Raw genomic sequence first — 44,317 nt, forward strand, 5'->3', positions numbered from 1 at the left:
GGGGCCCCGGGCCCGCCGGGTGCCGGGCCCCGCCTGCCCGCCCGGTGGGCCCCCCCCCACCCCCCCCGGGGGGGGGCACGACGGACCCGCCGGTACGCCGGCCGGGTGTGGTGTGGGGAAGCTCCGCACCCGGCCGGCCACCCACCCGGTGCGTCGTCCTCCGCACCGACCGCCGCGGGCTGCCGCGTCGACGGATCCGACCCGTCGTGCACCTGCCCGCCCCGGCTCATCTGGAGGAGACCATGCCGACCAGTCCGGCTCAGGCACCGACGGTGCCCGCGAACGTGCTGCCGCACCGTACTCCCGTCCAGTTGCTCGCGGTGGCCCGGCAGGGGCTCGCCGAGGCCGCCCGGACCGGCCCCGACGGCCTCCGGTACGCCGCCGCCCATCTCGCGGCCCTGCGCGCCGCCGCGGCGGTGCTCGCCGCCCGTGCTCGTCCCGCACCCACCCGACGCCACCGGATCACCAGCGTCTGGGTCCTGCTCGCCAACGTCGCCCCCGAGCTCGACGAGTGGGCCGGCTACTTCGCCCTCGGTGCCGGCAAACGGGCCGCCGCCGAGGCCGGCATACCCCGGGTGGTGACCGCCCGGGAGGCCGACGACCTGCTCCGCGCCGCCGAGGAGTTCGTGACGGTGGTGGAGGCGGCACTCGGCCTGGCACACCAGCCGGCGATCGACGGTCTCGTCGCCTGAGCCGCGGCGTCCGGCCGCCTCGGCGGGACCCAGGGTGGCCGGACGTCGCCCCACCACACGCGCGTTCTTCTGATCCACGACAGCACCATCCACGGGCCGGATGTCCGTGGCGACGACGGGGGAGGTCCGATGGCGGGCCGCATGGTGGTCGGTTCCGCCGCGCTGGCCGGGCTGGTCCGCCCGGCCAGCGCACCCGACCCGGCCGGTGGGCACCGGGTGCTGCCCGTGCGGCCCGAGCTGACCGGGCTGCTGCCCAACCGGGGGCTGCGGCGCGGCAGCACCGTCGCGGTCGGCGGTGGACAGGCCCGATCCGGTGGCACCACCTCGCTGCTGCTCGCGCTGCTCGCCGAGGCGTCCCGCGCCGGATCCTGGTGTGCCGTGGTCGGGATGCCGACCTTCGGGGCCGGGGCGGCGGCCGAGGCCGGCATCGTCCTGGACCGGCTGGCCCTGGTGCCGCAGCCCGGTCCGGAGTGGCCCACCGTCGTCGCCGCGCTCATCGACGGGGTCGACGTGGTGGTCACCGCGGTCCCGTCCACCGTCCCCGCCTCCGTCGCCGACCGGTTGGCCGCGCGGGCCCGGCAACGCGGCAGCGTGCTGGTGCCGTACGGCCGGTGGGACGGCGCGGACGTGACGCTCCAGGTGGTCCGTGGGATCTGGCAGGGACTCGGGCCGGGGCGGGGACGGTTGCGCCGCCGGGAGGTGACCATCTCGGCTCGCGGGCGGGGTGCCGCCGCCCGGCCCCGGGAGGTCAAGGTCTGGCTGCCCGGTGACGAGCTGACCCGGGTCATCCCCGGCCCGGCCACCGTCGCCCGGCCGGGTGCCACGCGCCTGCGGGTGGTGGCGGGCCGTGGGTGAACCGGTCCGGACGCTGCTGCTGTGGTGCCCGGACTGGCCGGTACTCGCCGCCGAGATCGTCGACGGGGTGCCCGCCACCGGGCCGGTCGCGGTGCTGCACGCCAATCGGGTGATCGCCTGTTCCGAACGGGCCCGCGCCGAGGGGGTACGCCGAGGGCTGCGTCGGCGGGAGGCGCAGGGACGCTGCTCCGGGCTCACCGTCGTCGACCACGATCCGGGGCGGGACGCGCGGGCGTTCGAGCCGGTGGTGGCCGCGGTCGAGGAGGTGGCGGTCGGGGTCGAGGTGATCCGTCCGGGGGCCTGCGCGCTGGCCGCTCGGGGGCCGAGCCGCTATCTGGGTGGTGAGGAGGCGGCCGCTGAGCGGATCGTCGAGCACGTCGCCCTCAGTTGTGCGGTGGAGAGCCAGATCGGTGTCGCCGCCGGGGTCTTCGCCGCCGGACTGGCCGCCCGCGAGGGGCGGATCGTCCCGCCCGGCGGGACACCGGAGTTCCTGGCCGGTCAGCCCGTCGAGGCGCTCGGCCGCCCCGCCCTGGCCGACCTGCTGCGCCGGCTGGGGGTACGCACGCTGGGCGACTTCGCCGCGCTGCCGGCCGGCGACGTACTGGCCCGGTTCGGGTTCGACGGGGCGCTGGCTCACCGGCTGGCCGCCGGACGGGACGACCGGCCGCTCGCGGTCCGGCGCCCGCCGGCCGATCTGACGGTCACCGCCGACCTAGACGAACCGATCGACCGGATCGACGTGGCGGCGTTCGCGGCCCGGACGCTGGCCGAGCAACTGCACGAACGGCTCGCCGGGCACGGACTGGCCTGCACCCGCCTGGGCATCGAGGCGGTCACCGCACACGGCCAGGAACTGCACCGGGTCTGGCGGCACGACGGGCTGCTCACCGCGGCGGCGATCGCCGACCGGGTCCGTTGGCAACTGGACGGCTGGCTCTCCGGTGCCCGGCGCGGCGGTGACCGGCCGGCCCGTCCCACCGCCGGAATCATCCGGCTGCGGCTGCTGCCGGACGGGGTGCTGGCCCAGGCCGGTCTGCAACCCGGGCTGTGGGGGGAGACCGGCGCGGAACGCGAGCGGGCGCACCGCGCGCTGAGTCGGGTGCAGGGTCTGCTCGGTCCCGAGGCGGTGGTCACCGCGGTGCTCGGCGGCGGACGATCCCCGGGCGACCAGACCCGGCTGGTGCCCTGGGGCGACGAGCGCCGGCCCGCCCGCCCCGGTCCGCCGGCGCTGCCCGCACCCGTCGAGCGCTCCTGGCCCGGTCCGGACGTCGAACCCGCCGGCTCCGGTGGGTCGGCCGGCTCCGGTGGGTCGGTCGCCTCCGGGTTGGCCGGCTCTGGTGGGTCGGCCGGCTCCGGGTTGGCCGGCTCCGGTGGGTCGGCCGGCTCCGGTGGCAGGCCGGTGGCCTCCGGCGGTGGACCGGCCCGTGCCGGTGGGCGGCGGGTGAACACCGGGCCGGCCGTACCGTCCTGGCCGGGGCGACTGCCGCCGCCCTCGCCGGCCGTGGTGCTGCCCGTCCCGCTCGCCGCGAGCGTGCTCGACGCCACCGGCGCGCCGGTGGTGGTGAGCGCGCGGCTGGCGGTCAGCGCGCCACCGGCCCGGCTGAGCATCGGCACGGTGCCGTCGCAGCCCACCGGCCCCACTCCCGCCCCGGGTTCCGCCACTGCCACCACCGCGTCGGCCACCACCGCGTCGGCCACCGCCCTTCGTGGTGGGACGCTCGCGTCGGCCGAGATCGTCGGTTGGGCCGGTCCGTGGCCGGTCGACGAGCGGTGGTGGGCACCGGCCGAGGCCCGCCGCCGAGCCCGGTTCCAGGTCCGCCTCGCCGACGGCAGCGCCCTGCTGCTGGCCGTCGAGTCCGGCCAGTGGCTGCTGGAGGCGATCTATGACTGACGTGGATCTTGGTACGAAACAGCCCTCCAGAGGGTCGTTTCGTACCAAGATCCTGAGGGGACGGGGTGCGACGGCGAGGTGGGGGTGGTGAGTTTCCACAACCCCCGGTTGCCGTGGTCGGAGTTGGAGCGGGTGCTCTCCGGGCGGTCGGGCGGCGGGCAGGGCGGCGGCGGGCCGGGCGACGGGCGGCGGCACCTGTACGTGGTGGATCCGCTCGCGGTCGACGCCGACGGGGGTGACTCACCGGCCTGGAGCCGGCGGCGGGAGCACTACCGGCCGCCGGAGCTGGCCAGGCCCGACGGCGTGCCGGCGTACGCCGAGCTGCACGCGCACACCAACTTCAGCTTCCTCGATGGTGCCAGCCATCCCGAGGAACTGGCCGAGGAGGCCGTCCGGTTGGGGCTCACCGCCCTCGCCGTCACCGACCACGACGGGTTCTACGGCGTGGTGCGGTTCGCCGAGGCGGCCCGCGCGCTGGGCCTGCCGACGATCTTCGGAGCGGAACTGTCCCTCGGCCTGCCCGGTCCGCAGAACGGCGTACCCGACCCGCACGGCAACCACCTGCTGCTGCTGGCCCACGGCCACGAGGGGTACGCCCGGCTGGCCGCGACCATCGCCCGAGCCCAGCTGCGGGGCGGTGAGAAGGGCCGCCCGGTCTACGGTGAGCTGGAGGAGATCGCCGCCGACCTGCGCGACCACGTGCTGGTGCTCACCGGCTGCCGCAAGGGGCACGTGCCGGCCGCCCTGCTCACCGAGGGGGTCGACGCGGCGGCCCGCGAGCTGGACCGGCTCACCGCGCTGTTCGGCGCGGAGACGGTGGCGGTGGAGTTGACCGACCACGGGCATCCGGTCGACGGCGACCGCAACGACGCCCTGGCCGAGTTGGCGACCGCCGCCGGCCTGCCCACGGTGGCCACGAACAACGTGCACTACGCGACACCGGGGCGGCGTCGACTGGCCACCACCCTGGCGGCCGTGCGGGCCCGACGCAGCCTGGACGAGATCGACGGCTGGCTGCCCGCGGCGGGCACCGCCCACCTGCGTGACGGCGCCGAGATGACGGCCCGGTTCGCCGCCTACCCGGGCGCGGTGGCCCGGGCCGCCGAGTTCGGTGCCGAGCTGGCCTTCGACCTCCAGCTCGTGGCACCGCAGCTGCCGGCGTACCCGGTGCCGCCGGGGCACACCGAGATGAGCTGGCTGCGCCACCTCACCGAGCAGGGCGCCCGGGAACGCTACGGCCCGCGCGCGGCGCACCCGCAGGCGTACGCGCAACTCGACCACGAGCTGAACATGATCGAGGAACTGGGCTTTCCCGGGTACTTCCTGGTGGTGTACGACATCGTCGACTTCTGCCGGCGGGCGGACATCTACTGCCAGGGCCGGGGTTCGGCGGCGAACTCGGCGGTCTGCTACGCGCTGCGGATCACCAACGTGGACGCGGTTCGGCACCGGCTGCTGTTCGAACGCTTCCTGGCTCCCGAGCGCGACGGGCCGCCCGACATCGACGTGGACATCGAGTCCGACCGCCGGGAGGAGGTCATCCAGCACGTCTACGCCCGCTACGGCCGGGAACACACCGCCCAGGTGGCCAACGTGATCTCCTACCGGCCCCGCTCGGCGGTGCGGGACGTGGCCAAGGCGTTCGGCTTCCCACCCGGCCAGCAGGACGCGTGGAGCAAGCAGATCGACCGCTGGGGCGACGTGGCCACGGTGGACGTGCCGGAGATCCCCGAGCAGGTGGTCGCGTACGCCAACGAACTCCAGACGTTCCCCCGGCACCTGGGCATCCACTCCGGCGGCATGGTGATCTGCGACCGGCCGGTGATCGAGGTCTGCCCGGTGGAGTGGGGTCGGATGCCCGGCCGCAGCGTGCTCCAGTGGGACAAGGACGACTGCGCCGCCGTCGGCCTGGTCAAGTTCGACCTGCTCGGCCTCGGCATGCTGTCGGCGTTGCACTACGGCTACGACATGATCGGGATGAGCCTGGATCTCGGCGACATGACGCTCGACGACCCCGAGGTCTACGACATGCTCTGCCGGGCCGACTCGGTCGGGGTGTTCCAGGTGGAGAGCCGGGCCCAGATGGCCACCCTGCCCCGGCTCAAGCCCCGGACGTTCTACGACCTGGTGGTCGAGGTGGCGCTGATCCGGCCCGGCCCGATCCAGGGCGGCTCGGTGCACCCGTACATCCGGCGCAAGAACGGCCAGGAGCCGGTGACCTACGCGCATCCGCTGATGCGTAACGCGCTGGAGAAGACCCTCGGCGTGCCGCTGTTCCAGGAGCAGCTGATGCAGCTCGCCATCGACCTGGCCGGCTTCGACGCGGCCGAGGCCGACCAGCTGCGCCGGGCGATGGGTGCCAAACGGTCGGTGCAGCGGATGGAGCAGATCGCCGACCGGCTCTACCGGGGCATGGCCGAGCGCGGCATCACCGGTGAACTGGCCGACGACGTCTACCGCAAGCTCACCGCGTTCGCCAGTTACGGCTTCCCGGAGAGCCACGCGATGAGCTTCGCCTACCTGGTCTACGCCAGTTCCTGGCTGAAGCGCTACCACCCCGGTCCGTTCCTGGCCGCGCTGCTCAGCGCCCAGCCGATGGGCTTCTACTCGCCGCAGACCCTGGTCGACGACGCCCGCCGGCACGGCGTGCAGGTACGCCGACCGGACGTCAACGCCAGCGACGCGAAGCCGGTGCTGGAGTCCACCCCGGACACCCGCTGGGGCAGCCGGGCGGGTGAACCGCCGCACGCCTGGGGGCTGGGCGGTCCGGCGGTCCGGCTCGGGCTGTCCAGCGTGCGTACCCTCGGCGACGGGGTGGCCGAGCGGATCGAGGCCGAGCGGGCGGCGAACGGCCCGTACCGCGACATGCCGGATCTGGCCCGGCGGGTGGGGCTGACCGCCGCCCAGTTGGAGGCGCTGGCCACCGCGGACGCCTTCGCCTGTCTCGGGCTGACCCGGCGGCAGGCGCTCTGGGCGGCCGGCGCGGCGGCCCAGGAGCGGCCCGGCCGGCTGCCCGGCACGGTCACCGGTACGGAGGCGCCCGTGCTGCCCGGAATGGAGGAGGTGGACCGGCTGGTCGCCGACGTCTGGGCCACCGGTTTGTCGCCGGAGAACCACCCGGCCCGGTTCATCCGGCCGCAGCTGGACGCCGTGGGTGCGATCCCGATCGACCGGTTGGGCCGGGTGGAGCCGGGCCGGCGGATCCGGGTCGGTGGGATCGTCACCCACCGGCAGCGGCCCGCGACCGCCGGTGGGGTCACCTTCCTCAACCTGGAGGACGAGACCGGCATGCTCAACGTCACCTGCTCGCCGGGGCTGTGGCAGCGGCATCGACGGGTGGCCCGCACCAGCACGGCGTTGGTGGTGCGGGGCCGGCTGCAACGGCACGAGGGGGTGGTCAACCTGGTCGCCGACCGGCTGGACCCGATCGAGGCGCCGGTCCGCCCCTCTTCCCGCGACTTCCGCTGACCAGCTTCGATCCCGGTCAGCTGGTTTGAAGCCCGCCGGGCAGGAGAAGTGCACCTCCGGGGGTCGTTCTGGCTCAGTCGTCTCGGGAGGATGCCATGTCACGCACTGTGCGGATGACCGCGATCGCCGCGACACTCGCACTGGCGGCCAGCGGTTGCGGGGGAGTCGGCAGTGGCGGTGACGGCGGCGGGACCGCCACCGAGGGCGCGCTGAGCACGATGGGGTTCGGCCTCTCCGACGAGATCGCCACCACCCGGGTGGACGCCTTCCGGCAGGACCACCCGAAGGTCGACCTGCGCATCGCCGAGGGCGCCTTCGACGAACAGCAGTTCCTGTCGGCGGTCGCCTCGGGCAACCCGCCCGATCTGGTCTACCTGGACCGCAAGCTCGTCGGCACGTACGCCACCCGCGGATCCATTCAACCGCTCACCGACTGCGTCGAAGACCAGGACATCGACCTGGGGCAGTACCGTCCGGCCGCCCGGGAGCAGGTCACCCTCGACAACGTCGTCTACGGAATCCCCGAGTTCTCCACCGTCCGGGTGCTCTATCTCAATGAGGCGGTGCTCCGCCAGGCCGGGGTCACCCCCGACCAGGTCGACCTCGCCGACTGGGCCGCCCTCGCCACGGTCAGCGAGAAGCTGGCGCGGGTCTCCGGTGGCCGGCTGTCCCGCATCGGCGTCGACCCGAAGATCCCCGAGTTCCTGCCGATGTGGGCCAAGGCCAACGGCGTCGACATGATCTCGACGGACGGCCGGACCGCCCGCCTGGACGACCCCAAGGTGGTCGAGGCGTTGACCACCACCGTGTCGTTGATCGAGGAACAGGGCGGCTGGGGCAGGTTCAAGTCCTTCCGCGACACCTTCGACTTCTTCGGCGCGCAGAATCCGCTCACCGAGGAACAGATCGCAGCCTGGCCGATGGAGGAGTGGTTCCTCAACCAGGCGGCCAAGAACAGCCCGGACGCCGAACTGCTCGTCAGGCCCTTCGTTGACCGGCAGGGCAACCCGCTGACCATGTCCTCCGGGCAGGCCTGGGCGGTCACCAAGGGCGCGAAGAACCCGGACGCGGCCTGTGCCTTCGTCAAGCAGATGACCGCCACCGACACCTGGCTGGCGGCGGCGAAGGCCAGAGCCGAGGCGCGTCGGGCCGAGGGCCAGCCGTTCACCGGGGTCTGGACCGGTAACGCCGAGGCCGACAGGCGGATCTTCGAGGAGCTCTACCAGCCGACCGGCAACCGTCGCTTCGACGAGGCGGTCGAGGTCATCCGCTCGGTGCAGGACACCGCCTTCGCCCTGCCGGCCTCTCCGGCCGGCGCCGAGTTCGACAAGGCGTGGACCGACGCGGTCAACCGGGTGCTCTCCGGCCAGACCGAACCGGGCGAGGCCATGGCGCGGGCTCAGCGGGAGGCCACCGCCGCCCTCGAACAGGCGTCGAGGTAGGTCCGCCGATGGCGGCGACCGTCACCACCGCCACCACGGGCCGCCGGCGCCGTACGCCACTGGCCCGGCGGGAGGCGCGGTGGGCGTACCTCTTCCTCGCGCCCTGGATCGTCGGCTTCCTGGTGTTCCAGGCGGGGCCGATGATCGCCAGCGCCTGGCTCAGTTTCACCGAGTACGACGTGATCAACACGCCCCGGTACACCGGGCTCGACAACTACCGGCAGCTGATGTCGGATCCCACGGTGGCCCGCAGCCTGGGCAACACCGTGTACTACACGGCGTTGCACGTGCCACTGTCGATGGCGCTCTCGCTCGGGCTCGCCCTGTTGCTGCACCGGGTGGGGCGGTGGCAGGGCTTCTTCCGTACCGTCTTCTACCTTCCGGTGATGACCCCGGCGGTGGCCGTCGGCATCCTGTTCCTGCTCCTGCTCAACACCCAGGACGGCCTGATCAACCGGGCGTTGGCCGTGGTGGGGGTGCAGGGGCCGAGCTGGACGACCGACCCGTCCTGGGTGATGCCGGGAATCGTCCTGATGAGCCTGTGGAGCCTCGGCTCGACGGTGATCATCTATCTGGCCGCGTTGCAGAACGTGCCCCGCGATCTGTACGAGGCGGCGGCGATCGACGGGGCCGGCGGCTGGTCCCGGTTCCGGCACGTGACGCTGCCGATGATCTCGGGAGCACTCTTCTTCACCCTCATCGTCAACACCATCGCGTCGCTACAGATGTTCACCGAGGTCTACACCATGTACTTCGGGAACCGGCAGACCCAGGGCAGTTTCAACAGCGACGCGGCCACCTTCTACGTCATCCACCTGTTCCAGGAGGCGTTCCAGTTCCTGCACATGGGGTTCGCCTCGGCGATGGCCTGGCTGCTCTTCGTGATCATCTTGGTGATCACGCTGGTGCAGGTCAAGCTCAGCAACCGTTTCGTCTACTACGAGGGGGATGACTCGTGACGTACCGCAGCGGCAACAGTTCGGCCGGTGCCGGGCGCCCCCGTTCGCGGCGCCGACCGGGGACGTGGCGATGACCGCCGCGATCGAACGGACCGCCAGGGTGCCCGCCGAGCCGGACACCGCCGCGCGGCCGTCCGAGCCCGACGCCGGGAAGGCGCCGTGGTGGCGGAGGGCGATCTTCGTGACCCTGCTGCTGGCCGCCGCCGTGGTGTTCACGCTGCCCTTCGTCTGGTTGATCAGCGCCTCACTGCGTCCCCGGGAGTACGTCTTCGCCCCGGGCCTGCTGCCGACACCCTTCGCGCCGGGCAACTACGCCGAGGCGTGGTCGGCCGTACCCCTGCTGACCTGGCTGGGCAACAGCCTCGTGGTGGGTGTCGCCGCGGCCGCGGCGGTCACCATCTCCAGCGCCTGGGTGGCCTTCGGCTTCGCCTACTTCCGGTTCCCCGGCCGGGACCTCCTCTTCGGGCTGGTGCTGGCCACCATGATGCTGCCGTTCGCGGTGACCATGATCCCGACCTACCTGATCTGGTCGGAGCTGCGGCTCACCGGCACCCAGGTACCGCTGTGGGCGGGGAACCTGTTCGGCTCGGCGTTCTACATCTTCCTGCTGCGTCAGTTCCTGCTCTCACTGCCTCGGGAGTACTTCGAGGCCGCGCGGGTCGACGGCGCCAGTTATCCGCAGCTGTTCTGGCGGTTGGCCTTTCCGCTGATCCGTCCGGCGTTGCTGGTGGCGTTCGTCTTCGAGTTCAAGGCCAGCTGGACAGATCTGATGAAACCGCTGATCTACCTGCGCGACGAGCAACTGTTCACCCTTCCGCGCGGGCTCAAGGTGGTGCTCGACCGGTTCGGCTACGGCGGTGAGCAGCAGTGGGAGGTCGTCCTGGCGGGCAGCGTGCTGGCCACGGTACCGATGCTGGTCCTGTTCTTCCTCGCCCAGCGGCATTTCGTCGAAGGCATCGCCACCAGCGGGCGTAAGGGATGACCCGGTCGGCCCCGCCGGGCGGAGGGGTCTCGGCGGCCGGTGTCGGCGTGACTAGGCTCGACCGGGTGGAACAGACCCCAGGCCCGGCCGGGCCGCCGCTCACCCCCCGTACCGCCGTGGTCTGGTCGGTGCTGCGCGCCGAGCTGGACCGCCGGCCGGCCGCCGAGCTGACCGTGCTGGACGTGGGGGGTGGCACCGGCGGCTTCGCGGTGCCGCTGGCCCGGGCCGGGCACCGGGTGACGGTGGTCGACGCCAGTCCCGACGCGCTCGCCGCGCTCAGTCGCCGGGCCGCCGAGGCGGGGGTGGCCGGGCGGGTACGCGCGGTGCAGGGTGACGCCGACGCGCTGGCCGGGCTGATCGAGCCGGCCAGCGTCGACCTGGTGCTCTGCCACGCCGTGTTGGAGGTCGTCGACGAACCGGCACCTGTGGTGTCCGCGCTGGCCGGCGTGCTGCGACCGGGCGGTGCGGCGAGCGTGCTGGTCGCCGGGCGGGCCGCCGCCGTGCTCGGCCGGGCGATGAACGGGCACCTCGACGTGGCCGCGACCCTGGCCGCCGACCCGGTCGGCACCGCCGGCGAGCGGGACACCCTGCGCCGCCGCTTCGACGTCGAGGGCGCCGCCGCGCTGCTGGCCGCCGCGGGGCTCACCGTCGAGGAGATCCACGGCGTACGCGTCCTGGCCGACCTGCTGCCCGCGGCCGTGGCGGACGGTCAGGCCGCGGCCCTGGTCGAGTTGGAGCGGACGCTCGCCGCCCAACCACCCTGGCGGGACGTCGCGGCCCAGCTGCACCTGTTCGCCCGCCGCCCGGCATGACCGGCGTGCTCGGCCGGGCTCGGCCGCTGGAGGTCGTCGCGCCGGCCTACGGCGGCGGCAGTCTCGCCGACGTACTGCCCAGTGCGCTGGCGGTGCTCGGTGTCCCCGGGGTCGCGGACCCGCTCGGCCTCGCCGCCGAGCTGTCCGGGGTGCGCCGGATCGCGGTGCTGCTGGTCGACGGCCTCGGCTGGTACCAGATCCCGACCGCCGCGCCGTACGCGCCGACGCTGGCCGGCCTGACCGCCGCGTCCGGTCGACCGCTCACCTCCGGTTTCCCCTCCACCACCCCGACCAGCCTGGTCACCCTGGGCACCGGCGTGACGCCCGGCGCGCACGGGGTGCTCGGCTTCACCGTGTGCCGTCCGGGCACCGAGCGGGTGCTCAACCACATCGAGTGGCGCGACGGCGATCCCGACCCGCTGCGCTGGCAGCCGGTCCCCACCCAGCTGGAACGGGCCCGGGCGGCCGGGGTGGCGGTGACCGTGGTGAGTCGACCGGAGTTCGGTGGCACCGGTCTGACCCTGGCCGCCAACCGGGGCGGTGACTACCGGGGCGCGGCCGGGGTCGACGCCGTGGCCGCCACCACGCTGGCGGCGCTGACCGCCGGACCCGGTCCGACTCTCGTCTCCGCCTACCACCCGGACGTCGACCGGCACGGTCATCTCAGCGGCGTCGACTCGTTGCCGTGGCGGGTGGCGGTGACCGAGTTGGACGGACTGCTGGCCCGGTTGGTGGACGGGTTGCCGCCGGACGCCGCGCTGCTGGTCACCGCCGATCACGGGCAGCTCGACATCCCGGACGGAGACCGGTTCGACCTGGACACCGACCCCCGGTTGACCGCCGGGGTGCGGGTGGTGGCCGGCGAGCCCCGGGTGCGCTACCTGCATGTCGCGCCCGGGGCCACCGCCGACGTGGTGGCCGCCTGGTCGACCGTGCTCGGCACCGCCGCCCGGGTACTCACCCGTGCGGACGCGGTGGCCAGCGGCCGGTTCGGACCGGTGGCCACCGGCCACCTGGACCGGATCGGCGACGTCGTGGTGATCTGCAACGACACGTACGCCGTGCTGGCCAGCCGGTCGGAGCCGCCGATGGTGTCCCGGTTGGTGGCCTTCCACGGTGCGGACACCGCGGCCGAGATGACCATCCCGTTGCTGGTGGTGCGGGGCTGACCGGCCGGAATGTCAGCCCGGCGGGCTAACCTGCGCGGGTGGGCCGCAGCCAGTCGCTACCCCGGGGCGGCGATCCCCGGTTCGGGCCCGGTGCCGACGACGCCGGGTGCCCGATCCTGCACGTCGACATGGACGCCTTCTACGCCTCGGTGGAGGTCCGGCACCGACCCGAGCTGCGCGGCCGGGCCGTCGTGGTCGGCGGCGTCGGTCCGCGCGGCGTGGTCAGTTCGGCCAGCTACGAGGCCCGGCGGTACGGCGTCCGCAGCGCGATGCCCACGATGCGGGCCCGTGCCCTCTGCCCGCACGCGGTCTTCCTGCCCCCCGACTTCGCCCGCTACTCGGCGGCCTCGCGGGCGGTCATGCAGATCTTCCGGGACGTCACGCCGCTGGTCGAGCCGCTCTCGCTGGACGAGGCGTTCCTCGACGTCGCCGGTGCCCGGCGACTGTTCGGCCGGCCGGCGGAGATCGCCCGCCGCATCCGGGAGCGGGTCGCGACCGAGCAGGGGCTGACCTGCTCGGTCGGGGTCGCGCCGAGCAAGTTCGTGGCCAAGCTCGGCTCGACCCGGGCGAAGCCCGACGGTCTGCTCGTGGTGCCGGCCGACCGGGTGCTCGACTTTCTCCACCCGCTACCGGTCGGCGCGTTGTGGGGGGTGGGGGAGCGTTCCGAGCAGGCACTGCTGCGGCTCGGGCTGCGTACCATCGGCGATCTCGCGCAGGCGTCGCCGGGCATGCTGCGGACCGCGCTCGGCGGGGCGGCCGCCGCGCACCTGCACGAGCTTTCCTGGGGTCGCGACCCACGTCGGGTCAGCCCGGAGCAGGCGGAGAAGTCGATCGGCGCGGAGGTCACCTTCGACGTGGACGTCGACGACCCGGCCGAGATCCGCCGGACTCTGCTGGCCCTGGCGGAGAAGGTCGGTGCCCGGTTGCGGGCCGGCGGGCAGGTGGGACGGACGGTGTCGCTCAAGGTCCGCACCGCCGACTTCCGCACCGTGAGCCGGGCCCGCACCCTGGATGTGCCGACCGACGTGGCCCGGGAGATGTTCGACACGTCGTGGGCGCTCTACACCGCGTTGAACCCGGGTGAGCGGATCCGCCTGCTCGGGGTCCGGGCGGAGGGACTGACGGCGGCGGACCAGACGCCGCAGCAGCTCGCCCTCGGGCAGCCGGAGCGGGGCTGGCGGGAGGCGGAGGTCGCCGCCGACGCGGCGGCTGCCCGTTTCGGGCGGTCCGTCATAGGACCGGCCAGTCTTCTCAGCGGGCGCGAACCCCGACGAAATGAAAATCCGACCCGACCGTAGGTCGTCCCGCTTTCCGACGCGCGAGGGCCCTCGTAGACTTGCGGGTAAGCAGCCGGTTGGCTGCCACGGTCTGTCGGTCCGACCGGACCGACCAACGTGACCGGGGAGGAGTGCCGTGCCGCTCTCGGAGCACGAGCAGCGGCTGTTCGAGCAGATCGAGCGGTCGCTTGCCGAGGACCCCAAGTTCGCCTCGGCCGTGCGCGCCAGCGATCCGCGCTTCCACGCGCGGCGTCGCCTGCTCGTCGCTGCCGGCGTGATCATCGCTGGCCTGGCGTTGCTGGTCTATGGCGCGGTGATCAAGACTCCGCCGCTGGCAGTGGCGGGATTCGTAGTCATGCTGGCCTCGGCCGCGTTCGCGGTGCAGTCGCATCGTCGGGCGCAGTCACCCGACCTGCACGTCGTCGGGGGCACGGCGAGTCGTCGCCGGTCCCGCGGCCGTGCCGGCCGGAAGTCGGGTTTCCTCGACCGGATGGAGGACCGGTGGCGGCAGCGCCCGGAGGGGCACCGCTGATCCCGTTCCGCCGCTGACGAGGAGACAGGTCACCCCGGGCCGACGTGCCCGGGGTGAGTGGCGCGCGAACGGCCCAGGTGCCGTGGCGACGCGTCGGGTTGCCTGCTGCCGTCGTGGTTGTCGTCGTCGCCCGCCCTGTCGGATCGCCGTCTGTCGGATGACTGTCGAGACCTGGCCGAGGCCCGGGACGGTCACCGAACGACACGCCTAGGGGCGGACAGAGCATTCAACGAACATGTCAGGGTGACATTCCGGTCACCCTGACACGTGTCGCGAAAACCGACCGGGTTACCCGTCACACTCCGTCACAACACTGCTCGGCCCGCACGTCTCGCCGGCAACGCAGATCATCGACTCGCGCGGCTGGCGATCAGCCGGCGTGGACTGAATCGCAGCAGCCTGCGGCGTACCTGCCCGGCCGAGTTGACCAGTCGGGACGAGTTGTCCGCGATGGCCGTGCGCCACCGGGACAACACCGACGGCGGCAGCACGGTCGCCACCAGGCGGGTCCGCCGATCCGCCTGCCCGGCAAGTGCGCCACGCACCGTCCGCAGGGCCGCCGGCAGCGGTTCGCCGGTCAACGGGTCCCGGGCGTAACGGGCCCGCTCCTCCGCCCGACCGAGCAGGCGTACCGCCGACCCGGCGTCGTCCTGCGTGGCCAGCCGCTCCCGGGCCAGCCGCTCCGCCGTGGCGCGTGGGGTCTCCGTCCGGTCCACCCCGATCCGGTAGTCGACGAGCGTGTCGATCAGTTCGTCCCAGGCGGCGTGCGCGTCGGCCCGCGCCCGGTCCGGATCGGTGGCGACCACCACGACCGGTTGACCGGTCGCGGACGGGGTAGCGTCCGACGCGTCGACCGTCCGCACCACCGGTGCCGGCCGGCCCCGACGGCGACGCAGGGCGAGCCGGCGCAGTGCGGGTACGGCGAGCAACACCAGCAGCGTCAGGACGCTGGCGGCGACCAGCCACGGCCAGCGGGGCCGCTGCTCGGCGGGAGTGTCGGAGCCGGCCGCCGCGCCCGGGTCCTCGCCCTCCTCGAACTGGTTCGGTCCCTGCTCCGCGTCGGCCGACGGGTCCGTCTCGTCGGGGGTGTCCGACGTGCCGCCCTGCGGCGTGCTCTCCTCCGGGGCGTCCACGTCCGGTGCCCAGGCCGAGCGGGTCGAGCCCGGCACACCGTAGGCCGGGGTGGCGTCGAAGGGCACCCAGCCGATCTGGTCGAAGTAGACCTCGGTCCAGGCGTGCAGGTTGCGGTTGGTCAGGGTGAGCGTGTCGTCGCTGCGCCGGCTGCCGTTGGTGAACCCGAAGGCGACCCGGGCCGGGATCCCCGCGTCGCGGACCATCCAGGCCAGCGCCGCGGCGTACTGCTGGCAGTAGCCGACCTTGTTCTCCAGGAAGTCGAGAATCGCCTGGCCGCTGGTGCCCTGCTCGGTGCTGAGCCGGTAGCTGAAGCCGTTGTCCTCGGAGAAGTAGTCGTAGATGGCCCGCACCTTGTCGTACTCGGTGCGTGCCCCCCGAGTCAGGTCCTCCACCAGGGTGCGGACCTCCGGCACGTCCGGCGTCACGGTCTGTTGCCGGCGCAGCGGCAGGTCCGCCGGCAGCGGTCGGGCCCGCCGCAGGGCCTGCGGGCTGTACGACGAGCGCACGTAGTCGAAGGAGTACTCCTTGCCCCGGGAGTTCTCCCGGTTGGAGAAGACGACCTGCAGGTTCGGGTCGTAGAACCAGCTGTTGCCCAACTCGGCGAAGCTGACCGGCTCGGCGTAGACCGGCAGCAGCGGCATGTTCAGCTCCCGGCTGACCTGCACGGTGGCCCGTTGCCGGGTGCGCTGGACGCCCGGCACCGAGCGCCCCGAGGGATCGGGCAAGTCGCCGTTGACCCGCCTGCCGTTGGGGCCGCGCACCCGGAAGCCGTCGGCACGCAGGTCGTCGGCGACCCCGAAGCGCAGGTAGAAGGGCTCCTCCTCGGTGGTGGTGACGGTCACCAGGTCGGTCACCTGGGACTGGTTGAGCTGCCCACTGAGCGCGGCGAAGAGGTCGACCCGACCGGGTGAGCCGCCGAAGCCGGGACCGATGCCGGAGCCGGTGCCGGAGTTGAGGGTGGACATCAGCCCGGCGGTCATCCCGGGCACGGCCAACGGCACCAGCACGGCCAGCGCGAGGCCCACCACCGCCAGGCGGCGGCCGGCGGCGGCCAGCGGCGACGACTCCCAGACGTCGACGTCGCGGCCGTCGCCGGTGAACCGGCGGCCGAACCGGCGGACCCGGTCCACGTTGTCGGTGACCAGCAGCCACAGGAAACCGGCGGCGCCGATCGCGAACGGCACCGGCGGAACGCTGTCCACGTAGACCGCCACCGGCACCGAGTAGATGGCGAGCATCGGCAGACCGGCCAGGGCGGGGCGGCGCAGCCCGACGCAGAGCACGTCCACCAGCACCGCCACCCCGCCGATGCCGAGCACCGTGACGAACAGCAGCGGGTCGGTGTCCGGGACCTTCACGCCGTGGGAGCGCATGTCCTCGACCGAGTTGCCGAGCAGCTCGGCGAAGTGCCCGAATGTGGCCGGGGTGGGCAGCACCGCCAGCAGTTCGCTGCCGCTGGGGAACAGCCAGGTCAGGGCGAGGGTGAGGCCGCCGACCATGGCCAGGATCTGGACCCACAGCGGGGTCCGGCCGAGGCGGGCCAGCGCCGCCGCGGCCGCCACCGCGGCCACCGCGATGACCGCCTGGACCAGCCACGTCCAGCGTTCGAAGATGGCCGACAGCGGCGCCGCCGCGAGCAGCGTCGCGCCGGCGGCCACCAGGCCCAGGTTCCGATGGGCGATCATGAGGGGGACCTTCCGTTCATCGCACGCCGCCGGCCACGGTCTCGGCCATCGCCGCCCGTAGCGCGAACCCCTGCGAGCCCCGCCCGGCCTGCGGCCAGAGCGCCGGTAGCCGGCCGCCGTGGTCGACGCCGATCACCCGCCAGCCGGAGTGCAGCAGCGCCAGTGCCGCGGTGTCGTGCGCCTGATCGGCCTCCGCCCGCGCGGGCGTCGGCAGGTTCAGCCAGGCGGAGCTGTCCAGCAGGAAGCACACACAGGTGGCGCCGTTGGCCCGCAGCCCGGCCAGCACCTCCGCCTCGGCGGTGCTCAGCGACCCGAACAGGCCGATGATCAGCCCGCCGTCGGCGCGCTGCCGGACGTGCTGCACCAGGGTGGTGATCTCGACCCGCTGGTCGAGCCTGACCTCGGCGAGCTGGTCGAGCAGCAGGCCGTCGCCGGCGCCCTCGGTGGCGTCGACGTCCGCGCCCGAGCCGGTCACCAGGCGAAGCTTGTAGCCGGCCTGGCGCAGATGCACCGCGATGCTGGCGGCGGCGGAGACCGCCCACTCGAAGCTGGCCGTCGGCCCGTCGCCCCGGTGGCCGTACGCGCGGGTGTCCAGCAGCACCGTCGCCCGGCTCTCCCAGGGCTGCTCCTCCCGTCGCACCATCAGCTCGCCGGTGCGCGCGGTCGACTTCCAGTGCACCCGGCGCAGGTCGTCACCGCGCCGGTACTCCCGGGTGGCCGCGTCGTCCTCGCCGTGCACCGCCACCGAGCGGGCCCGGCTCTCACCGCTGCCGGCGTACTCACCGGGCAGCCGCACCGACGGCAACGGAACCACCTGCGGGACGACCGTGAGCCGGTCGGTACCGGGGAAGGCGCGGGTGAGCTCGCAGAGGCCGAACGGGTCGGTCATCCGGACCACGAGCGGCCCCACCTCGTACCGGCCCCGCACGTCGGCACGCACCGTGTACGCCACGGAACTGGCCTGGTGCGCGCCGAGACGTTCCAGCACCACCCGGGGCCGGCTGCCCAGGGCGTACGGGAGCCGGTCCTCCAGCAGCAGGGTGCCGGTGGGTAGCCGGGACATGTTCTGCAGGCGCAGCACCACCCGGGCGGTCGCGCCGACCGGCACCCGGTGTGGCTCCAGCGACCGGTGGCAGGCGAGCTTGTAGCGGCTGCGGCCGACGTAGAGCGCGGCGAGCAGCGGCAGGACGGCCAGCAGCACGGCCACCCGCAGCAGGTCCTTCTCGCCGAGGATGCCGGCGGAGACGGCCGCCGCCACCCCCGCGGCCAGGAAGGAGCGGCCGCGGGTGGTCAGCCCGCGCAGCCCGACTCGCACGTCACGGCCTCCGCGGCTCGAAGGGGGCCCGGCCGTTACCGCCCGGTGGCCGGGTGTCGTAGGGCGAGCGCTTGCGGTCGTGCGGCAGCGGCAACCGGTGCACCAGGTCGGCGACGATCGCGTCGGTGGTACGCCGGGCGAGCTGGGCGTCGGCCGTGGGAATGATCCGGTGCGCCAGCACCGGCACGGCGAGCACCTGGAGATCGTCGGGCAGGACGTAGTCCCGCCCGTCGAGGGCGGCCACCGCGCGGGCGGTGCGCAGCAGTTGCAGGGTGCACCGCGGAGAGGCGCCCAGCCGCAGGTCGGGGGACTCGCGGGTGGCGGTGACCAGGTCTACCGCGTACTGCTTCACCGCGTCGGCGACGTGCACCTGCCGGACGTGACCGATCAGCCGGCGTACGGTGTCGGCGTCGGAGACCGGCCGCAGCCCGGACAGCGGATCGAGCGCCCCGTGCCCGTCGAGCATGGCCAGCTCGGCGGTCGGGTCCGGGTATCCCATCGCGATGCGGGCGGTGAACCGGTCGCGCTGCGCCTCCGGCAGCGGGTAGGTGCCCTCCATCTCGATCGGGTTCTGGGTGGCGATCACCATGAACGGCGTCTGCAACTGGTAGGTCACGCCGTCGACGGTGACCTGCCGCTCCTCCATGCACTCCAGCAGCGCGGACTGGGTCTTCGGCGAGGCCCGGTTGATCTCGTCGCCGACGACCAGGTTGGCGAAGACGGCACCCGGGCGGAACTCGAAGTCGTGGGTCTCCTGGTTGTAGACGCTGACCCCGGTGACGTCGCTGGGCAGCAGGTCCGGCGTGAACTGGATGCGGCGCACCGAGCAGTCGATCGACCGGGCCAGGGCCTTGGCCAGCTTGGTCTTGCCGACGCCGGGCACGTCCTCGATGAGCAGGTGGCCCTCGGCGAGCAGGACGGCCAGCGCCAGCCGCACGGTCGCGGTCTTGCCCTCGATGACCTGTTCGATGTTGGTAACGATCGCGTCACTGGCGGCGCGGAACTCGTCGTACGGCAGCAGACCGCCAACGTCGTCCCAGGTCTGTTGTGTCACGGGCCTCCTCCTCGTCGCCGTCACGGCAGCTCTCCTAGAGAGCACCTGGCCCCGCCGTTTCGTTCGCGACGTGCGAGCCTCATGTGCCGCGGCAATCTCACTGGCCTCTCAGGCTAACCATGTTTGTCGTCAACGCCGACCGCCGCAGGTGTTTGAGCGCTTACGCAGTGATTTGTCATTTACGCAGCGCATGTCGTCGGTTCTGCCGGGTAAGCGGGCCCGAATCCGCCTGCCCGGACGGGAGGACATGACGAGGTGATCCTCGCCGCCGCGCTCGCCTGGCAGGTCGGCCTGGCGGCCTGCGTACCGCTGCTGGTGCGGCGTTTCGGCCGCGACGCCGGGTATCCGCTGGCCGCCGGCTACCTCGCCGGGGCGGCACTGCTGCTCAGCCGGTTGCCGGTGATCCTCGACGACCGGGAGGTCGCCGTGGCGTGGCGGTGGCTGCCCGGACCGGAGGTCCACGCCGCGTTGCGGATGGACGCGCTGGGGTTGGTCTTCGCGTTGCTGGCCCTGGGTGTGGGCGCGCTCATCATGGCCTACTGCCCCCGCTACCTCGACGGCACCGAGGTGGAGCAGGAGCGGGTGTACGTCACGATGACCCTCTTCGCCGCCGCGATGCTGGGCCTGGTCCTCGCCGACGACCTGCTGGTGCTCTTCGTGTTCTGGGAACTCACCTCGATTCTCTCCTTCGTCCTGATCGGGCAGGGCGGCCGGCCGGCGGCCACCGGACCGGCCGTGCGGGCGTTGCTGGTCACCGTCACCGGCGGTCTGGCGCTGCTGACCGCGATCGCGTTGCTGGCGGTGCAGGTCGGCACCACCAGCCTGGACACCATCGTGGCCGAGCCGGAGCGGCTGAACGGCGGACCGGCCTGGGTGGTGGGCACGCTGGTCATCGTCGCGGCGTTCACCAAGTCCGCGCAGTTGCCGTTCCATTTCTGGCTGCCCGGCGCGATGGTGGCGATCACGCCGGTGAGCGCGTACCTGCACGCGGCGACGATGGTGAAGGCCGGTATCTACCTGCTGATGCGCTTCTCGGCGGTGTTCGGCGGCTCCTGGGCGTGGGACGGCACGCTGATCGTAGTCGGGCTGCTCACCGCGATCCTCGGCGCGCTGCTCGCGCTGCGTCAGTACGACCTCAAGGCGCTGCTGGCGTACTCGACGGTCAGCCAGCTCGGCCTGCTGGTCGGCGTGATCGGCGTCGGCACCCCGGCCGCCGACGCGGCGGCGATTCTCTACACCGTCGCCCACGCGCTGTTCAAGGCGACCCTGTTCATGCTGGTCGGCATCATCGACCATCAGGCGGGCAGCCGTGACGTGCGGGAGCTGGCCGGGCTGCACCGGGTGATGCCGGCGACGGTCTGGCTCACCGTGCTGGCGGCGATGTCGATGGCCGGCCTGCCGCCGACCGTCGGCTTCGTCGGCAAGGAGGCGATCTTCGAGTCCCTCGGTGCGGCCGCCGGCGGAGGGTGGCTGGGCTGGTCCGCCGCCGGTCTCGGGGTGCTCGCCTCGGTGCTCACCTTCGCGTACGCGGCCCGTCTGGTGCACGGGATGGTGGAGGGACCGACCCGGCAACGCCAACTGCGCGAGCCGTCCTGGGCGTTTCTCGCCCCGGCCGCGGTGGCCGCGGTGGTGGCGACCGTGCTCGGCCCCACGGTGGCCGTACTGAGCCCGCTCGTGCAACGGGCCGCGGACGACGCCCGCCCGGAGGGTACGCCGCCCTACCTGGCGTTCTGGCACGGTCTCACCCCGGCACTGGGGCTGAGCCTGCTCACCGTGCTGCTGGGGGTGCTGATGTTCCTCGGCCGGGTCCGGGTGGACCGGTGGCTTCGGGCCGTACCCACCACCCCGCCGTTCGCCGAGTTGTTCGAGCGGGCCCGGCAGGCGGTGCTGCACGCGGGCTCGGTCGTCGCCCGGACCGCGCACGCGCCGGGCCCGGCGCCCTACCTGGCCCGGCCGTTGCTGGCGGCGGTGGTCCTGGCCGCGGTCGCCGCGGTGGCGCTGCCCGACGTCCCGGCCGGCCTCGGCGGTGACCCGGCCCGGCCCGGCGACTGGCTGCTGCTGGGACTGCTCGTGGCGGCCCTGGCCGGGTTGCTGGTGGTGCGCTCCGCGCTGGCCGCGATCGGGCTCACCGGAGTGGTGGGGCTGCTGCTGTCGGCGTGGTTCCTGACCCTCGGCGCACCGGACGTGGCGTTGACCCTGATGCTGGTGGAGGTGCTGACCGCGGTGGTCGTCATGCTGGCGCTGCGGCAGCAGCCGCGCCGGCTCGCCCCCGTCGGGCGACGCTCGTCGGTCACCGGCGCGGCCCTGCTCGCGGTCGCCACGGGTGTCGCGGCGGCTGCGGCGACGGCGGTGCTGACCGGGCGCGACCGGCTGTCCGAACCCGGCCGGTGGTACCTCGACCGGGCGGAGGAACTGACCGGCGGCGCCAACGTCGTGAACACCGTCCTGGTGGATTTCCGGGCCCTGGACACCCTCGGTGAGGCGGTGGTGCTCGCGGTGGTGGCGCTCGGGCTGGTCCGGCTCGCCGCCGGTCGGCCGGTCGAGCCGGCCAGGACCGGGCCCGCCGGCGACGACCTGGTGCTGGGCCTCGCCTACCGGGTGCTCGCGCCGGTGATGCTGCTCGCCTCGGCGGTGCTGTTCCTGCGTGGACACGAGGAGACCGGCGGCGGCTTCATCGGGGCGCTGCTGGCGGGCACCGCCGTCGGGCTCGGCCAGTTGGCGCACCCCGGCGGGGCGCCGCTGCTGGGCCGCCTCAGGTCGGCGCCGCTGGCGGCGACCGGGCTGCTGACCGCCACGGTCGCCGCTCTGGTGCCGCTGGCCGCAGGTCGGTCGCCGCTCACGCCGCTCACCCTCACCACACCGGATCCGCTGCCGTCGCCGTCCACGTCACTGCTGTTCGACCTCGGGATCTACCTGATGGTCCTGGCGCTGGTGGTGGCCGCGGTGCGCCGCCTCGGCGTACCGCCGGCCCGGCCGGCCGTCGCGGCGGACGCCGGAGGTGCCCGGTGAGCGCCGCATTCGTGGTCGGCGTCCTGGTGGCCGCCGGGGTGTTCCTGCTGCTGCGGCCGGGGCTGCTGCGCGTGGTGCTGGGCTTCGTGCTGCTCGGCCACGCCGTCAACGTGGTGCTGCTGGCCGGCGGTGGGCTCGGCCGGCGGACCCCGGCGCTGCAGGAGGTGGGCCCGGACACCGCCGACCCGCTGCCACAGGCGTTCGTGCTGACCGCCATCGTGATCACCTTCGGGGTCACCATCCACCTGCTCGGCCTGCTGCGACGCGGCGCCGGCGGGCCGGCCAGCGGCTCGGACCCCGCCGACGACGACGGCGACACCGAGTCCGGCGGCGACGGCACCGGTGCGGCGGGCGGGCCCGGCACCAGGGGGCGGCGGCGGTGAGTGGTCTTCTCCTGATCCCGGTGGTCGGGCCGCTGCTGGTCGCCGGGGTGCTGCTCGCCCTGCCGAACCGCCCCGGCCCGCATCGGGTCGGCGCGTTCGCCACCATGACGGTGGTGCTGGTGGCCGGCCTGGTCCTGCTGGCGCGGGCCAGTGGGGGCGCGCTGGTCGTGCTGCGCGTCGGTGGCTGGCCCGGACCGATCGCCATCAGCCTGGCGGCGGACGCGCTCAGCGCCCTGCTGGTCACGGTGACGGCGCTGGTGGTGCTCGGCTGCCTCGTCGCCGCCGTCGGCTCCGGAGACGACCGTCGCCCGTACTTCCTGCCGCTGGCGCTGGTGCTCTCCGCCGGGGCCTCCGGCGCGTTCCTCACCACCGACCTGTTCAACCTCTTCGTGCTGATCGAGGTCATGCTGGTGCCCTCGTACGTGCTGTTGAGCCTGGCCGGCGGGGTCGGGCGCGGCGGCGCGGGACGGGTGTACGTCGCCACCAACCTGCTCGGCTCCACCCTGCTGCTGGCCGGGGTGGCTCTGGTCTACGGCACCACCGGGGCGGTCGGGTTGGGTGAGCTGGCCGGCGCGGCACGCGACGAACCGACGGTCGCGGTCGCCGCCGGGGTGGTGCTGCTCGCCCTCGGCGTCAAGAGCGCGCTGGTGCCGCTGCACGACTGGCTGCCGCGCACCTATCCGGTGGCCTCGCCGGTGGTGGTGGCGCTCTTCTCCGGGCTGCTGACCAAGGTCGGCCTCTACGCGGTGATCCGGATCTACGCGGTGGTGTACGGCGGTGATCCCGGATACCGCTGGCTGCTCGGCGCGGTGGCGCTGCTGTCGATGGTGGTCGGCGTGCTCGGCGCGGTGGGCGAGAACTCGATGCGGCGGATCCTGACCTTCCACATGGTCAGCCAGCTCGGCTACGTGCTGCTCGGCGTGGCCCTGTTCACCGCCGCCGGCCTGACCGCGGCGGTCTACTACCTGGCCCAGTACATCCTGGTGAAGGCGGCGTTGTTGCTGTGCGCGGCAGCGGTAAGGGCCGGCCGGGGCACCGACCGGCTCGACGGCTCCGGCGGTCTGGCCGGGCAACGCCCCGCGCTGGCGGTGGCCTTCGCCGGGGCGGCGCTGTCGCTGGCCGGCCTACCGCCGTTCTCCGGCTTCCTGGCGAAGTTCCTGCTGCTGCGGGCCACCGCGGAAACCGGTGCCTGGCTGGCGATGACCGTCGCGGTGCTGGTCAGCCTGGTCACCCTGCTGTCCATGGTGAAGATCTGGAGCGCGCTGTTCACCGGCGACCCGCCGGCCTCGTCGACCGTGGCGCGGCGGATCGGACCGACGCTTGTCGGCCCGCCGCTGGCGCTGGCCGGCCTCTCCCTGGCGACCGGGTTGGCGGCCGCACCGCTGCTGGTTCTCGCCGACACCGCGGCGGCCGGACTGCGCGACCCGGCGGGCTACGTGCGGGCGGTGACCGGCCGATGAGCAGCGACACGATGACGATTCCCCGCCGCGCGGCGGTCCGGGTCCGACGCGTCCTGCGGTTCGCCGGCTACTTCGCCGTCCGGCTGGTCCAGGCGAACCTCGCCGTGGCCTGGGAGATCCTCACGCCAGGTTCCCGGCTGGCGCCCGCGGTGGTGCGGGTGCCGCTGCGGGCGGCCACCGACACGGAGGTGGCGGCGGTGGCGCTGGCGGTGAGCCTGACCCCGGGCACGCTGACCCTGAGCGTGCACCGGGCACCCACCGCCGCGCTGTGGGTGCACGGCATGTACGCCGCCGACCCGGTGGCGTTCCGGCGGGCGGTGACCGACCTGGAGTGGCGGCTGCTGGCCGCGCTGCGCCCGGCCGCCCACCCGGACGGTCCTGACGCCGGTCGTCCGGAGGCGGCCCGGAAATGACGATGATGATCCTGCTCGACGCGGTGCTCGTGGTCCTCGCCGGTTCGATGGCGGTGGTGATCGTCCGGCTGGTGGTCGGTCCGACCGACGCCGACCGGGCGGCCGCACTGGATCTCGGCTTCTTCGTCTTCCTGGCGGCCCTGGCGGTGCTCGCCGCCCGGCTGCACGCCCCCGACCTGCTCGACCTGGTGCTGACCGGCACCCTGGTGAGTTTCCTCGCGACGGTGGCGATGGCCCGGCTGGTGCACCGGAGGCAGCGATGATCCGGATCTCGCTGGCGTCGGCGCTGCTGCTGCTCGGCACCGCGCTCATCGCGATCAGCGCGGTCGGCCTGATCCGCCTGCCGGACGTCTACCACCGGATGAACTCCGTGGCCAAGGCGGCCAGCCTCGGGGTGAGCTGCGTGCTGCTCGGCGTGCTGCTGCTGACACCCGGCTGGCGTACCGCGGTGGTGGTCCTGGCCGCCGTCGGGCTGCAACTGTTCACGGCACCGGTCGGCGGCTACGCGCTGGCGCGGGCCGCCTACCGGTCCGGGGCCCCGCTGGCCCCGGTCACCCGCTACGACGAGCTCGGCGGCCGGGCCGGCGGGGGCGGCGACGAGCAGCCCCGCGACCCGGTCTGAGGGGTGGTCGACGGCGGCCTCCCGCCGTGCGCGGTACACTGCCGGACATGGCCGGAGTCTTCCTGCTTCTTACCGGGCCGTGCTGATGCGCTGAACGCGCGACAGCACGGCGGCCCCTCCTGCGTGAGGGGCTTTTTCGTGCCCGCCGCCGGCCCGCGACGGGCCGTCGAGGCAGATCCGAGACCAGCCAGCACTCCGACAGACTCCGCCGAGCGACGCGAGGAGAAGGCCATGACCGAGGCAGACGTCCCACCGTTCCGGTACACCGCGGCACTGGCCGACGAGATCGAACGCCGTTGGCAGGACCGGTGGGAACGGGAGGGTGCCTTCCACGCGCCGAACCCGTCCGGCCCGCTGGCCGACCCGGGCCACCCGCGCTCCGGCGCGGAGAAGCTGTACGTGCTGGACATGTTCCCGTACCCGTCCGGAGCCGGACTGCACGTCGGGCACCCGCTGGGCTACATCGGCACCGACTGCTTCGCCCGGTACCAGCGGATGGCCGGCCGCAACGTGCTGCACGCGATGGGCTTCGACGCGTTCGGGCTGCCCGCCGAGCAGTACGCCGTGCAGACCGGCACCCACCCGCGGACCACCACCGAGGCCAACATCGACCGGTACCGGGCGCAGCTGCGCCGGCTGGGACTGGCCCACGACCAGCGGCGCTCGGTGGCGACCATCGACACCGACTTCTACCGCTGGACCCAGTGGATCTTCCTGCAGATCTTCAACTCCTGGTACGACCGCGAGGCCGGCCGGGCCCGGCCGATCAGCGAGCTGATCGCCGAGTTCGCCGGGGGCGCGCGGCGCACCCCGGACGGCCGGCCGTGGGCCGAGCTGTCGGCCGCCGAGCGACGCGCCGTCGTCGACGACCACCGCCTGGCGTACGTGTCGCAGGCGCCGGTGAACTGGTGCCCGGGGCTGGGCACGGTGCTGGCCAACGAGGAGGTGACCGCCGACGGTCGCTCCGAGCGGGGCAACTTCCCGGTCTTCAAGCGCAACCTGAAGCAGTGGATGATGCGGATCACCGCGTACGGTGACCGGCTGCTGGACGACCTGGACAAGCTGGACTGGCCCGAGCCGATCAAGCTGATGCAGCGCAACTGGATCGGCCGGTCGCAGGGCGCGCACATCGACTTCCCGACCCCGGTCGCCCCGATCCGGGTGTTCACGACCCGGCCCGACACCGTCTTCGGCGCCACCTACATGGTGCTGGCCCCGGAGCACGAGCTGGTCGACACGCTGGTGCCGGCGGCCTGGCCGGCGGGCACCCGGGACGCGTGGACCGGTGGGCACGGCGGCCCGCGGGAGGCCGTCGAGGCGTACCGCAAGGCGGCGGCGGCCAAGACCGACGTGGAGCGGCAGGCCGAGACGAAGGAGAAGACCGGCGTCTTCACCGGCGCGTACGCCACCAACCCGGTCACCGGTGGGCAGATCCCGATCTTCATCGCCGACTACGTGCTGGCCGGCTACGGCACCGGCGCGATCATGGCGGTGCCCGCCCAGGACGAGCGGGACTGGGAGTTCGCCGAGGTCTTCGAGCTGCCGATCGTGCGTACCGTGCAGCCGTCGGAGGGCTTCGACGGCAAGGCGTACACCGGGGACGGGCCGGCGATCAACAGCGCCGCGCCCGAGCGTGGCCTGGACCTGAACGGCCTGGGGGTGGCCGACGCCAAGGCCCGGATCATCGCCTGGCTGGAGGAGACCGGCAACGGCCAGGGCGCGGTGACCTACCGGCTGCGGGACTGGCTGTTCAGCCGGCAGCGCTACTGGGGTGAACCGTTCCCGATCGTCTACGACGCCGACGGCGCGGCCGTTGCGCTGCCGGAGGAGATGCTGCCGGTCGAGCTGCCGGAGGTGGACGACTTCTCCCCGCGCACCTTCGACCCGGAGGACGCGAACAGCAACCCGGAGACGCCGCTGTCGCGCCGCCGGGACTGGGTCGAGGTCGAACTGGACCTGGGTGACGGCCCGAAGCGTTACACCCGGGAGACGAACGTGATGCCGCAGTGGGCCGGCTCCTGCTGGTACGAGCTGCGCTACCTGGACCCGACCAACGGTGACCGGTTCGTCGACGCGGACAACGAGCGGTACTGGATGGGCCCACGTGGCGAGGGCGACTGCGGCGGCGTGGACCTGTACGTCGGCGGCGCCGAACACGCCGTGCTGCACCTGCTGTACGCCCGGTTCTGGCACAAGGTGCTGTACGACCTGGGCCACGTGTCGTCGTTCGAGCCGTTCCGCAAGCTGTTCAACCAGGGCTACATCCAGGCGTACGCGTACACCGACGCCCGGGGCGCGTACGTGCCGGCGGAGGAGGTCGCCGAGCGCGACGGCGGCTTCTTCCTGGGTGACGTCCAGGTCAACCGCGAGTACGGCAAGATGGGCAAGTCTCTGAAGAACGTGGTCACCCCGGACGAGATGTGCGCCGCCTACGGCGCCGACACGTTCCGGGTGTACGAAATGTCGATGGGCCCGCTGGAGGTGTCCCGTCCCTGGGAGACCCGGGCGGTGGTCGGCTCCTACCGGTTCCTGCAACGGGTCTGGCGGGCCGTCGTCGACGAGCGGACCGGCGAGTCCCGGGTCACCGACGACCCGGCCGACGAGCAGACCCGGCGACTGCTGCACAAGGTGATCGACGGTGTCCGGGGCGACATGGAGCAGATTCGGTTCAACACCGCGATCGCCAAGCTGATCGAGCTGACCAACGGGGTGACCCGGCTGGCGGCCACCCCGCGCGAGGTGGCCGAGCCACTGGTGCTGATGGTCGCGCCGTTCGCCCCGCACGTCGCCGAGGAGCTGTGGCAGCGGCTGGGCCACGCCACCTCGCTGACGTACGCGGACTTCCCGGTCGCCGACCCGGCGCTGCTGGTCGCCGAGACGGTCACCTACCCGGTGCAGATCAACGGCAAGGTCCGGGCCCGCATCGAGGTCCCCGCCGACGCCACCGAGACCGACGTCCGCACAGCGGCCCTGGCCGCGGTCGCCACCACCCTGGCCGGCAAGGACCCCCGCAAGGTCATCGTCATCCCCACCCGCATGGTCTCCATCGTCCTCTAGCCCTGGATCCTCCGCGTCGATCATGAGGTTGGCGGCAGTGTGAAGATCGACTACTGCCGTCGACCTCATGATCAACGCTGGGTGGGCGGGTGGGTGGGGGGTTCAGGGGGTGCGGTGGTGGAGGGCTAGCGTGGTGGCCAGGGCGGCTATCACCGCCCAGGCGGCGTAGGTGGTCCAGGCGCCGGAGACGGTGGCGGCGTGGATGTCGGTCAGCCACGGCGGGGAAGCGTTCGGGTCCCTCAGCCGCTGCCACGCGGGCACCAGCATGGCGTGCCGGAGCAGCGCGCTCCAGCGTTCGTCCTCGCTGACGGCGGTGGGCAGCAGGAGCAGCACCGTCGCGGCGGTGACGATCGCCGGCGCGGTGTGCCGGATCAGCGCGGCCAGGGCCATGCCGACGAGCGCACACAGCGGTACCAGCAGCGCGGAGGCGGCGATGCCGCGCAGGGCGCCGGGGTCGCCCACCGACATGTTCGCGCCGACGTCGGCGAGGATCGCCTGCGACACCGCGAACGCCGCCGCCGCACCCAGTGCTCCCAGCAAGGTCAGCACGCCGGTCAGCACGGTCAGCTTCGCGGCGGCCACGGCATGGCGGCGGGGGACGGCCGCGAACGTGGTACGTAGCAGCCCGGAGGCGTACTCACCGCCGATCGCGACCGCGCCGACACCACTTGCCGCCAGGACGACGAACATCTGTGCCTCAGTGGGGAAGGCGTCCCAGAGCGGGGAGCGTGCCGCCCGCCGCTCGGCCGACCAGTCCGGCCAGCCCGCGTGGGTGGCCAGCGCGGCGTGGACGGCGAGGCCGACCATGGCGAGCAGGATCAGGGCGAACGCGGCCCAGGTGGAGCGCAGCGACCAGAGCTTGATCCACTCGGCGGCGAGCAGGTCACGAAAGCGCGCCTGATCGGTGGAGACGGTTCGGGTGGCGGGTCGGGTCACGGCGTTCATCGGTCCTCCCGGGCGGTGTACTCGACATCGGCGGCGGTGAGCGCCATGAAGGCCTCCTCCAGCGAGGCGGTGCGGGGGGTCAGCTGGTGCAACGGGATCCGCAGGCCCAGGGCCAGCTCAGCGATCCGCTCCGCGCCCACCCCCGCCACGGTGAGCGCACCATCGGGATCCGGTCGCACGCTCACGCCGGCGTCCGCCAGCGCCGTGGTCAACATGGCCGGCTCGGGGGTACGCACGACGACCTCGGCGCGACCGACGCGGGCCGCGAACGCGTCAAGGGTCTCGTCGGCGATCAGCCGACCTCGGCCGATCACCACGAGGTGATCGGCGCAGTGCTCGACCTCGCCCATCAGGTGACTGGAGACGAAGACCGTGCGGCCCTCGGTGGCCAGCCGCCGGAACAACCCCCGTACCCAGCGCACCCCCTCCGGGTCCAGGCCGTTGAACGGCTCGTCGAACATCAGCACGGGCGGGTCGCCCAACAGCGCCGCGGCGATACCGAGGCGTTGCCGCATGCCCAGCGAGAACCCGCCGACGCGTCGGTCCGCGGCGTCGTCGAGGCCGACCTGCCCCAGCACCTCGTCGACCCGTACGCCCCCGATGCCGTTGCTGCGGGCCAGGGCCGCCAGGTGCGCCCGCGCGCTACGCCCGCCGTGCACGTCCCCGGCGTCGAGCAGCGCGCCGGCGTGCCGAAGCCCCCGGGCACGTTCCCGGAAGCGGACGCCGCCGACGGTGGCGGTGCCGCCGGTCGGAGTGGTCAGCCCGAGGACCATGCGGAGGGTGGTGGACTTGCCGGCGCCGTTGGGGCCGAGGAAGCCGGTCACCCGACCGGGGCGGACGGTCAGGGTCAGGTCGTCGACGGCTGTGGTGCGGCCGTACCGCCGGGTCAGGCCATCAAGTTCGATCATGCCGCTCACGCTGCCGGTCGCCGGGCCCGGCCGCGTCACCCCGCCGGCCGTACCTGGCGCCGGGGTGGTGGCCTGTGGACGTACGCCCCCGGGCCGATGCTGAGGTGGCGCGGAGCTGGATACCGTGTGCCGGTGGACGTCATCGCCCTGCTGCGGACGCGTGCCGCGCTGCCGACGGCGCGGGCGGTGCTGGTATGGGCCGGAGTGGCCGTCCTGCCTGTGCTCTGGATGATGGCGCCGGCCGTGGCGAACAGCGGCGACGGTGTCGGCATCGTCGGCTGGTGGCTGCCGACGCGCTACCTGGTACCGGTGCTGATCGTGGCGCTGCCGGCGGCGCTGCTGCGCCGTCACCCGCTGACCGGGCTCGGGCTGATGCTCGCCGGCGCGACGCTGAGCAGCGCGACGGTGCACGGCCGGCACCCGGGATACCTCGCGGACCTGTTCAACCTCCAGTTCCTCGCCGTCGACGCGGCGCTCGCCGTGGTCGCCGCGAACCGTTCCCGTCGGGTGTCGGTGCCCGCCGCCGGGGTGGTGCTGGTGACGCAGCTGCTCGCGGCCTTCGTGAACCTCGGCGTCGAACCGGTGAACCAGGCCGCGCTTACCGTGCTGGCGGTCACGGCCGCCTGGATCGCCGGCAACTCGGTGCGGGCCCGGCGAAACTACGCCAACGCGCTGCGCATCCACGCCGCCACCGAGGCGGTCACGGCCGAACGGCTGCGCATCGCCCGGGAACTGCACGACATGGTCGCGCACAGCATCGGTGTCATCGCCATCCAGGCCGGAGTGGGCGCGCGGGTGATCGACACCCAGCCGGCGCAGGCCCGCGCCGCACTGGCCACCATCGAGGCGGCCAGTCGGGACACCCTGGCCGGGCTGCGCCGCACCCTCGGCGCGTTGCGTCGCGGCGACGGGGACCCGGCGTCGCTGGAGCCCGCCCCCGGATTGGCGGAGCTGGACCGGCTGGCCGCCGCCACCGGCGACGCCGGTGTCCGGGTCGAGCTGCGTACGACAGGCGACGCGCCCGTCCCGGCCGAGGTCGACCTCGCCGCGTTCCGCATCGTCCAGGAGGCACTCACGAACGTGGTCCGCCACGCCGGGGTCGACGCGTGCCAGGTCATCGTCGAGCGTGGCGACGACGCGGTCACGGTGGAGGTCGTCGACGACGGCCGGGGCGGCCCGATCGGCGTCGAGGGGCACGGCCTGATCGGCATGCGCGAGCGGGTCATCGCCGTCGGTGGCCGGTTCCGGGCCGGGCCACGGTCCGGGGGAGGCTTCCGGGTGTCAGCCTGGCTGCCGGTGTCGCCGGAGAACGCCGTCCCGGTCGGCGCCGTCCGGGCGGGTGGCCCTCCGGGCGGTGCTGGTTCCGTCGGTCGTTCGGATGGTGGTGACGGGGCCGCTGGTCGTCCCGACGAGGCGGTGGAGCCGTGACCATCCGGGTGCTGCTGGTCGACGATCAACCTCTGGTGCGGGCCGGGTTGCGCGTGCTGATCGCCGACGTGCCGGACATGGCGGTGGTCGGCGAGGCGGGCACCGGTGCCGAGGCGGTGCGCCTGGCGCGTGAGATCGTGCCCGACGTGGTGCTCATGGATCTCCGGATGCCGGGCACCGACGGCATCCAGGCGACCCGGACGATCACCGACTCCGGTGGTCCCGTGCGGGTGCTGGTGCTCACCACGTTCGACGACGACGAGCACGTGCACGCCGCGCTGCGAGCCGGTGCGAGTGGCTTTCTGGTCAAGGACATGGCGTTGGAGGACATTCTCGGCGCGATCAGGGTGGTGGCGGCCGGGGACGCGTTGATCGCACCGGGCGTCACCCGGCGACTGATCGCCGAGTTCACCCGCCGGCCGGCGGTCCCGTCGCCCCGGCCGCTGTCGGGGGTGACCGATCGGGAGCGCGAGGTGCTCACCCTCGTGGGGCGGGGCCTGTCCAACGCCGAGATCGCCGCCGAACTGGTGATCAGCGTGGCCACCGCCAAGGCGCACGTGGCCCGGCTGTTCAGCAAGCTCGGCGCCCGGGACCGGGTGCACCTGGTCATCGCCGCGTACGAGGCCGGCCTGGTCACCCCACCCCGCTGACCCGTACCACCCCCACCCCACCCCGGCTTACGGGCGTCCGCAACTTCGCGGAACGTGCTGCCTCGACCGCCCCGGACCCAGCACTTTCCCCGCAGTTGCGCGGCCTGCGTGGGGTGTGTGGGCGGCGTGGGGTGGTGCTGGGGCCGCTCAGGGGAGGGGGCGGCGGAGCCGGCGTTCGGCGCGCCACCAGCGGGCGAGCAGCACGGCGCTGGCGATGAAGCCCAGCGAGGCCGGGGCGGCGGCGAGCCAGTTGATCCCGCTGGGGCTGGTGACGGCGGCACCGACCGCCGCGTAGCCGAACGCGGTCGGCGCGGAGGCGATCACGCTGCCGACGAGGAACGGCAGCACCCGCGCGCCGGTGGTGCCGTAGCCGTAGCTGACCAGGCCGAAACCGGAGATCGGCAGCAGCCGCACGGTGACCACGCCGAGCACGCTCTGCCGGGTGAACCAGCGGTCGAGGCGGGCCAGTCGGCCCCGGACGCGTTCGGCGACGAACTCCCGACCCAGCACCCGACCCACGGCGAAGCCGATCGCCGCCGCCAGCAGTGCGGCGCCGAGCGCGTACGCGGCACCTTCCAGGGCGCCGAAGATCGCGCCTGAGGCGAGCGTGATGAAGGTGCGGGGGACCAGCGCCACCAGCAGCAGCGCCCCGCCGAGCACACCGGCCACCGGAGCGAGCGGCCCCATCCGGTCGGCCAGGTCCGGCAGCGCGGTCGGTTCGGGGTGCGGCACCAGCAGCAGCGTCACCCCGAACCCGGCGAGCAGGAGCAGCAGCAGCGAGAACCGGGTCACCGACGGAGTCGTGGCGAGCAGCAGGAGCCGCCGGGCGGTGGTTGGGGCAGTGACCGCGGTGTCGCCGTACCGTGCGCCGTCGCCCGGGCCGGCACCGGGTTGGGCAGCTTCGGCACCGGGTTGGGTGGGGTTGGCCGACGTGGGGTCGGGCTGCGGGACGTCGGCTGTGGGGTCACCCGGCCGGCTCGCCCGCAGCAGTCGCCTCCGCAGCTTGCGGATCATGTCCGGGCGGTGGCCACCGCGGTCCGGCGTTCGGCCCGCAGCCGGTCGGCCCAGGTGTCGTCGAGCGGAGGCAGGTGCTGCGCGCCGGTCGCCCAGCGCAGCAGCAGGTCGGCCAGGGCCGGGTTGCGGGCCAGCGCCGGGCCGTGGGAGTACGTGCCGAGCAGCTTGCCCCGCCACGCTCCCTCGGTGGCGCCGTCGTTGCCGACCCCGGCGGTGACCCGGGCCAACGGTGAGACGCCGGGGCCCAGGTGGGTGCGGCCGCCGTGGTTCTCGAACCCGGTCAGCGGCGGTAGGCCGAGGCGGGCGTCGATGTCGCCGGCCAGTTCGCCGACGGCCCGGCTGGGGCCCCGGTCCGAGGAGAGGTCGAGCAGTTCGAGGCCCTGGTACTGGGTGCCCTTGGCGAAGAACGAGGTGCCCAGCAACTGGTAGCCGGCGCAGACGCCGAAGACCACCGAACCCTGGGCCACCGCCCGGTGCAGGCCACCGTCGGCGAGCAGTCGTTGCGCGCCGAGCGCCTGTGGGCCGTCCTCCCCGCCTCCGATGAGGTAGATGTCGGCCGTGGTGGGCAGCCGCTCGTCGGAGCGGACCTCCAGCACCTCGACCGGGAATCCGCGCTGCTGGGCCCGGCGGGCCAGGATCAGGGCGTTGCCCCGGTCGCCGTACGTCGACAGCAGGTCCGGGTAGATCCAGACGATGCGCAGGGTCTCAGTTGACACGATCCAACTCCGCTCGGATGTCCTGGAACGCGGTGTAGTTCGCGATGACCTCCAGCCGACCCGGCGGCACCGCCCGGACGGCCTCGTCGAAGGTGCGTACGTACTGGAAGGGCACGTCGTTGACCTCCAGCCGTACGGCGAGGTCGTACGCCCGGTCGCCGGTGATGAGCACCAGCCGGCCGCGCAGCGGGGCGAAGTCGACGTCGAAGAGCCAGGAGGTGTCCAGCCCGTCGGGGTCCCGGGCGTTTATGGACAGCAGCGTCGGCGCCTCGTCGGCCATGTCGAACGCCTCCAGCCAACTGGCCGGGTTCTTGGCCAGCAGCAGCCGCACGGTGCGACCGTCCCGGACGACCTGGGCGTAGCGCCCGGCCACCGAGGTCACGTCGCCGAGGCGGGGAACCGCGTCGAAGGGACGTACGCCGAACTCGGCGGCGACCGCCAGCGCGGTCGCCGCGTTGCCGATGTTGACCTTGCCGGGAAGCTGGAGCTTGACCTTGTACCAGGCGCCGGTCGGGTCGACGACGCCCTCCTCGTCCACGGTCCACTGCGGCTCCGGCCGGCGAAGCGGGCAGCCGGTGCACCACCACTGCTCGCCGGAGCGCTGGATGGTGGAGCCGCACTCGGGGCAGACCCAGGAGTCGTCGTGCCAGCGCTGCCCGGCGGAGAACCAGGTGACGTGCGGCGGGGTGATCCGCTGGTCGTGGGAGGCCGGCGGGGTGGCGGCCCAGACCACCATCGGGTCGTCGGCGTTGGCGACCACGCGGATGTCCGGGTGCCGGGCCAGCGCCGCGCGCCAGAGCTGCGCCATCATGGCGACCTCCTTGGCCCGGTCCAGCTGGTCGCGGGAGAGGTTGAGCAGCGCCACCACGTGCGGGTCGGTCGCCTCGATCACCTGGGCGAGGTAGTGCTCGTCGACCTCCAGCACGGCGTACGGCGTGCTGCCGGCCTTGGCCAGCGCGGAGGTGTGCCCGGTGGGCATGTTGGCGCCGAACGAGTTGGTGGCGACCCGGCCGAGTACCCCGACGGCCGCGGCGGCGAGCCGGGTGGTGGTGGTCTTGCCGTTGGTGCCGGAGATCAGCGCGATGGCCCGTCCGGCGGAGAGGTGGGCGAGCAGTTCGGGGTCGATCTTCAGGCCGAGCCAACCACCGATCACCGAGCCGTCGCCCCGGCCCGCCGCCCGGGACAACGCCGCGGCGGTCCGTGACACGGAGCTGGCCACCTTCGCCCGCAGGGGCATCTTCGCGTCCGTCACGCGAGCGAGGTTACCGGACCAGCGGACCCGCGAGATCGGCACCGACGGCGATCCGTTCGGCTCGGCGCGGCCGGCGCCCGGTCGGATGACCCTCGGCCGGACGGAGTCGATCTATGTCGGAAAGCGGACCCGCCCGGGGGCGCCGCGCGGCCCTCCACTCCGCTCCACCCCGGCTGACGTGCGGTTTTGTGGCGACGCGCGGCGCGCCACGCGGTCGAATCTGGTTGCGAGTGGAGGGAAGTGGAGTAGAGTGGGGCGCATTGGTGGGGCCGGGAGGGGCCCACCGGCCCGGGGGGTCAGCGGCGCGCGAACGCCGCTCAAGGGCGAGGGGGTTGGGCCGATGTTTCTCGGCACCCACACTCCGCGCCTGGACGACAAAGGCCGGTTGATCCTTCCGGCGAAGTTCCGGGATGAGCTGGCGGGGGGTGTCGTGATCACCAAAGGGCAGGAGCGCTGCCTCTACGTCTTCCCGACGCCGGAGTTCCAGCGGATCGCGGAGCAGTTGCGCGCGCAGCCGATGACGCACAAGGCGGCCCGGGCCTACAGCCGGGTGTTCTTCGCCAGCGCGCACGACGAGGTGCCGGACAAGCAGGGCCGGGTGACCATCCCGGCGCACCTGCGCAGCTACGCGGCGCTCGACCGGGACCTGGTGGTCATCGGCGCGAGCACCCGGGTGGAGATCTGGGACAAGGTCGCCTGGGAGACCTACCTCGCCGAGAGCGAAGACGACTTCGCCGACATCGAGGAAGGGGTGCTGCCCGGCGGTCTGTAGGGCGTGGCGACGCCCGACGTACTGCGAGATCTCCAGCCGCTTTCGAGTTCCTGGCATCCCTTCCCCGGTGCCAGGCGCACGATCCGATCCTCCGGGCCCCGGCCCGACGGGCGGGCGGAGAGCGGATGGGGATCTGGCGGTACGACGGCACGGCGTCGTCCGACGAACAGAGCGCGGATACACAACCGGTTCAACCAGTGGGGGTCGACATGGGGGAGCTACGCGGCACGCACGTGCCGGTGCTGCTCGAGCGGTGTCTCGAGCTGCTGGCCCCCGCACTGGGCCGGGGTGGGCGCACCGTGCACGTCGACGCGACGTTGGGCCTCGCCGGCCACGCCGAGGCGGTGCTGCGAGCCCATCCGGAGACGGTGCTGGTGGGCCTCGACCGGGACACCGAGGCACTGGCCCACGCCAGGGTCCGGCTGGCCCGGTTCGCCGACCGCGTCCATCTGGAGCACGCCGTCTACGACGAGCTGCCAGAGGTGCTCGACCGGCTGGGATATCCGTCCGTGGACGGGGTCCTGTTCGATCTCGGTGTCTCCTCGTTGCAGCTCGACGCGCCCGACCGCGGGTTCGCGTACGCGCAGGACGCGCCGTTGGACATGCGGATGGACCAGACCCGGGGGGTGACCGCCGAGGAGGTGGTCAACACCTACCCGCACCCGGAGCTGGCCCGGGTGCTGCGGGTCTACGGCGAGGAGAAGTTCGCCGGGCGGATCGCCTCGGCGATCATCCGGGAGCGGGAACGCGGCCGGATCACCTCCTCGGCGCGGCTGGCCGAGCTGGTCCGGGAGTCGATTCCGGCACCAGCCCGGCGAACCGGGGGACACCCGGCAAAGAGAACGTTTCAGGCTTTACGGATCGAGGTAAACAGAGAACTGGCAGCGCTGGAGACGGCGCTGCCGGCCGCTCTGGACCGGCTCGCCGTCGGCGGTCGCCTGGTGGTCCTGTCCTACCACTCGCTGGAGGACAGGCTCACCAAACAGGCGCTCGCCGATCGGGTCCGCAGCACGGGCCCGATCGACCTCCCGGTCGAACTGCCCGGGTCAGAGCCGACGTTCCGGCTGCTCAGCCGGGGCGCGGAACTGCCTGGGGAGGTGGAGGTCACCGCGAATCCGCGGGCCGCTTCGGTGCGCCTGCGGGCCGCGGAGCGGATCGACCCGCAGGCACGGCAACGGGGGCGTACCGACCGCGAACGGTACCGCCGCCGGGTCAAGGCGATGCACCAACCGGGGACGGGGTCCACCACGGAATCCGGTCCGGATCCGCGGCGGGCGCCGGGGGACACCACGGACGAAGAGGGGGAGGGGACATGAACGTAGACAAGCGTCGGGACATCGCCGGCGCCGGGCAGCGCGCACCGCGGTCGGGGGGCCGGATCGCGGCGGAGCGGACCCGGGGAGCGGGCGACGCTGCTCGGCGGACGGACCGGGTGAACCGGTCGGCGGAGACTCGCGCCCGGGGGGCGCGCGAGTTCCCGACCCAGGGCAGCGCCGCGCTGCGTCCGGTGGAGCGGGCCGCCGTCGCGGCCGAGCGGTCGGAGTCGCCGCGGCTGCGGGTCGCCCCGCCGCCGCCGGTGCGGGTGCCGCGGGCACCGTTCGCCGCGCTGGTGGTGGTGCTGGTCGTCGGCGGGGTGCTGGGCATCCTGGCGGTCAACACGAAGATCAACGAGAACGCCTTCCGGCTCGACGAGCTGCAGCAGCAGCAGGCCAAGCTCGACGTGGAGCAGCAGCAGCTGAAGAAGCAGATCGCCGAGTCCGAGTCGCCGGGCAACCTCACCGCGCAGGCCCGCAAGCTCGGGCTTGTCGAGTCGGGTGAGCCGGCGTACATCCGGCTGCCGGACGGCAAGGTGATCGGAGTGCCGCAGCCGGCCGGTGGCGATCTCTCCATCGCCAGCCAGCAGGGCGGGCAGGGGTAGGCCGTGCCACCGAGGTCTGAGGAACCGCGCCGGGACGCCGAAGGCTCCCGGCGCGGTTCGTCGCGTGGCGGCGGCCAGCGGAGTTCACCGCCCCGCCCGGCCGGTGAGCGGGACGTGACGCCGGGTCTGAGCGGCATCTCCGACGCCCGCGCCTACACCCCCCGGGGCCGCTCCGTCCGCGAGAGCGGCGCCGCCGCCGGCACCGGACGCGCCGAGCAGCGGCGCACCCCGCGCAGCAGCCGGTCGCAGGACCCGTTCCGGCCCGCGCTACAGGTGCTCGACGGCGGTCGGGTCACTGCCGGCCGGGCCGCCGGCCGAGCGGGTGGCGCCGCCCGCCGGGACGGTGGCGCGGCCCGTGCCACCGTGACGCGTACCGTCACCGACCGCACCCCGCGCGACGAGGTCCCGGCCACCGCCCCCCGACGACGGGTGACCGCGCGGGACCCGCGTCGCGGGGACCGCACGCCGCCGCGTCGACCGTCGCGTCAGCGCCCCCGACCGCCCCGGCTGGCCGACCCGGGGCGTCGGCTGCGCCTGGGCACCGCGTTGACCCTGGCGCTCTTCGTCGCCGTCGGAGTGCGGCTGGTCGTGCTCCAGACCGTCGACACCCCGGCGTACGCCGACGGCGGTATCGCCGACCGCATCACCACCGTGCCGCTGCCCGCGCCGCGGGGCGCCATCTACGACCGCTCCGGTGAGGCCGCGCTGGCGCACAGCGTCGAGGCCCGGTACGTCTACGCCGACCCGACCCGGGTGAAAGACATCGCGGCGACCGCGGCGACGCTCTCCCCGCTGCTCGGTATCCCGGCCTCCGAACTGGCCGAGAAGATGAAACCCCGCAAGCGGATCAACGGCGTCGACTCGCAGTTCGAGTACCTGGCCCGGGGGGTGGACATCGACCGCGCCAAGGAGATAACGGCGCTCAAGCTGCCCGGCATCGGCACGCACCGCGACGAGCGGCGCGAGGTGCCCGGCGGGGACCTCGCCGCCAACCTGATCGGCTTCACCAGCCCGGACATGGTCGGACTGGAGGGCCTGGAGGCGCGCTTCGACGACCTGCTGCACGGCGAGGACGGCCAGCGGGTCTTCGAGATCGGCCTCGGCGACCTGGCCGCCCCGATTCCCGGCGGCATCAGCCGCACCACGAAGGCCAAGCCGGGCAGTTCGCTGGTGCTCACCATCGACCGCGACCTGCAGTACATGGTGCAGCGCATCCTCAGTGAGCAGACGCAGCAGGTGCAGGGCAGCACCGGCGCCGCGGTGGTGCTGGACGCGCGTACCGGGGAGGTGCTGGCCCAGGCCAGCCATCCCACCTACAACGCGGCGAAGCCCTTCCCCAGCGAGCCGACCGACCGGGAGGACGCGGCCACCAGCTTCATCGTCGACCCGGGCTCGGTGCACAAACCGATCACGTTCGGGGCGGCCCTGCAGGAGGGCGTCATCACCCGGGACACCTCGTTCCCGGTGGCCAACGCCATCCGCAAGGGCGACACCTGGTTCCGCGACACCCATCAGGCGAACGGGCGGCGGATGAGCGTGGCCGGCATGATGGCGTACTCCTCGAACGTCGGCACCATCCAGATCGCCGACAAGCTCGGTCCGGACCGCCTGCTCGACTACCAGCGGCGCTTCGGCCTGGGCAAGCCGACCGGGGTCGGGATGCCCGGCGAGGCGAGCGGGCGGCTGCTGCCGGTGCAGGAGTGGAGCGGGTCCTCGCAGGGGTCGGTGCCGATCGGGCACAGCGTGGACGCCACCCCGTTGCAGATGGCCGCGGCCTACGCGGCGATCGCCAACGACGGCACCTACATCCAGCCGCACCTGGTCAAGGAGACGATCGCGCCGAACGGGACACGGACCCCCGGGCCGGCGCCGGAGACCCGGCAGGTGCTCAGCCCGGACAACGCCGCCGCGCTGCGTACGATCATGGAGGCGGTCACCACGGTCGACGACGCCACCGGGCTGGCCGCCGCCGTTCCCGGCTACCGGGTCGCCGGCAAGACGGGCACCGGCTGGCGGCTGGTGGACGGCAAGAAGCAGCCCGGCGAGGTCGCCTCGTTCATCGGGATGGCTCCGGCGGAGGACCCGCGCTACGTCATCGCGGTCTTCGTGCACAGCCCCAGCGGTGGCGGTGGTCAGATCTCGGCACCGGCCTTCCGCGACATGATGACCTTCACCCTGCGCCACCACCGGGTACCGCCGTCGACCGAGCCCGCGCCGACGTTCACCGTCTTCCCGTAGGCACCACCTGCGGTTCGACTTCATCAGACGGAGATTCAGGCGCGCCGTGCGGCCCGGACCGAGCGACCGGGTAGGGTCTGACGCCGTGCGCGGCAATCCTCGTCCCCGTTCCGTGACCGGGATCCGGCTCGGTGCCCTGGCCGCCCGGCTCGCCGTGGCGTCCTCGACTGATGCCGATCCGATGGTGACCGGGGTGACCCACGCCAGCGGCGAGGTCCGCCCCGGCGATCTGTACGCGGCCCTGCCGGGCGCCCGACGGCACGGCGCGGAGTTCGCCGCCGACGCGGCGAGCGCGGGCGCGGTCGCGATGCTCACCGATCCGGCCGGCGCCGAGCGGGCCGCCGACATCGGGTTGCCGACCCTGGTGGTGGCCGATCCCCGGGCGGTGCTCGGCCCGCTCGCCTCGGCGGTCTACGGCGATCCGACGGCGGGGTTGACCGTGATCGGCGTGACCGGCACCGCCGGAAAGACCTCCACCGCGTACCTGATCGAGTCGGGGCTGCGCGCCGCCGGCCACGTCACCGGCCTGATCGGCACCGTGGAGACCCGCCTCGGTGACCTGGTGATCGACAGCGTGCGGACCACTCCCGAGGCCACCGACCTGCACGCCATGCTGGCCGCCGCCGCCGAGCGTGGGGTCACCGCCGTGGTCATGGAGGTCTCCAGCCACGCCCTGGCGATGGGCCGGGTCGGCGGGGTGCGGTTCACCGTCGGCGGCTGGACCAACTTCGGCTCCGACCACCTGGACTTCCACGCCGACGCCGAGGACTACTTCGCCGCCAAGGCCCGACTGTTCGACGGCCGGTGTGCCGTCGAGGTGCTCAACCACGACGACCCGGCGCTCAAGGCGCTGTTCAAGCCGGCCACGGTCAGCTTCTCCGCGCTCGGCGACCGGGCTGCCAGCTGGTGGGCCGACGAGCAGTCCGGCGAGGGGTACGCGCAGCGGTTCACCGCACATGGTCCGGACGGGCTGGCGCTGCCCGCCCGGGTGGCGCTGCCCGGCCGACACAACGTGTCCAACGCCCTGCTGGCCATCGCCAGTCTGGTGGCCGCCGGGGTCGACCCGGTGACCGCCGTCGAGGGCGTGGCCGCCTGCGGCGGCGTGCCGGGCCGGCTGGAGTCGGTGGGCGTGGCCGGTGGGGTGCGCGGGGTGGTCGACTACGCGCACAAGACCGACGCCGTGGTGGCCGCGCTGGCCGCGCTGCGGGAACTCAGCACCGGTCGGCTGATCTGCGTCATCGGTGCCGGCGGCGACCGGGACCGGGGAAAGCGGCCGGCGATGGGTGCCGCCGCCGCGGCCGGTGCCGATCTGGTGGTGGTGACCGACGACAACCCCCGCACCGAGGATCCGGCGGCGATCCGCGCCGAGGTGCTCGCCGGTGCCCACCGGGCTGGTGCGCCGGCCCAGGTCGTCGAGGTCGGCGGTCGCCGCGCGGCGATCGACGAGGCGGTGCGGCTGGCGGCACCGGGTGACGTGGTGGCCCTGCTCGGCAAGGGGCACGAGCGGGGCCAGGAGATCGCCGGTGAGGTGTACCCGTTCGACGACCGGACCGAACTCGCCGACGCGCTGCGGAGCCGCTTCGGGGATCTGGAGGGGCAGTGATCACGCTCAGCCTGGCCGAGATGGCCTCGGCGGTCGACGGACGGCTGGTCGCCGCGGATCCCGCCGCGCAGGTCACCGGCAGCGTGGAGTTCGACTCCCGCAAGGTCACCCCCGGTGGGCTCTTCGTCGCCTTCGACGGGGAGAAGGTGGACGGCCACGACTTCGCCGCCGCGGCGGTGGCCGCCGGTGCGGTGGCGGTCATGGGCACCCGTGCGGTGCCCGGCGTGCCGATGATCGTCGTGGCCGACCCGTTGGCCGCGATGGGCCGGCTGGCCCGCGTGGTGGTGGATCGACTGCCCGGGCTCACCGTGATCGGGCTGACCGGTTCCTCCGGCAAGACCACCACCAAGGACCTGATCGCCCAGTTGACCGCCCGGCTCGGCGAGACGGTGGCGCCGCCCGGGTCGTTCAACAACGAGCTGGGACACCCGTACACGGCGTTGCAGGCCGGCCCGACCACCCGGTACCTGGTGATGGAGAAGGGCGCCCGGGGCATCGGCCACGTGCGGTACCTCTGCGAGGTCGCGCCGCCGCGCATCTCCGTGGTGCTCAACGTCGGGGTGTCACACATCGGCGAGTTCGGTTCGCAGGAGAACATCGCGCTGGCCAAGGGCGAGCTGGTCGAGGCGTTGCCAGCCGACGGCCTGGCGGTGCTCAACGCCGACGATCCGCTCGTCGACGCGATGGCCGCCCGGACGGCGGCCCGGGTGGTCCGTTACGGCGAGTCGGCGCACGCCGACGTGCGGGCCGTGGACGTGACGCTCGACGAGCGGGGACGGGCCGCGTACACGCTGGTCACGCCCGAGGGCACCGCGCCGGTGCGACTCGGGCTCACCGGCCGGCACCAGGTCTGGAACAGCCTGGCCGCCGCGGCCGTGGCGCGGGAGCTGGGCATGCCGCTGGCCGAGCTGGCCATCGCGTTGGGCGCGCTCGGGCTGGTCTCCACCCGCCGGATGGACGTCTTCGAGCGAACCGACGGGGTCACCGTGATCGACGACTCGTACAACGCCAATCCGGCGTCGACGGCGGTGGCGCTGCGGGCGCTGGGCGGCATCGGCGCGGGACGGCGTACCGTCGCGGTGCTCGGCTACATGGCCGAGTTGGGCGAATTCGAGGCGCAGGGACACGCCGAGGTGGGCCGACTCGCGGCCGAGCTGGGCGTGGACCGGTTGCTCGTGGTCGGCGAGGCGGCGGCGCCGATCCACCACGGGGCGACATCGGTAGGTGACTGGGGAGGAGAGTCGGTGCTGCTCACCGATCAGGCGGCGGCCGTCGAGGTGCTGCGCAGCGAGCTACGACCGGGCGACGTCGTCCTGGTCAAGGGCTCCCGGTACCGGACCTGGGAGGTGGCCGACGCGCTGCGCGTCGACGCCGCCGGGGACGGCGACGGTACGTCGGCGTCGGCCGGGGGTGGCGCCGCGTGAGAGCGGTAATCGTGGCCATCGGGGTGGCCTTCCTCGTCTCGCTGTTCTGCACCCCGATCGCGATCCGGGTCTTCACCCGGCTCAAGGCCGGTCAACCCATCCGGGCCGAGGGCCCGCAGATGCACCAGGGCAAGAAGGGCACGCCGACGATGGGCGGCGTGGTGTTCATCCTGGCCACCGTCATCGCGTACGTGGCCGGGCACCTCGCCCTGACCACGCTGCCCGACGCGCAGATCGCCCAGGTCGAGCCGACCATCACGGCGCTGGTGCTGCTGGGGCTGATGGTCTTCTGCGGCGCGGTCGGCTTCATCGACGACTTCCTGAAGGTGCGCAAGCGGCACAGCGGTGGCCTGAGCGCCCGGGGCAAGCTGCTCGGGCAGATCCTGGTCGGCGCGGTGTTCGGGGTGGTCGCGCTCTGGTTCCCGTCGACCATGACCGACGCCTCCGGCGCGGTGACCAACACCGAGACGGTCGGCAGCACCACGCTCAGCTTCATCCGGGACATCCCGGCGCTGGACGTCACCAAGATCGGTGCGGTGATCATCTTCATCTTCGTGGTGATGGCGGCGACCAACGGCGTGAACCTCACCGACGGTCTCGACGGGCTGGCCACCGGGGCCTCGGTGATGGTGCTCGGCGCGTACGCGGTGATCGCGTTCTGGCAGTACCGGCACTGGTGCGCCGACCCGGCGTACACCGCGAACCCGGACAACTACTGCTACACGGTCCGGGACCCGCTGGAGATCGCGCTGATCGCCGGGGCGGCGGCCGGGGCCTGCGTCGGCTTCCTGTGGTGGAACACCTCGCCCGCCCGGATCTTCATGGGTGACACCGGAGCGCTCGGTCTCGGTGGCCTGATCGCCGGCATGGCGATGTCGACCCGGACCATCCTGCTCCTGCTGATCATCGGCGGCCTGTTCGTGATCATCACGATGTCGGTGGTGATCCAGATCATCTCCTTCAAGACCACCGGCAAGCGCGTGTTCCGGATGTCGCCGTTGCAGCACCACTTCGAGTTGGCCGGCTGGAGCGAGGTCAACATCGTGGTCCGCTTCTGGATCATCGCCGGCATCGGCGTGGCCATCGCCCTCGGCCTCTTCTACAGCGACTTCCTGGCCAACATGGGCTGACCCACGCCAGCCTGGACGTGGTGTTAAAGAAGTTTGGGTGGGGGAGGCCCCCGCAGCCCCCCCCAACAACTTTATCTAACCGGGGGGGGGGGGGGTTGGGGGGGGGGG

General features: G+C 73.3%; 35 protein-coding genes. 27 read left to right on the top strand and 8 right to left on the bottom strand.

All coding sequences use genetic code 11. The features are described from left to right. Positions 1-242 precede the first annotated feature (242 nt). The 11 genes from V5O40_RS20225 to V5O40_RS20275 all read left to right on the top strand — a co-directional run bounded on the left by V5O40_RS20225 (position 243) and on the right by V5O40_RS20275 (position 14,079). Entirely contained in the window at positions 243-692 is a 450-nt protein-coding gene (locus V5O40_RS20225; protein WP_164449204.1) for an SAV_6107 family HEPN domain-containing protein, read from the top strand. 129 nt (positions 693-821) lie between these two features. After that, positions 822-1,547: a hypothetical protein gene (locus V5O40_RS20230; RefSeq protein WP_332906927.1), complete on the top strand. Its 726-nt coding sequence runs from the start codon at positions 822-824 to the stop codon at positions 1,545-1,547. Further along, a complete protein-coding gene (locus V5O40_RS20235) occupies positions 1,540-3,438 on the top strand; it encodes a DNA polymerase Y family protein (protein ID WP_332906928.1) in 1,899 nt (632 codons plus the stop codon). The genes V5O40_RS20230 and V5O40_RS20235 overlap by 8 nt, the downstream gene beginning before the upstream one ends. An 87-nt stretch (positions 3,439-3,525) precedes the next feature. After that, positions 3,526-6,906, top strand: coding sequence for an error-prone DNA polymerase (locus tag V5O40_RS20240; RefSeq protein ID WP_332906929.1), 3,381 nt, complete (start codon positions 3,526-3,528; stop codon positions 6,904-6,906). A 95-nt stretch (positions 6,907-7,001) separates the two neighbouring features. Then, positions 7,002-8,348 (top strand): extracellular solute-binding protein, encoded by a 1,347-nt coding sequence (locus V5O40_RS20245; protein WP_332906930.1) that lies wholly within the window; start codon positions 7,002-7,004, stop codon positions 8,346-8,348. Between the two features lie 8 nt (positions 8,349-8,356). Next, positions 8,357-9,307 (top strand): carbohydrate ABC transporter permease, encoded by a 951-nt coding sequence (locus V5O40_RS20250; protein ID WP_332906931.1) that lies wholly within the window; start codon positions 8,357-8,359, stop codon positions 9,305-9,307. Further along, positions 9,297-10,289, top strand: coding sequence for a carbohydrate ABC transporter permease (locus tag V5O40_RS20255; protein WP_332906932.1), 993 nt, complete (start codon positions 9,297-9,299; stop codon positions 10,287-10,289). The genes V5O40_RS20250 and V5O40_RS20255 overlap by 11 nt, the downstream gene beginning before the upstream one ends. Next, a complete protein-coding gene (locus V5O40_RS20260) occupies positions 10,286-11,101 on the top strand; it encodes a methyltransferase domain-containing protein (RefSeq protein WP_332906933.1) in 816 nt (271 codons plus the stop codon). Before V5O40_RS20255 ends, V5O40_RS20260 begins: the two co-directional genes overlap by 4 nt. Next, positions 11,098-12,270 (top strand): alkaline phosphatase family protein, encoded by a 1,173-nt coding sequence (locus V5O40_RS20265; RefSeq protein ID WP_332906934.1) that lies wholly within the window; start codon positions 11,098-11,100, stop codon positions 12,268-12,270. The genes V5O40_RS20260 and V5O40_RS20265 overlap by 4 nt, the downstream gene beginning before the upstream one ends. Before the next feature lie 38 nt (positions 12,271-12,308). After that, positions 12,309-13,568, top strand: a complete 1,260-nt coding sequence (locus tag V5O40_RS20270) for a DNA polymerase IV (protein WP_332906935.1) — start codon at positions 12,309-12,311, stop codon at positions 13,566-13,568. 115 nt (positions 13,569-13,683) lie between these two features. Then, complete coding sequence (locus V5O40_RS20275; protein ID WP_203996867.1) at positions 13,684-14,079, top strand: DUF3040 domain-containing protein; 396 nt, start codon at positions 13,684-13,686, stop codon at positions 14,077-14,079. 347 nt (positions 14,080-14,426) lie between these two features. On the opposite strand, the gene V5O40_RS20280 is transcribed toward V5O40_RS20275, so the two are convergent. The 3 genes from V5O40_RS20280 to V5O40_RS20290 are packed head-to-tail and all read right to left on the bottom strand — an operon-like array spanning position 14,427 to position 19,267. Further along, positions 14,427-16,898, bottom strand: a complete 2,472-nt coding sequence (locus V5O40_RS20280; RefSeq protein WP_332906936.1) for a transglutaminase TgpA family protein — start codon at positions 16,896-16,898, stop codon at positions 14,427-14,429. A gap of 16 nt (positions 16,899-16,914) precedes the next feature. After that, the gene (locus tag V5O40_RS20285; RefSeq protein WP_269737489.1) at positions 16,915-18,213 is read right to left on the bottom strand and encodes a DUF58 domain-containing protein; all 1,299 of its coding nucleotides are present in this window, start codon (positions 18,211-18,213) and stop codon (positions 16,915-16,917) included. A 1-nt stretch (position 18,214) separates the two neighbouring features. Beyond that, positions 18,215-19,267 (bottom strand): AAA family ATPase, encoded by a 1,053-nt coding sequence (locus V5O40_RS20290; protein ID WP_332906937.1) that lies wholly within the window; start codon positions 19,265-19,267, stop codon positions 18,215-18,217. A gap of 255 nt (positions 19,268-19,522) precedes the next feature. Here V5O40_RS20290 and mbhE point away from each other — a divergent pair, with 255 nt between their 5' ends. From mbhE to leuS, 7 genes are all read left to right on the top strand, one after another. Then, complete coding sequence (gene mbhE / locus V5O40_RS20295; RefSeq protein ID WP_332906938.1) at positions 19,523-22,276, top strand: hydrogen gas-evolving membrane-bound hydrogenase subunit E; 2,754 nt, start codon at positions 19,523-19,525, stop codon at positions 22,274-22,276. After that, positions 22,273-22,659, top strand: a complete 387-nt coding sequence (locus tag V5O40_RS20300; protein WP_332906939.1) for a sodium:proton antiporter — start codon at positions 22,273-22,275, stop codon at positions 22,657-22,659. Before mbhE ends, V5O40_RS20300 begins: the two co-directional genes overlap by 4 nt. Continuing rightward, the gene (locus V5O40_RS20305; protein ID WP_332906940.1) at positions 22,656-24,119 is read left to right on the top strand and encodes a proton-conducting transporter transmembrane domain-containing protein; all 1,464 of its coding nucleotides are present in this window, start codon (positions 22,656-22,658) and stop codon (positions 24,117-24,119) included. The genes V5O40_RS20300 and V5O40_RS20305 overlap by 4 nt, the downstream gene beginning before the upstream one ends. Next, positions 24,116-24,532: a Na+/H+ antiporter subunit E gene (locus V5O40_RS20310; RefSeq protein ID WP_332906941.1), complete on the top strand. Its 417-nt coding sequence runs from the start codon at positions 24,116-24,118 to the stop codon at positions 24,530-24,532. Before V5O40_RS20305 ends, V5O40_RS20310 begins: the two co-directional genes overlap by 4 nt. A gap of 5 nt (positions 24,533-24,537) precedes the next feature. Next, the gene (locus tag V5O40_RS20315) at positions 24,538-24,795 is read left to right on the top strand and encodes a monovalent cation/H+ antiporter complex subunit F (RefSeq protein ID WP_332906954.1); all 258 of its coding nucleotides are present in this window, start codon (positions 24,538-24,540) and stop codon (positions 24,793-24,795) included. Then, positions 24,792-25,154 (top strand): monovalent cation/H(+) antiporter subunit G, encoded by a 363-nt coding sequence (mnhG, locus tag V5O40_RS20320; RefSeq protein ID WP_332906942.1) that lies wholly within the window; start codon positions 24,792-24,794, stop codon positions 25,152-25,154. The genes V5O40_RS20315 and mnhG overlap by 4 nt, the downstream gene beginning before the upstream one ends. A 231-nt stretch (positions 25,155-25,385) precedes the next feature. After that, positions 25,386-28,211: a leucine--tRNA ligase gene (gene leuS, locus V5O40_RS20325; RefSeq protein ID WP_332906943.1), complete on the top strand. Its 2,826-nt coding sequence runs from the start codon at positions 25,386-25,388 to the stop codon at positions 28,209-28,211. 102 nt (positions 28,212-28,313) lie between these two features. Here leuS and V5O40_RS20330 read toward each other — a convergent pair whose 3' ends face one another. Next, entirely contained in the window at positions 28,314-29,156 is an 843-nt protein-coding gene (locus tag V5O40_RS20330) for a hypothetical protein (protein ID WP_332906944.1), read from the bottom strand. Further along, positions 29,153-30,064: an ABC transporter ATP-binding protein gene (locus V5O40_RS20335; RefSeq protein ID WP_332906945.1), complete on the bottom strand. Its 912-nt coding sequence runs from the start codon at positions 30,062-30,064 to the stop codon at positions 29,153-29,155. Before V5O40_RS20335 ends, V5O40_RS20330 begins: the two co-directional genes overlap by 4 nt. 132 nt (positions 30,065-30,196) lie before the next feature. Here V5O40_RS20335 and V5O40_RS20340 point away from each other — a divergent pair, with 132 nt between their 5' ends. Both V5O40_RS20340 and V5O40_RS20345 read left to right on the top strand, forming a co-directional pair. Continuing rightward, a complete protein-coding gene (locus V5O40_RS20340) occupies positions 30,197-31,492 on the top strand; it encodes a sensor histidine kinase (RefSeq protein ID WP_332906946.1) in 1,296 nt (431 codons plus the stop codon). Continuing rightward, positions 31,489-32,142 (top strand): response regulator, encoded by a 654-nt coding sequence (locus V5O40_RS20345; protein ID WP_204007923.1) that lies wholly within the window; start codon positions 31,489-31,491, stop codon positions 32,140-32,142. Before V5O40_RS20340 ends, V5O40_RS20345 begins: the two co-directional genes overlap by 4 nt. 147 nt (positions 32,143-32,289) lie before the next feature. Here V5O40_RS20345 and V5O40_RS20350 read toward each other — a convergent pair whose 3' ends face one another. Genes V5O40_RS20350 through V5O40_RS20360 form a run of 3 tightly spaced genes read right to left on the bottom strand, consistent with a single transcriptional unit; the run spans position 32,290 to position 35,109 of the window. Next, complete coding sequence (locus tag V5O40_RS20350; RefSeq protein ID WP_332906947.1) at positions 32,290-33,156, bottom strand: TVP38/TMEM64 family protein; 867 nt, start codon at positions 33,154-33,156, stop codon at positions 32,290-32,292. Then, positions 33,153-33,872, bottom strand: a complete 720-nt coding sequence (locus V5O40_RS20355; RefSeq protein WP_332906948.1) for a type 1 glutamine amidotransferase — start codon at positions 33,870-33,872, stop codon at positions 33,153-33,155. The genes V5O40_RS20350 and V5O40_RS20355 overlap by 4 nt, the downstream gene beginning before the upstream one ends. Next, positions 33,862-35,109, bottom strand: a complete 1,248-nt coding sequence (locus V5O40_RS20360) for a MurT ligase domain-containing protein (RefSeq protein WP_269738659.1) — start codon at positions 35,107-35,109, stop codon at positions 33,862-33,864. Before V5O40_RS20360 ends, V5O40_RS20355 begins: the two co-directional genes overlap by 11 nt. Before the next feature lie 355 nt (positions 35,110-35,464). Between V5O40_RS20360 and mraZ the strand changes: the two genes are divergently transcribed. From mraZ to mraY, 7 genes are all read left to right on the top strand, one after another. Beyond that, positions 35,465-35,896, top strand: coding sequence for a division/cell wall cluster transcriptional repressor MraZ (gene mraZ / locus V5O40_RS20365; protein WP_131303317.1), 432 nt, complete (start codon positions 35,465-35,467; stop codon positions 35,894-35,896). Positions 35,897-36,105: 209 nt separating this feature from the next. After that, positions 36,106-37,212 (top strand): 16S rRNA (cytosine(1402)-N(4))-methyltransferase RsmH, encoded by a 1,107-nt coding sequence (gene rsmH / locus V5O40_RS20370; RefSeq protein WP_332906949.1) that lies wholly within the window; start codon positions 36,106-36,108, stop codon positions 37,210-37,212. Further along, complete coding sequence (locus tag V5O40_RS20375) at positions 37,209-37,814, top strand: septum formation initiator family protein (RefSeq protein WP_332906950.1); 606 nt, start codon at positions 37,209-37,211, stop codon at positions 37,812-37,814. Before rsmH ends, V5O40_RS20375 begins: the two co-directional genes overlap by 4 nt. A 3-nt stretch (positions 37,815-37,817) precedes the next feature. Next, positions 37,818-40,052 (top strand): peptidoglycan D,D-transpeptidase FtsI family protein, encoded by a 2,235-nt coding sequence (locus V5O40_RS20380; RefSeq protein ID WP_332906951.1) that lies wholly within the window; start codon positions 37,818-37,820, stop codon positions 40,050-40,052. Positions 40,053-40,098: 46 nt separating this feature from the next. Continuing rightward, a complete protein-coding gene (locus tag V5O40_RS20385) occupies positions 40,099-41,655 on the top strand; it encodes a UDP-N-acetylmuramoyl-L-alanyl-D-glutamate--2,6-diaminopimelate ligase (RefSeq protein WP_332906952.1) in 1,557 nt (518 codons plus the stop codon). Beyond that, entirely contained in the window at positions 41,652-43,079 is a 1,428-nt protein-coding gene (locus V5O40_RS20390; RefSeq protein WP_332906953.1) for a UDP-N-acetylmuramoyl-tripeptide--D-alanyl-D-alanine ligase, read from the top strand. Before V5O40_RS20385 ends, V5O40_RS20390 begins: the two co-directional genes overlap by 4 nt. After that, positions 43,076-44,209, top strand: coding sequence for a phospho-N-acetylmuramoyl-pentapeptide-transferase (mraY, locus tag V5O40_RS20395; protein ID WP_099844714.1), 1,134 nt, complete (start codon positions 43,076-43,078; stop codon positions 44,207-44,209). The genes V5O40_RS20390 and mraY overlap by 4 nt, the downstream gene beginning before the upstream one ends. The last annotated feature ends 108 nt before the right edge of the window (positions 44,210-44,317 follow it).

Origin of the sequence: Micromonospora palythoicola, assembly GCF_036689795.1 — a bacterium.
In the GTDB taxonomy this organism is placed as follows: Bacteria; Actinomycetota; Actinomycetes; order Mycobacteriales; family Micromonosporaceae; genus Micromonospora; species Micromonospora palythoicola.

What these genes read in the sequence shown, in the direction of transcription:
- V5O40_RS20330 (WP_332906944.1), bottom strand. Translation starts at nt 29,156, where the DNA reads ATGAACGCCGTGACCCGACCCGCCACCCGAACCGTCTCCACCGATCAG.
- V5O40_RS20315 (WP_332906954.1), top strand. Translation starts at nt 24,538, where the DNA reads ATGATCCTGCTCGACGCGGTGCTCGTGGTCCTCGCCGGTTCGATGGCG.
- V5O40_RS20245 (WP_332906930.1), top strand. Translation starts at nt 7,002, where the DNA reads ATGTCACGCACTGTGCGGATGACCGCGATCGCCGCGACACTCGCACTG.
- V5O40_RS20260 (WP_332906933.1), top strand. Translation starts at nt 10,286, where the DNA reads ATGACCCGGTCGGCCCCGCCGGGCGGAGGGGTCTCGGCGGCCGGTGTC.
- rsmH (WP_332906949.1), top strand. Translation starts at nt 36,106, where the DNA reads ATGGGGGAGCTACGCGGCACGCACGTGCCGGTGCTGCTCGAGCGGTGT.
- V5O40_RS20335 (WP_332906945.1), bottom strand. Translation starts at nt 30,064, where the DNA reads ATGATCGAACTTGATGGCCTGACCCGGCGGTACGGCCGCACCACAGCC.
- V5O40_RS20225 (WP_164449204.1), top strand. Translation starts at nt 243, where the DNA reads ATGCCGACCAGTCCGGCTCAGGCACCGACGGTGCCCGCGAACGTGCTG.
- V5O40_RS20255 (WP_332906932.1), top strand. Translation starts at nt 9,297, where the DNA reads ATGACTCGTGACGTACCGCAGCGGCAACAGTTCGGCCGGTGCCGGGCG.
- V5O40_RS20265 (WP_332906934.1), top strand. Translation starts at nt 11,098, where the DNA reads ATGACCGGCGTGCTCGGCCGGGCTCGGCCGCTGGAGGTCGTCGCGCCG.
- V5O40_RS20250 (WP_332906931.1), top strand. Translation starts at nt 8,357, where the DNA reads ATGGCGGCGACCGTCACCACCGCCACCACGGGCCGCCGGCGCCGTACG.
- leuS (WP_332906943.1), top strand. Translation starts at nt 25,386, where the DNA reads ATGACCGAGGCAGACGTCCCACCGTTCCGGTACACCGCGGCACTGGCC.
- mnhG (WP_332906942.1), top strand. Translation starts at nt 24,792, where the DNA reads ATGATCCGGATCTCGCTGGCGTCGGCGCTGCTGCTGCTCGGCACCGCG.
- V5O40_RS20280 (WP_332906936.1), bottom strand. Translation starts at nt 16,898, where the DNA reads ATGATCGCCCATCGGAACCTGGGCCTGGTGGCCGCCGGCGCGACGCTG.
- V5O40_RS20350 (WP_332906947.1), bottom strand. Translation starts at nt 33,156, where the DNA reads ATGATCCGCAAGCTGCGGAGGCGACTGCTGCGGGCGAGCCGGCCGGGT.
- V5O40_RS20375 (WP_332906950.1), top strand. Translation starts at nt 37,209, where the DNA reads ATGAACGTAGACAAGCGTCGGGACATCGCCGGCGCCGGGCAGCGCGCA.
- V5O40_RS20360 (WP_269738659.1), bottom strand. Translation starts at nt 35,109, where the DNA reads ATGCCCCTGCGGGCGAAGGTGGCCAGCTCCGTGTCACGGACCGCCGCG.
- V5O40_RS20230 (WP_332906927.1), top strand. Translation starts at nt 822, where the DNA reads ATGGCGGGCCGCATGGTGGTCGGTTCCGCCGCGCTGGCCGGGCTGGTC.
- V5O40_RS20310 (WP_332906941.1), top strand. Translation starts at nt 24,116, where the DNA reads ATGAGCAGCGACACGATGACGATTCCCCGCCGCGCGGCGGTCCGGGTC.
- mraZ (WP_131303317.1), top strand. Translation starts at nt 35,465, where the DNA reads ATGTTTCTCGGCACCCACACTCCGCGCCTGGACGACAAAGGCCGGTTG.